This is a genomic window from Gilliamella sp. BG3 (assembly GCF_046635605.1).
In the GTDB taxonomy this organism is placed as follows: Bacteria; Pseudomonadota; Gammaproteobacteria; order Enterobacterales; family Orbaceae; genus Gilliamella; species Gilliamella bombi.
The window spans coordinates 2,642-49,274 of sequence record NZ_JBIDFE010000018.1; the positions used below are offsets into that span (position 1 = coordinate 2,642).

Below are 46,633 nucleotides of genomic sequence, written 5' to 3' on the forward strand. Positions count from 1 at the left end.
GACAGCAGACAGCAGACAGCAGACAGCAGACAGCAGACAGCAGACAGCAGACAGCAGACAGCAGACAGCAGACAGCAGACAGCAGGTTATAAATTAACCAAGTTTATAACTAATTCAAAATTGTCATTTTTTCTTTTTTTCTTTCCTCTTACAGCTAACGCCATATCAGTAGCAACGGCAAAAACAATAAAAGGAAATGCCCCTGTTTTTATAGCGAACTCTATTGAAAATAATTTTGGCTTTACCGTCAGAGGTACTTTTTACAGCAAACAATTAAACAATATTCCTATATCATTTGACAAAAACCTAACACTTAATGATTTTATTATTCAACCTTTGACCGTCGCTAATCTTAACTTATCATCTAGCAATAATTATTATGATGAAGATGGAGACAATGGTAGAGTTTCTGATAACGGAACTTTTACTATCGGTACAGTTAACTTTAAATGGTTTGATAATGCAGGGCAAGAAATAGCAAAATCTCAATACGGAAAGCCTATTGGCTGTGGTAGTGGTTTCCCAATGCCACTTAAGTTAGCAATTACCCTTTCAGATATACAAGTCCATTCTGAATATGGCGATCCTAAAGATAGTGAACTATATAATTTGACTAAAATTTATCAAATTAATACAGATTCAGAAATTTGTTTTGCTAAACCTAACCAAATGATAGTCGACAATAAGAAAACTTGGGGAAGCCCCTATCATTTTACCAAAAATGGCAAAACAGATTGTTCGCTTGTAGGTTATAATGATCTTGACAGCTCAATTATTGATAACAACCGAGGAGATAAAGGGTGGAATGAACCAGGGACCGAATATAGAGATTCTCTTTGTGGTGGAGGATATGATCATAACGTTTTTGATCCAATCAATGGGTTCTATGCCTCTGCCAATCCAAAATTTCCAACAACAGGATTTGCAGGTGCTAAATTTCAATTAATTATGACGGGCGCTCAAACTGATTGGAATTATTCGGTTAATGCAACACCTCAAAACAGTGTAACGGTAGATCAAAATGGCATGGTTGTACTTAACAATAAACCTAATGGTACGGTAACTATCTCTGCAACGTTTAAACCTGATCCTACTATAGTACATACTTACTCATTTAACCCTACAAAAACTTGGGTTTTTCCACAACCAGGACATGCTGTCAGTTATGAACAAGCTGTACGAATATGTCACGGGGAAAACAATCTACCAACTAGAGCTGAAATGACAAATTCACCTAATGCTTCTCCTTCATGGAGGATATGGCCACTAACTTGGGATTTATTTACACGAGCGATCAATCAAGGGCTATTGAGCGAATGGGGTTCAACTCATAGTGGAACTTATCCTAATTCTAATTGGCGGTTTGATGACCATCTGTGGTTTTATTCTTCTGACGAATTCCCTTTAACAAATCAATATCCCGGTCATTCTAATCGATACGCTATTGATGCTTGGATAGGACAAATTGCTGTATTTGGAGCACAACAACCGATACAAGTAGTATGTAAGGGTTAATAGAGTAGTTTTGATATACAAAAAACATTAAGTTGATAAATAATAATTATGCTTATTTGTAGGATTTCACTAAGTTGCTTTCACTTTTTGATTAAATAAGCAATTTGGTGAAGTTCTACGACTTAGTTAATCTAGATACAGTAAAATCAAGTGCTGCACAAATAATAAAATAAACAACTATAACAAATAGAAATATTTCAGTTGGATAAACTATACTTCGATTATTAATTTGGGTCGCAACAAAGGTAAACTCTGCAACACCAACAATATAGGCTAAAGAAGTATCTTTAATTAATAATATCCATTGATTAACAAATAAAGGTAACATCATTTTTAACGCTTGTAGCAGATAATAAAAATAATGATCCTCGCCAAAATACTAGACAGAACTCACCGCTATAAATTATTATCTAAGTAATACTGCTTTTCATATTGTTCAGGCAATACCCAACCATGAGTTGAATGTCGATGAACTTGATTATAATAGATTTCAATATATTCAAATAGTACTTTTATTTTGTATCGAAAAATAATTTAAGTGTAGATAGTAAATAATTCGATTGATTAACTAATCTTTTTTAGCTTTAATTTGGATATAGAATGGGTACAACTCACAGGTTAAATGTTGGAAAGCCCTTTAGCAATCAACTTATCGGAAAGTTAAAAAAGGCTACTTGTAATACCAAATAGCCTTTTGTGTATGATAAAACATCAAAAAGCAAACTATTGACCCATGCGGCGAGTCAATTCGATAACGCGAATTTTTGCCAAAGCTTTTGATAATTCAGCAGATGCTTGTGCAAATGACATATCATCGCTTGGGTGATTAATATGTTCTTGTGCTTGTCTTACTGCTTCTTGTGCTCTTGCTTCATCTAAATCTTCACCACGAATTGCAGTATCTGCCAAGATAGTTACGATGTTAGGTTGTACTTCTAAGATGCCACCAGATAGATAGATAAACTCTTCTTCACCATCCGCTTTCACAATGCCGACCATGCCTGGTTTTATGGTTGTGAGTAAAGGGGTATGGCCAGGATAAATCCCAAGTTCACCTTCCTTACCTGTGACTCTGATTCGCTGAACATCACCCGAAAACAGGTGAGATTCAGCACTAACAACTTCTAATTGATAGGAAGTTAGTGCCATAATACGATCTCCATTAATACGATCTTCGTTCAATGAATCTCTTAGAGAGATTTTGCCTTCTCAATCGCTTCATCAATTGAACCAACCATATAGAATGCTTGTTCAGGAATATGGTCATAATCACCATTCATGATTCCTTTAAATGCACTGATCGTATCTTTTAAAGGTACATATTTTCCTGGTGAACCAGTAAATACTTCTGCAACAAAGAATGGTTGAGATAAGAAGCGCTGAATTTTACGTGCACGAGCAACGATCAATTTATCATCTTCAGATAACTCATCCATACCAAGAATAGCAATAATATCTTTTAATTCTTGATAACGTTGTAGAATTGACTGAACACCACGGGCACAATCATAGTGCTCTTGACCAACAACTAAAGGATCTAATTGACGACTAGTTGAATCTAATGGATCCACTGCCGGATAGATACCTAAAGAAGCAATTTGTCGACTTAATACGATTGTCGCATCTAAGTGAGCAAAGGTTGTTGCTGGTGATGGGTCAGTCAAGTCATCTGCTGGCACATACACCGCTTGGATTGAAGTAATCGAACCAGTCTTAGTTGAAGTAATACGTTCTTGTAGTAACCCCATTTCTTCAGCTAATGTTGGTTGATAACCTACTGCCGATGGCATACGACCTAATAACGCAGATACTTCAGTACCAGCTAAGGTATAACGATAAATATTATCGATGAATAATAAAACATCTTTACCTTCGTCACGGAATTTTTCAGCCATAGTCAAACCAGTTAACGCAACACGTAAACGGTTTCCTGGTGGCTCATTCATTTGGCCGTAAACTAATGATACTTTATCAAGTACGTTTGATTCTTTCATTTCGTGGTAAAAGTCATTACCTTCACGAGTACGTTCTCCCACACCAGTAAACACTGAGTAACCTGAGTGTTCAATAGCGATATTACGGATCAACTCCATCATGTTAACGGTTTTACCTACACCAGCACCACCAAACAGACCAACTTTACCACCTTTAGCAAATGGACAAATTAGGTCGATAACTTTAATACCTGTTTCAAGTAATTCAGTTGAGTTTGCAAGCTCTTCATAGGTTGGGGCAGCACGGTGAATCGCCCAACGTTCTTCTTCACCAATAGGACCTGCTTTATCAACAGGATCACCAAGTACGTTCATAATACGACCTAGTGTTTTTGTACCCACAGGTACTTCAATGCCGTGACCAGTGTTTACTACGTCAAGTCCACGTCTTAAACCATCAGATGAACCCATTGCAATACAACATACAACGCCACCACCTAATTGTTGCTGAACTTCCAGAACTAATTTTTCAGTGCCTGTTTCCACTTCTAATGCATCATATACCTTTGGTACTGCATCTTCTGGGAATTCGACATCAACCACCGCACCGATGATCTGGACAATCTTTCCAGTAGCCATTTTTAATCCTCTACGTCTTTTTCTTAACTATAAGCCAATATTTAGCACTAACCTGAAACAGCGGCTGCACCGGATACAATATCAATTAATTCATTAGTGATAGCACCTTGGCGTGCCTTGTTATACACAATTTGTAACTCATTAATTAGGTTTGCTCCGTTATCCGTTGCCGCTTTCATGGCCACCATTCTTGCTGCTTGTTCACTCGCTAAATTATCAACCACTGCTTGATAAACTTGTGATTCAATATAGCGACGTAAAATCACGTCTAATAGTGATTTAGCATCAGGCTCATAAATATAATCCCATGATGAAGCTTTGAGTTTTTTATCTTCTGATGGTGGTAAAGGTAATAATTGCTGAATTGTCGGCTTTTGTGACATCGTATTAATAAATTTGTTTGTGACAATATATAATCTATCAATTTTACCGTTGTCATATGCCTCAAGCATTGTTTTTACCGGCCCAATTAAATCGGATAAATTTGGTTCATCGCCCAAATTAGTAGCTTGAGTTAAGATGTTCGCTTTCACTGACGAGAAAAACGAAACACCACGCGAACCAATTAAAGCAACATCAGCTTCAACACCCTTTTCCTGCCATGCTGACATATCAGCAATGACAGTTTTAAAAAGGTTGATATTTAAACCACCACATAAACCACGATCGGTTGAAATGATAAGATAGCCAACTCGCTTTACATCTCTTTCTTCTAAATAAGGATGTTTGGCGCCTATCTGAGCTAACGCTAAATGTCCAATTACTTCACGAATCATTTCGGCATATGGTCGACTAGCAGCCATTCTATCTTGCGTTTTACGCATTTTAGAATTGGCAACCATTTCCATCGCTTTAGTGATTTTTTGCGTACTTTGGATACTGGCAATTTTTGTTCTAATCTCTTTTGCATTAGCCATTTTTTACCTCACCCTTACCATGTTTGAGTTGATTTAAAGCTTTCAAGTAATTCTTTTAGCTTAGTTTCAATCTCATCATTGTAATTACCTGTTTCATCAATTGATTTAACAAAATCGGCATATTGACTATGGGCATAAGCAAGTAGTGCTGTTTCAAATGGTAATACTTTAGCTAATTCTACATCTTCAAGATAACCACGTTCAGCAGCGTAAAGTACTATTGATTGTTCAGCAACAGTCATTGGCGAGTATTGCTTTTGTTTTAACAATTCTGTTACTTTTTCACCGTGACTTAATTGGTTTCTTGTTGCTTCATCTAAGTCTGATGCAAATTGAGAGAACGCAGCTAATTCACGATACTGTGCAAGCGCAGTACGAATACCACCTGATAATTTTTTCATTATCTTAGTTTGTGCAGCACCACCCACACGTGAAACCGAAATGCCAGGGTTAACCGCAGGGCGGATACCTGAGTTAAATAGGCTAGTTTCCAGGAAAATCTGACCATCAGTAATCGAAATTACGTTAGTTGGTACGAATGCTGAAACGTCACCAGCCTGAGTTTCAATAATCGGTAATGCTGTTAATGAGCCTGTTTTTCCTTTAACTTCGCCTTTAGTGTACTCTTCAACATAGGCTTCGTTGACTCGCGCTGCGCGTTCAAGTAAGCGAGAATGAAGATAAAATACATCACCAGGATAAGCTTCACGTCCAGGCGGACGACGAAGTAATAACGAAATTTGACGGTAAGCAACAGCTTGTTTAGATAAATCATCATAAACAATTAATGCATCTTGACCACGATCGCGGAAGTATTCACCCATTGCACAACCAGCATATGGCGCTAAGTATTGTAACGCAGCTGATTCAGACGCTGATGCCACAACCACAATTGTGTTTTTAAGTGCACCATGCTCTTCAAGTTTACGTACAACATTGGCAATAGTTGATTGTTTTTGACCAATGGCAACATAAATACATTTTACACCTGAGTCGCGTTGGTTGATGATTGCATCGACAGCAAGTGCTGTTTTACCTGTTTGACGGTCACCGATGATAAGTTCACGTTGACCTCGTCCAATTGGAATCATTGAGTCAACGGCTTTATAACCAGTTTGTAATGCTTGGTCAACGGATTTACGATCGATAACACCTGGTGCAACTACTTCTACTGGTGAAAAACCGTCATGTTGAAGTGAGCCTTTACCATCAATTGGTTCACCTAGTGTGTTAATAACGCGGCCTAATAAACCTTCACCAACTGGTACTTGTAAAATACGGCCAGTACATTGTACTTTCATACCTTCAGACAAGTCTTCGTATGGTCCCATGACTACCGCACCAACGGAGTCTCTTTCAAGGTTTAATGCCATTGCATATCGGCCACCTGGTAATGCAATCATTTCGCCTTGCATTACATCAGTTAATCCGTGGATTCGAAGGATACCATCACTTACAGATATGATAGTTCCTTCATTGTGAGCATCACTCACAATATTGAACTGAGCTATCCGCTCTTTAATTAGTTCACTTATTTCAGTTGAATTTAGCTGCATTATCAGTCCCCTTAAGACTGTAGAGCGTTATTTAAACGATTTAAACGCCCTCTGATACTACTATCAATAACCATATCGCCCGTACGAATAATAAAACCAGAAATGAGCGATTTATCTATATGACATTTTAGTTTTACTTTTCGTGATAAACGTTTTTCGACAGCGACAGAAATTTTATTAAGTTGCTCATTAGTTAGTTCACTAGCAGAAATTACATCAACATCTGCTTGCAATTCTCTATCTAAACAATATTGTTCAAACAAGATTAACACTTCAGGAAGAAGTGATAATCGTTTGTTTTCAGCCATAATCTTAATAAAATTAGTACTAAACTCATCTAACACATCTTTACAGATGTTGATGAGTAAATTAGCCACCGAATCAGTTTTCATATCAGATGTTAAGACACTTCTTATTTGAGTATCTTTACTCACTTCAGATGTTAGCACTAATATTTTATGCCATGATTCGATGCTGTTATTTTCTACCGCAAATTCGAAAGCGGCTTTAGCATAAGGGCGAGCAATCGTAATTAAGTCAGCCATTGCTCTATTCTCCTTATAGTTCAGCTACGAGTTTATCAATGATGTCGCTATTTGCGGCTTCATTAACAGAACGTTCAATAATTTTTTCTGCACCAGCAATAGCGAGTGTAGCGACTTGCTGTTTAAGCTCTTCTCTTGCTCGTTTGCGTTCAGCTTCTACTTCGGCAAGCCCTTGAGCAACAATTCGTTCTTTTTCGCGAGAAGCTTCTTGTTTTGCTTCTTCAAGAATGATTGCTTTGCGTTTATTCGCTTGCTCAATAATTGCATTAGCCTCAACCTTAGCCTGTTGCATTATGTCAGATGTATTCGCTTTGGCTAATTCCAAATCTTTTTTTGCTGTTTCTGCTGAAGCAAGTCCTTCGGCTATCTCTTTTTGGCGTTTTTCAATCGCGCCAATAACAGGAGGCCAAACAAACTTCATACAGAACCAAACAAACAATACAAATGTAATTGCTTGGCCGAGGAGAGTTGCGTTCATATTCATGACACGATTCCCCCTTAAATTTTTATTAACCTGCAACCACGAAGATAACGTAAAGTGCAATACCTACACAGATCATTGGGATTGCATCAACTAGACCCATAACGATAAAGAATTGAGTACGTAACATAGGCATTAATTCCGGTTGACGAGCAGCACTTTCTAAAAATTTACCGCCTAATAAACCAACACCAACTGCACCACCAATTGCAGCTAATCCCATCATAATGCCTGCGGCTACAAATAACATTTCCATTATATACTCCAGTTTATTAACAAAAAAAATATTAAAATTAATGATCTTCCGTTGCCGACGCCATAGCTAAATAGACGATCGTCAACACCATAAAAATAAAAGCTTGTAACGTAATTATTAAAATATGAAAAATGGCCCATGGTAACGATAATACCCACTGTGACCACCAAGGTAATAATCCAGCAATTAAGATGAAAATAAGCTCACCTGCATACATATTTCCGAAAAGTCGAAGCCCTAAAGAAACAGGCTTTGCTAATAGGCTAACTAATTCAAGTACTAAATTAATAGGTGCAAACGCCCAGTGATTAAATGGATGCAAGGTATATTCTTTAACAAATCCTGAAATCCCTTTGTACTTGATCGAGTAAATGATGATAAGTGCAAACACACCTAAGGACATCGACATAGTAATGCTTACATCTGCGGTTGGTACAACTCTCAAGTGTGACAGACCTAAATACTGACCAGCATAAGGTAGAAAATCAACAGGGATAAGATCCATTAAATTCATCAAGAAAACCCAAATAAACACAGTTAATGCTAACGGCGCAATGAGTTTATTTTGACCAGTAAACATGTCCTTAACAGTATTATTGACAAATTCGAAGATCATTTCTACTGCACATTGCAGTTTACTTGGGACACCACTGGTGGCTTTTCTTGCTACACGATGGAATATCCATAAAAAGATAACACCAAGTAAGATCGAAAAGAACAATGAGTCAAGATTTAAGGTCCAAAAACCAGAACCTACTTGCAAGTTCTCAAGATGATGCTTGATATAAGCTTGTGGTGAAGCTGGAGAGGAAACTGACATATAACCCTCTTAACCTATTTTTAAAAATAAAAAATATTGCTCATGTTTTCACTTGAAAGATATAAGCAATTGCTGTAATAATCTGAAGTTACTATTTTAAACCTAATTGCCTATAACAAGTCAACCTTTGATTAACAAAATTAAAATTTTAGACACTTTTTACTAATTTTACGTAAATGCACGCAACTTCTCTTACTATTCTAACCTCAATACAGCTCAATTAATGGCTTAATTAATGGGCATGATTGGGGGTATTTTTAAGCTTTAACTGCTGTAGCGATAGTTTCTGCTAGTTTTTGCACTTCAATTTCATTGCATCCTTCTACCATAACACGAATTAGCGGTTCGGTTCCTGATTTACGGATCAAAACTCGACCATTATGACCAAGCTGTTTTTCTGCTTGTTTAATTGCCGCTTTCACTTCATCACTATTTAGGGGGTCATTTTCACCTGAAAATCGAACATTAATTAATACTTGTGGTAACATTGTCATACCACTGCACAAGTCAGCCAATGACATATCATTACGAATCATTGCTGCTAATACTTGTAAGCCAGCAATAATACCATCACCAGTGGTGGTTTTATCTAATAATAAAACATGTCCCGAATTTTCGGCACCTAAGCGCCAATTTTTTTCGATTAGTTTTTCAAGTACATAACGATCACCAACTTTAGCACGAGCAAATGGGATACCGAGATTTTTAAGGGCAATTTCAAGCCCCATATTGCTCATTAATGTACCGACAACGCCACCTTTTAGTTGACCTTGTCTTAATGCTTCACGGGCAATGATATAGATAATTAAATCGCCGTCAATTTTTCGACCTTCGTGATCAACCATGATAATACGGTCACCATCGCCATCTAAGGCAAAACCTAAATTGGCTTTTTCATCAATAACTCGTTTAGCAAGCGCTTTTATGTCAGTTGCGCCACAGTTTTCATTGATGTTAACACCATCTGGCTCACAACCAATTTTTATTACTTGTGCTCCTAGTTCTCGTAATACTTTTGGTGCTATGTGATAGGTGGCACCATTAGCGCAATCGACAACAATTTTTAATCCAGACAAACTTAAATCATGGTCAAATGTGCTTTTACAAAATTCAATATAACGCCCTGCAGCGTCGGTAATACGGCTAGCTCGACCAAGTTGTTTGGATTCAACGCAATCGATCTCTTTTTCAAGTTCGGCTTCAATTTCTAGTTCGATTGTATCATCAAGCTTTTTCCCTTCGGTTGAAAAGAATTTAATACCATTGTCATAAAAAGGATTGTGCGAGGCAGAAATGACAACGCCAGCATCAGCACGAAAAGTGCGGGTTAAATAGGCAATTGCCGGGGTTGGCATTGGTCCTGTAAACGCAGCGGCAACACCAGCAGAAGCAAATCCCGCTTCTAGTGCTGATTCAAGCATGTAGCCTGAAATGCGGGTATCTTTACCGATTAATACTTTTTTAACACCATCTTTGGCTAGCACTCGCCCAGCAGCCCAGCCTAATTTAAGCGCAAAATCTGGTGTAATAGGATACTGGCCAACTTTACCGCGAATCCCATCTGTACCAAAATATTTTCGATTAGACATGATATTCCCTCACACTAACATTTATTATTTCTAACAACTATCTTTTGATAAAAAGTATATTTTAATTTGTGAAAAACTTTCAGGAAAGTATACTTTTTAATATAAAACTACTCTCGATTATCATTGGCAAATTTTAATAATCCTTGGCTCTCTTTAATAAAACGTTCGGCATAACTACCAAACCATTGAGTTACTTCGTTAAAACTTTTAATAAATTTAGTTTTGTCACGTTGTTCAATTAGTTTGACCATTTGCCCAAAGCGTTCATAGTAGCGTTTAATTAATTCAATATTATCATCTGACGCCATGATGATATCGGCATAAAGCTCAGGATCTTGAGCAAATAAGCGCCCAACCATCATCAATTCAAGGCGATAAATTGGCGAAGAAAGTGCGATCAATTGCTCTAAATCGGCCTGTTCTCGTTGCAAATTGACACCATATGAGAACGAAGTGAAATGGCGTAATGCTTGGATGAATGACATGCATTTGTCATGCTCCTTGGCATTAATCGCACATAAATTGGCACCCCAAATACGCATTTGTTCAATTAGCCATTGGTATTTATCTGGATATCGTCCTTCACAATAAACAATAATTTGTTTGGCTAAATTTGGTACATCTGGACCAAACATTGGGTGTAAACCGACTACAGGCCCTTGATGTTTATCAAGCATTGCCTGGAGAGGCTTGGCTTTTATAGATGTAAAATCCGTTAAAATACAATCTTTGGGTAATGGTGGTAGTTGTTTAATGACTTCACAGGTTTTGTTAATAGGTACTGTCACGATAACAGCCACTGCATCAGTAACCACTTCGGCTGCTTGATGCATAGTTTTAGAACCTAATGTTTTAACCTGATAGCCAGATAGGGTAAATAAATGAGCAAACAATCGTCCCATTTGCCCATTACCACCAACAATCACTATTGATCCTTGACCACTATAGACTTTTTTAAAACCTTTATCATTTTCGCTAATATAAGACTCACGCATTAAACGACGTAAAATATCTTCTATTAAATTGGGGGATATACCTACTTTTTCAGCTTCATGTCGCCTTTTAGCTAACATATCCGCTTCACGATTGGGATCATAAATCGGAATGCCATGTTTGCTTTTTACTTCGCCAACTTCGGCAACTAATGCTAATCGCTTTGTAATTAAAGATAAAATGGATTTATCAACTTCATCGATTTTATCGCGCAAGGCAAGTAATTCCGTAGACATATTTAGTGATTCCCTTTATCACAAATGGTGGTTTTTATTGTAATAGCTTAACAGTATAACGTATTTTTGTTACGATGCGTATTTAGTTTATAACATGGAATTAAATATAATAAATTTATTATGAAAGTTATCTCGTTTAATATTAATAGCCTTCGCGCTCGAATTCATCAATTATCAGCAATTATTGAGACACACCAACCAGATATTATTGGTTTACAAGAAACTAAAGTTCATAACGATCAGTTTCCCATTGATGAATTAGCACAGTTTGGTTATCACTTACATTATCACGGACAAAAAGGGCATTATGGAGTAGCGTTGTTAACCAAGCAACAACCTTTGTCTGTGCAATGTGGCTTTCCAAACGATAGTGATGATGCTCAATGTCGTTTGATCATAATTGAGTTACCTACTAGTCAAGGTAATTTAACAATAATTAATGGTTATTTTCCTCAAGGTGAAAGTTTACATCATGAAATTAAATACCCTGCTAAACGTAAATTTTATAATGATTTAATACAGTATTTACAAGATCGTCAATTAAATAATCAACTAACTTTAGTCATGGGCGATATGAATATTTGCCCAACCGATTTAGATATAGGCATTTCCGAAGATAGCCGTAAACGATGGCTTCGTACAGGAAAATGTTCATTTTTACCGGAAGAACGAAAATGGATAAACAACTTAATGTCTCTCGGTTTTATTGATACTTACCGCAATGCTCACCCAACTGAACTTGAGTATTCTTGGTTTGATTATCGTACTAAAGGTTTTGAAACCCATAATGGGTTAAGAATTGATTTAATATTAGCTAGTCAAAAAATGATGACTTATTGTAAACAAACGGGTATTGATTATGATATTCGTGCAATGATAAAACCATCTGATCATGCACCAATTTGGGCTCAATTTGATTTAGTATAAACCTTTATAGTTATAATATAGTTGTAATAAGGATAATAGCATGCAAAACAATTCAATTTTATCAGTGAAAGATCTTAATCAAATGGTTAAAGAGTTGCTTTGTGATGCTATTGGTCAGATCTGGTTAATAGGTGAAATATCAAACTTTTCACGTCCATCATCAGGTCATTGGTATTTTTCGTTAAAAGACGATAGTGCACAAGTACGCTGTGCTATGTTTCGCAACAGCAATTTTCGTGCAGGTTTTATCCCACAAAATGGGCAACAAGTTTTAGTTAGGGCCACAGTAACACTATATGAGGCACGTGGCGAATACCAACTGGTTATTGATAAAATCCAAGCAGCAGGTACGGGATTATTACAGCAAAAGTTTGAGCAACTAAAACAAAAGCTGTCTGAGGAAGGTTTATTTGATTCTACCAATAAACAATTATTACCAGAAAACATTCGTACAGTTGGAATTATCACCTCATCAACAGGTGCGGCATTGCATGATATTTGTCAGATATTAAAACGCCGAGATCCAAGTTTGCATTTAATTATTTACCCAACGCAAGTTCAGGGCAATGAAGCGGCAGGGCAAATCGCTAACATGATTCACATTGCCAACATTCGTCAAGAATGTGATGTATTAATTGTTGGACGAGGTGGTGGCTCGCTTGAAGACTTATGGTCATTTAATGAAGAAGTGGTAGCCAGAGCTATTTTTGCTAGTCAAATACCGATTGTGAGTGCGGTTGGGCATGAGATTGATTTTACGATTGCCGATTTTGTGGCTGATGTTAGAGCGGCAACCCCATCTGCAGCAGCCGAGCTTGTTAGTCGAGACAGTTTACAACAAGTAAAACGTTTGCAAGTTCAACAGCAGCATTTAACCATGGCAATGGATTATTATTTAATGCAATGCCGAGAAAAACTCAATAAATGGCGACACCAATTACAGACTCAACATCCACAAACAAAGCTAGAAAAACAATTAAATCAACTTTTAGCTTATCGCCATTCATTATCTGAAAATATTCAGCAATATTTTCTCAGACTATCAAATCGTCATAATTCACTCGATAAAAGACTATTACGAGTATCTCCACAAAATAATATTACCTATTTAGGGCAACTTACTTGGCAAAAACAGCAACAATTAATTAATTTAATTAAACAAAAGTTAATAAAATCACAACATCAATTTGTTTTACAAACCTCTCAACTTAACAACGTTAGTCCGCTAGCTACTCTCGAACGAGGTTATTCAGTTACCACCGACCAAAACAACACAGTGGTTCGTCGCTCTGAACAAGTCACGGTGGGTGACATTATCGTAACAAAGCTGAAAAAAGGTAAACTTGTTAGCCAAATTACAAAAATTAACGAATAAAATAATTATATTTAAAGATAATAGATAAACCTATTTTACTAATCTTTAGTATCATTTTTGCAATTCTGGTGATCGCTAGTATATAATCTAAACAATAGGAAATTATTATATTATTTAGAGAGTTTATGCATTATCCAATCGGTATTGATTTAGGCACTACAAACAGTTTAATTTGTGTTTGGCAAGATGGTAAAACTGTCCTCATTCCTAACTCAATTGGTGAAGTTGTTACACCATCTGTAGTTAGTGTTGATGAAGACGATTCTATTTTAGTCGGACATGCGGCATTGTCTCGTTTAACCACTCATCCAAATCGCAGTGCAGCAGCATTTAAACGCTTTTTAGGTTCAAATAAAGTTTTCGAATTAGGTGACAAAAAATTTACGCCAACTGAACTTTCAGCCATAATTTTAAAATCATTGAAAGCAGATGCAGAGGCTTTTTTAAACCAAGAAGTTCGTGATGTTGTCATTTCTGTTCCTGCTTATTTTAATGATGAACAACGCAAGCAAACTCGCTTTGCTGCCGAGTTAGCTGGGTTAAATGCTGTACGCTTAATCAATGAACCAACAGCAGCCGCTATGGCATACGGATTACATGAAGATCAATCGGGTAATACTTTAGTATTTGATTTAGGTGGTGGTACGTTTGATGTAACAGTGCTTGAATATTCAATGCCCATTATTGAAGTGCATGCTTCTGCTGGTGATAACTATTTAGGTGGTGAAGATTTTACCCAAGAGCTTGTTAAAGTTTGCTTAAGTGAATGGAATCTTAAACAACAAGATATTCCGACCGATGATTATGCTCGCCTGTTAGATTTAGCCGAACAACTAAAATGTAAATTAAATGTTGAAGAATCACATACTTTAACTTGGTTTTGGCAAGATAAGCAGTGGCAATTTACCTTAAACGAAAGCCGAGCTAAAACACTATGGTTACCACTACTTAATCGACTAAGAGCACCAATAGAACAAGCATTAAGTGATGCCCGATTAAAACCTAATCAACTTGAACATATCGTATTAGTCGGCGGTTCATCTCAATTAGGTGTGGTACGAGAACTGGTTACTAAATTATTTGGTAAATTACCCTATCGCCACATAAATCCGACAACGATCGTTGCACAAGGTGCCGCAGTTCAAGCAGCTTGTCGATTGCGAAATGCTGATGTTGAAGAAGTCATTCTTACTGATGTGTGCCCTTATACACTAGGGATTGAAAGTTGTTCAAATAATGTTAGTGGATTATTTTCACCCATTATTGAACGTAATACCATTGTACCAACTTCGAAAGTAAAAACATTTTACACAACGCACCCTCAGCAAAAAGCGATATGTATTTCGGTTTATCAAGGTGAAAATCCACGCGTTGAAAATAATGTTTTAATTGATGAGTTTGAAGTGCCTCTAACGCCAATGGAAAGAACCCAAGGAATTGATGTCCGCTTTAGTTATGATCTAAATGGCTTATTAGAAGTTGATGTGGTTTTGCTTGAAACAGGTAAGCAACATGGCAAAGTAATTGATCATAGTCCAATTGGATTAACAGACAAACAAAAACAAGACAGTCATGATCGCTTGAAAGCACTTAAAATTCACCCTCGCGACGAAATGCCGAATCGTACTTTATTAGCAAGGCTAGAACGTGCATGGGCACAATCATTGGGTGATGAACGACTATTAATTGGATCATATATCGAAGTTTTTATGGAAGTACTAAATAGACAAAATTCTGAAGAAATTAACGAAATTCGTTGTGAAATTGAGTTAAACTTAAAAGATCTTAATCGATAAAAGATCTAATTTTTAAAAATATCCTCTCCCCTTCCTTTAGCCAAGTATAGCCTAGATAAAAAAGGGGAGATTACTTGTCGTTTACTTTTCTTTTTCCTTGGTAATTTCTTCTACTGGTGGTCCAAAACGATTGGTTTGTTTAATTCCTGGAAGCCTAAATGGCCAAAAAGTCCAAGGAATAACCAATATTGATATTAAAGAGTAGTAAAAGTAGTAAAAGAATAAAGGTTGTCCTTTATAACTGTCATTTAGGCGTCTCTTTATAGCAAAAATCGTGTTAGCTGCAATAATAAAACAACCAATCTTAGAAAAGATTGGACTATTTAGCTCAAAATAATTGCTAAGTATGGACATTAATCCTAAAAGTACAAAATTACAAAGTAATTGTGTAATCAAACCTTTTAGATTTGTTCGTCCATTCCAACGCCAAAACTGCCACCATTTATTTTTAGGTAATGCCTGTGAATTCAGTTTTTTTTGATTTTCGGCATTTTTTGCTATAAGTGATGCTGCACAAAGCCGTAAGACTAAATCATTGTCGCTGGTATTTTTGAACTCGTCTAGCATTGTAAGGTCGTCTTCATCACATATACCGTAAGAGTTAGATAAACGTTTAGCAATGGTCACTATTTCATCAACTAGTTCGGTGTAATTGTATTTTATTTTATCATCAGATGATAATGACTCCCAATTTTTTTGTAGAACTGTTGATACTTTTATTAACTCTTTATTATCGCCAGTAATATCTTGTAACATTGTATTTAATTTTGTTTTTTGATCGGGCTTATTAAATACTATGGTGTATAAAATCATCAAGTAGAGAGGGTTTTGTTTCGCTAATTTAGTTTGCCATACTTGTTCAAGTTTTTGCTCAATTTCTTTAAAATCAATGCTATCAGGTGTATCATCAATATACGATTCAATTGAATTTGGATAATTTATTAAAATGCAATCAATTAACTTACTGTCATTGTTAATCAGATTATATAACTCTGTTTCATTTTGCCAGTTTCCTTGTTTAAAAATATTAATAAGAGGGGATAGCAAATTATCATCCGGTAGTTGAAATGTATTATTTTCAGTTTGAAGATATTTGGCCGTTGCAAAGGGTTGACTGGCAATTGATATAACTAATAAACAATTACGATACCATTGCCAATAGGCATTTTTATTACTTGAACAGATAGAAGCATCTGGAGGAGCTGGTAATTTGTAAGGTATTCGTATTGTAAGAAAAGCTACCCAATCATACATTTCCATATATGAATACTCTAAATTATTATAAAGGTGAAACATGGCAACATAAGGCAAATAATCAAGCCTATCTAGCCATAAACGACAATACAAACAATGATTATCTTCAGAATTAGGATCAAATTTAGCTGGAATAGGCGCATTTTCATCACTATCATATAGCCAAGCTTTAAACTCTTGTACGGGCGGTAGCTCTGATAACCATGTTAGGTTTTGTCGTGCTTGCCTTTGTAAATTTTGCAAAATAAATTGTTCAAATGGATCATCGCTGCGTTCATCAAGGATTTCTTGCAATAATCTTTCATTACCGTGGCGAAGCATGATGGCATGGCGATATAAGCGATACAATCGATTGGTACCGTCATCAAGTAACAGCATGGATAAAACTTGTCTATAATTCCAATTTACATTTAACGCCCAATCAATAAAATTGGCTATTTCAGGGGAATAATCACTAGCCTCAAGTTCCGCCAATCGTGAAACAGTTGTTGCTGTTAGCTGAGGTATTGCATTTAAATAATTTTCAGTGTTATCTATATCAATACAGTAAGAATTATTAAGGGCCATGATTAATAATGGGAAATAATCTTTATTATAATATTCACACCAACCAGCTATCCAGCTGGCTGCTTTATCTTGATAATGACCAGAACTATAAAGATCTAGCCAAGATTGTAAGGACTCTTGCTTATTATCAAGTAGCGTATATTGAATAGCGGCAATATATTTCCATTCGATAATGATATTTTCATCTTGATCATTTTGGGAAATACATTTTAAAGCGTAATCCAAAATAGCTTGATTTTTTATATTAGCTATACAATGCCAATAGGAAAATTTAAGCATCAAATTTTTATCATCAGGAAGATAAATGACCGTATCTTGTGATAAGAATGCATAAATATCCTCAGATCTACGCTCCCAAAATAACCACCTAGTATAGTACATATAATCGATAGTTACATTTTGCAGTGTTTTACTTGTTGTCGGTAAATAGGTGTAATTGAACAAATCACCACGATCAATATGATTTAAATAATTATCATACTTTTCAAAATCATCGGTAAATTGAATCATTAGCAGTTGCCGCCAACGTAAACTATCGGCTAATAGTTTGACACATGACTCTGATATATTTTTTGATTCATAACTTATTTCTAACAATCGCCATTTTACAGAATCAATAACTGCCATTGAGTAGTCATAAAATGAACCAATAAATTTTTGCCACTCGTTAACATTAAAACAGCGTCGAGGATCATCTAATAATGTTTGATAAGCCTCACAAATTTCATTGGCTTTAAGCTGTTTTTCTGTTAAAGATACTGATACTTCTTGTTGTTGTTCTGATTCAGACTTAGGTTCATCGGCCATTGTTTCGGGCGATTGTGCATATTTTATTGCTGACTCATAGGCTTCGCGTAATGCTTTAAAACCATCGGGATCAGTTTCAGGATGATATGAAGGTAATTGTGCTCGATATGCTTGACGAATAGCCGCTTGATCGGTTGTTTTTTCAATGCCTAACAGTTGCCAAATATTTTCATTCATGACCAATCATACTCCATTAGTGACTCAGGTTTTTCTAGTTCTTCAATATCTATATACCAAGATAAACGATTATGTGGGGCATCTTTATCTTCATGTAAATTTGCCATGGTATGAGCGCGTGATGCTCGAGTCAATTCGCAACGTAATGTTTCTAAGTCTTCTTTGCTATTGAGTGATATCCAATATTGATAGCCAACAAACCAGCCTGAAAAGTAATGGTGCCAGTTTCTATAATAATATTGACAACGGAGTCCTATTCGAGAAAAAACCCATAAGGCCTCTTGTTCGGTGATATATTCATTAGTGATACCATTTCGTAAGATATATCCCATTCGAGCATAATCCCAACTACGGATACCTGCAGTACCGCACACAGGAAAGGTTTGTTTGACAAAATCAAGCAAAACTTTTTGATAGTCATCTTGTTCTTGATAATGGTCACACCAATCAAATTCGGAAAGTCGAGAATACATCAAATAATATTTAGACAATGCTGAAGCGTGCCCATCATCAACCATGTCGAACACACAGTTAAGTAAAGTTTCACGGGAATCAATCCCCCAACTCTCTTTCATATCAACAAAATCTCGATCTGGATAAAAAAATGGCGAAGTATAACTTGCTCCATTTTCTATGTTTATTACAACCATTGGTGCAGATAAACCATATAGCCAATCGACACAATCTTGATTCATATTTGTATTCCAATCATCTAATTTATTTTATTTATTATCAAAAGATAGCAGATTTTACACTAAAATAACAATTGAAATTCAAACAGAAATCTATGGTGTGGTTAAGTTTAATAAAATATAAATACTGCTATAAGCTAGCATAAATCATAAAATTATTTGCAAATCAATATCTACAAGGCATAATACAAACAATTTATTGAAATTTGATTATTACAGAGTAATAAATCATAAGGAGTTATAGTGAAAAAAGTTAGCTTAATAGTAATGTTAATTTCTTGCGCATTAACATTACAAGGCTGCGTTGCTGCCTTTATAGGAATTGGTGCAGGGGCTACGGCAAAAGTTGCAACCGATCCTCGTACTGCGGGTACTCAAGTTGATGATACAACACTTAGTTCACGCATGAGCATGAAAATAAAAAATAATGGACCATTTTTTATTGGTTCTCGTATTGTTACTAGTGCTTATGGTGGTAATATTCTGTTAACTGGACAAGCAAATAATGAACAAGTTGAAAAAGCTGAAAGTCTTGCTTACCAAGTTGAAGGGGTAAAAAAAGTCTATAACCAAATTCGTATTGGAGAGCCTGTTGGTGCAGGGACTATTACCAATGATACATGGATAACGACTCAAGTTAAATCTCAGTTAGTTTTAGATGCCAAAACAAAAGCTCGCAAGATTAAAGTAGTAACTGAAAACGGCGAAGTTTTCTTAATTGGTATTGTTACATCAGAAGAAGGTAAAGCAGCAGCCGAAATTGCAAGTAAAGTCCGTGGTGTAAAAAAAGTTATCACACTATATACGTATACTGAAGATTAAATATTGACTATATAAAAGACAGGGGCGAATTAGCCCCCTTTTTTATACAACTGATTTAATACGCTCAATTAATTTAGTAAGCCCTTGCAAACGAGATTGGCTTAACTCATCAGAAATTTTCAATTGGCTTAATAAGGATTGAAAATCGAGCGTTGCAATTTCTTGCGCTGTTTTATTATTAGCAACAATAATTAAGATTGCCAATAATCCTTTCACTATTCGACCTTCACTATCACCACTAAAAACATAGGTATCATCTGTCTGTTTTTGATAAGTCAACCAAACTCGGTTTTCGCAGCCATTGACTTGATTTTGAGCTGTCTTTTGCTCTTCAGGAAAATCAGGCAATTGCTTTGCTAACATCACTAACTGTCGATAACGATCTTGCCAATTATGTTGCTTTGCGAATAATTCGGCTAAGCTTTGCTGTGATAGCATAATATTGACCTATTTACGATTAAATGTTTGTAAAAAAGTTTCAGGAAACTATACGTTTCAGTATAAAATCACACTAATATTTCAATTACATTTTGCAATACTGAAATAAATTTATCCACATCTTGCTGATTATTATATGGCATCAATGAAACACGAACCGCTCCGTGGCATCCTAATTTATTCATCAAAGGCTGGGCACAAAGCTCACCAGTACGGATGGCAATATTTTGTTCACTTAACAAAATAGCAATATCATTATGATGAATATTATTGATATTAAAAGTGATTATCGGGCTATCATCCACACTATAAAATTGAATATCGGCAAATTGGTTTAGTTGTGATTTTGCATAATAAGCTAGCTGTTTTGTGTAGTTTTCAGCTTGCTTATTATCCCAACTTTTTAACCACTCAAGTACGGAATTAAAACCAACAATACCTGCAATATTAGGCGTACCAGCTTCAAATTTATAAGGAAGATCTTCTTGAATAAAATCATCAAACGAAGCGCTTTTTAGCATTTTACCGCCACCATGCCAAACCGACATTAGCTCAAGTAATGCCTTTTTACCATATAAAACGCCAAGCCCCGTTGGACCATACAATTTATGGGTAGAAAAGGCATAAAAATCGATATCTAACTGGTTAACATTAATTGCATGATGAACAACACCTTGCGCACCATCCACCACTAAAACCGCATCATATTGATGAACAATGTTGCTTATTGTAGCTAAATCAGGGCAAAATCCAGTGACGTTTGACATTTGAGTCACTGCAACAATCTTGGTCTTAGCTGACATTAACGACAATAACTCATTAACATCCGACGACCACTTAACGACTTTAGCCCCCGTTTGCTTAGCCACAATCAACCAAGGTAACAAATTACTATGATGCTCTAATTCACTCACAATAATTTCATCGTTGGGTTGTAACAACGATCGAGCATAGCTTTGCGCAATTAAGTTAATTGACTCGGTTGCACCTCGTGTCCAGATAATTTCAGCACTACTATTAGCGTGAACCAAATCGGCAACATTTTGTCTTGCCTTATCAATTGTTGCAGTTACTTGCAAAGCATCTTGGTGTAAACTACGTTTTGCAGTAGCAGTATTCTGGGCATAATACGCAAGTGTCGCATCAATCATTGCTAGCGGTTTAAGTGCTGTTGCTGCCGAATCAAGATATACGCTTTCACTATTAAGTGCAGGAAAACTTGCCCGAAACTGTTCAGGCAGAAAATGCTTATTGGGTAAGTTCAAGTCCGGCAATCCCATTCCAGTAACCATTACAATCTCGGTTATGTTCAATTTGCAGTGGATTTAATCCATCTTCGTTAGCTTTAAACTGCTTAATAATATCAAGTGTTTCAATACCAAGTGGTGAAATTCTAACGATATCAACCAATCCTTTCATCTTTTTTAGATTATTTCCCAAATTGTAACAATAACCGCTTTGAGTCTGAATGCCGTTTAACACAAATACTTTCTGTTTTTCTTGTGAAAACACCTCACGTCCAACAGGATACTTAATACAACAAGTTTCGCATTTATCTTTAGGCTTATCTTCCGATCTTGCGGTAAAACAGCGAGCTGAATAAGCTAAAGGTAAATAACCATAACTAAACACTTCGACTTCAAAATTTCGTGCAATATTTAAACTCTCAAACTGTTTAAGCACATTACTCAACCAATCACGAGAAAGCTCAACCGGCATACACCAGCGAACCATACCTTGTTTTTGTAATAATTTTAGAGTTAAAGCGTTATAACAGTTAATAGCCGGACCTGCAACAAAGGGTAATTTATGCTCATGCGCAACATTAATGGCAGCTAAATCGTTTGCTTCGACTAAAAACTCCCCATTATTAACCAATTGCCGTAAGTCATTTAATTCTGATGGTGCTTCAAGTAAAGCTAATGTAGAAAGCACTACCTGTTTACCAGATTTAGCAATCTCTTTTGCTAATTCAATCCAGTTTGGTACTTTCATTTCACGGCGCTTGGTACAAACCGTTTCGCCCATATAAATAATATCCGCTTGACTCTCTTTAGCGGCGTAATAAAACGCTTCTGTTTCAGTTTTAGGCCAATAATAAAGCACTGGTCCTAATGCGTATTTCATGGTTTTGCTCACTATATTTATGTTAGATCTTTCTCAATGATTTACGTTGATGCTGTTAGCACATTACCTATTGCTAACTCACACCTTATTGCCATTTACGGTGATAAGCGCCTAATGTTGTTTGTGTGCCTTCTGACACCGAACCAAGCGTATCGATCCAGCGTTGTTCGGCTTGGAATGATTGCGGATTGGCTTTATAGCGATCGATGGCTTGTCGCCACACTTTAGTGACTTGCTCAACATAAGCAGGGCTACGCTGACGGCCTTCTATTTTGACTGATGCAATATTTGCGGCAAACAGTTCAGGCAATAGCTCAATGGTATTTAAACTTGTTGGCTCCTCGATAGGATGATAGAGCTCCTGACCAACAAAATAGCGTCCTTTACATAGCGTTGGATAGCCTGCATTTTCGCCTTTTTTATGGCAATCAATTAACACATTATTCAGCCTTGATTCCAGTCCTTTTTCGGTCTCTTCCCAACGAACAAATTTGGCAGGTGAACAAGCGCCAACGGTATTAGGGGATTCGCCAGTCAAATAAGATGACAAATAGCACCGACCTTCGGCCATAATACACAAGCTACCAAAAGCAAACACCTCGAGTGGAACGGGGGACACTTGTGATAACTGTTTAACTTGATGCATTGAAAGTACGCGTGGCAAAACAATGCGATGTACCTGAAAATTATTATAGTAAAACTTAATCGACTCCTCATTGGTCGACGACGCTTGTACAGAAACATGACGCTCAAGATTAGGGTATTTTTCAGCCGCATAATCAAGCATAGCAAGATCGGCAATAATTAAAGCATCAGCACCAATATTAGCCGCAGTATCAACCGCATATTGCCAACGCTGAAAATTTTCTGGATGGGCAAAAGTATTAATAGCAATATGCAATTTTTTGCCGTGTTTGTGTACATAATCTGAAGCTTCAATCAATCGCTTTTCATTAAAATTTAAACCAGCAAAATGACGGGCATTGGTATCGTCTTTCAAACCAATATAAACAGCATCAGCGCCATTATCAATAGCCACTTTTAATGATGGTAAAGATCCCGCTGGACAAAGAAGTTCCATAATTATTCCTAACTCAATTTTTATAGTTTATACCCTCTGTATTATGCAATAATTCAGAGGGTAATGCGAATAGAAAGCGGTGGTTATGCTTAAAAAATGGATAGTATACTATAACCATTGCCGAAAATATGATATGGGTAATTTAACTTTTATAAATAGCGGAAAAAATACGGTGGAGTAGAAAGTTCAGATATCAAACGCTTAAAAGAACTTGAGACCGAAAATAACAAACTTAAACAGATAATTGCCGAATTGAATTTAAAATCACAGCTTCAGGAAGAAATCATAAAAGAATGTATGCCCATCAAGGAACAAAAACATGGGCAAAAGAACTACAAGCCACTAAATCAATCCAATTGTCATGAGCTCTTAATATTATCAACCTAAGTTATTGGATGATTAATTTAGTATTAAACGATATAGCTGAAAAACATTTGCGCTGTGGTTTCCTAATGAAAGTAAGTTTTCCCGACCGATCGGTTAAAAAGTTATCTATTTCAGCAATACAGCAAGCTTCTAAAAAATGTGCTATGTCCTCTAAAACAGGGAAAATGCATTGAGTCCATTTATTACAGAATTTGGTAACCATATAAACCGTCACCTTTAACAGGTAAATACACAAAATTTAGAATAGTATCTCAACATCCCCTGCTACAATAGTTATTGTGCAAAAAAGTATCCATTAATCATAGATACTTTTTATGCTTGATAACACTCAACCCAGCGTAAGTACTGTAACCAAAAAGGATCGAACTCACATTCAATTTTAACTGATAATGTATTATATCGGTTTGTTATTTGTTTAACTAATTGGAGTACTGACTGTTTATTTCCTACATACCATAGCATATTTCTTACACCTTCACTAAAACTGTTTTGGCAATGAATTCCCCTCTCATCAGCACGTAAAGCAAGATTAATAGCATCTTCTAATTCATAAACAAGTGAAAGTGTCTCTTTACTATCAACATCAACTATAACATTAAGTGCATAACAATAATTTTCATGTCCTAACAAAGAATTAGCCGCTTCATTACGATGCACTAACATTTTAAGATCTGTTAATTCAAATACAATCCATTGATCTTCTTGAATATTAAATATACCGGTATGTTTTAAATCTTCTTTCCATAACCGATCAAAAATAGTTACAAATTGGTTAGCAGGAATTGTGGTAGCACTCTGATCTATCTTTAAAAACTCAACAGCTTCTACTCTAACAGCAAAATCATATTCACCTAATAGATGATCGAGATAGATTAATGCCATCGTTTCTGCCTGTTTTATCATCTCTTCAGGGACTGTCTTAGCAAACATAATACCGATAGATATTTTACGACGACTTTCTTTGTATTGAATTAATAAATCAGTTGCACCTAATGAAAAAGAACTCTCTTTAGATGTTATAACAAATGTATCTACATTATTAATGCGCTGACGAAATGCTTCTACTTCGAAAAACTGAAGATCAGGTGCCTGTCGGAAAATTTCTATTACATATTCGAAGCGTTCAATTTTTCCATCCGCAGTAAAAATAATTTTATGTTTCTTAGTATCCCCTACAGTAATTTCAGCAATGACATCTAACTGATTTTCATCTAATAGATTATTAATATTTTTCATTATATCTAAAATATCAAGTTCATTAAGAGATTGTTCAGAATTTTTTACTTGTTGCCAAAAATCTCGAATCATCGCACTTAAATAATCTTGTGTGCTTTGTTGCTCTTTTGGTGTGTTTTTAATATCAGGTGGTGATTTTTTCCAAAACTTTTTGAAAAACATATACATTACCCTCTTAACTCAATAAAAATCATACAAAAATAGCATTAATAATACACTATATTCATTTAAATTTTATAACTATTAATCATCTAATAAGATAATTAATTAAAATATTAATGATATAATATTCAGCAATATGATTATCAATATTAGACTAAAGTGTTAAATCAATAGCATTATCTTGTTGTAATTTAGTGCTAACTTCAAATTATTTTGAAAATGTTCTAAAAAGATTCAAGATATAGATTTGCCAGTGTTTAGAATTATAGTGCATCACATCCTATCTACTACTTATTCAAGTATTTTATTTAGTTTCTTATTTTTAGTTACTTAATAAGCTGATTTTTTAAATCAGTGAGAGCATTGCTGTTTGTTAAAGCTCTAACTATTTTTTTGAAGAAATTTTTTGGCGAGGATGAGTTATAGCAATTAAGCTTCTGGAGAATATTTTAACATATTGAAAGATTTTTATATTTGTCAGCTTATCCTCGCTTCGTTATCGGCGCATTCTAATGCCAATATTATGATAAAATAATCTTCCTTAAGTATTTCTTTTGTATAAATAATCAGTTTGATTGAGGAATTTATTTTGCTTACTTTTTGCACCATACTTATTTTTTCACTTGCTAGCTTCTAATTTATTATTTTATTAAAATAAAATGATAACTTCATAATTCATTATACTATTCAAACTAAACAATGTTAAAAAAATACTTTTTATTATTCACTTTGTTATTTTGTATCCCAACCTGTTGGGCTGATGGTTTAACAAAAGAGCAGGCGGAAAATCTTGAACTTGCAGGGGTTAAGCTTGGAATAACCGAACTGGAACTGGTTGAATTACTCAAAAACAAATATCACCTTTCTGAAAATGACATAAAAATTAGTGAAATGAAAATGCGATTACCGCCATCAAAAATAGGAAAAAAATCGATAGTCGAAGGCACAATCAAAAGCTATGAAATAACTTTAAATGCCAACAATCAAGACGAAAAATTAACAATTAGACTTGAAGATGACTTAGAGCGTAACCCTACCAAATTAGTTGTGTTCAATGTTTATAAAAAAATGACATACACAGCAGAAATAGAGCAGAAAGTTTATAAAGAATTAACCCAAAAATATGGTAAAGAAGAATATAAAAACATAGTAGGGGATAAAATATGGAGCTATAAACCATACGCTTTACATCTATCCCGAGAAACTGACGGTAAGTTTTATGTCGCAATTTTAACCGAAAAATATCGCAAGCAAAAAACAGGATCGCAGTAAAAACGAAATAGTTGCATAAACGGTTAATTTGGCTAAAAAACACCAAAAACTTTAATAAAGTTAATACCTGCATTAACTAATTTTTGCCTAAAAGTTTTTTGTTTTTGTGAATAAATAGGGATGGGTGTAGAGGTGTTAATGTTGGCTAAAACACGATTGAACAAGTGATTTTACTGTTCAATCGTGCTTTTACTATATCAAATTAACCAAAAAACTTTTTCACTTTGTCAAAGAAGCTTTTTTCTTTGGGACTGTGTTTAGAGTTTTTATCAGCTTTAAAGCTTTCACCTAACTCTTTTAGTAACTCTTTTTGTTTACTGGTTAAATTAACTGGTGTTTCAACTACAACATGACAGTAAAGATCACCGACAGCATTACCACGCAACGATTTTATGCCTTTACCTCGTAGTCGGAACATTTTTCCTGTTTGTGTTTCAGCAGGAATTGTTAAGCTGACCTTGCCATTAAGTGTTGGCACTTCAACTTCGCCACCAAGTGATGCTAATACAATATTAATTGGAATTTCACAATGTAAGTTTGTACCGTCTCGTTCAAAAATAGCATGTGATTTAACTTGCACTTGTACGTATAAATCACCAGATGGCGCACCATTTAATCCAGCTTCACCTTCACCAGAAAGTCGGATACGATTTCCTGTATCAACACCAGCAGGAATAGTAACAGATAATGTTTTTGTTTTTTGTACTCGGCCTTCACCGTGACATTTTTTACATGGATTTTTAACTACTTTACCGCGACCATGACAAGTTGGACACTCTTGCTGCACAGTCCAAAGGACTTGGCGTATTTGTACAACACCAGCACCATGACATGTGTTACACGTTACCACATCAGAAGACTTTTCGGCCCCTTGTCCATGGCAAGTATCACAGCTTACTAACGTTGGAACTTTAATTTCTTTACTCACACCTGCGGCAGCTTCTTCTAATGTTAGTGTGATATTGTATTGTAAGTCATTGCCGCGAGATGCGTTTTGTCCACGACCACCAGTACCAAAGACATCATTGAATATATCTTCAAAAGCACCGCCGCCAAATCCGCCAAATCCACCAAATCCTCCTGCACCGCCTTGACCTTGTTCAAAAGCAGCATGACCATATTGATCATAAGCGGCTTTTTTTTGCGGATCGGTTAGGACTTCGTAAGCTTCTTTTACTTCTTTGAATTTTTCTTCAGCTTCAGCTTTATTATCCTGATTTTTATCAGGATGATATTTCATGGCTAGGCGTTTATAGGCTTTTTTTATCTCACTTTCACTGGCACTTTTACTGACGCCCAATGTTTCATAATAATCTTTCTTCGCCATAATTAACCTTTATTTTTATGATTTTATAAACAACTAAACGGGCTTGAGTTACCTCGCGCCCGTTTAATGTATTACATGTTTAAAACTTGTTGGAATAACTCATTAAAAAACATAGTAACTAATGATTATTTTTTATTATCATCAACTTCTTTGAAGTCTGCATCAACAACATCATCTTGCGCATTAGAGCTTCCACTATTTGTTTCTGCACCTTGAGCTGCTTGAGCTTGTTGTTGTGCTAATTCAAGCAATTTTTTAGAAGCTTCCATTAATGCATTAATTTTTGCTTCAATTTCTGCTTTATCTTCGCCACGAGCAGCAGTTTCTAAAGCACTTACGGCATCTTCAATTGCTTTTTTATCATCAGCTGATAACTGATCACCTGCTTCAGTCACTTGTTTACGTGTTGAATGAACTAGATGATCTGCTTGGTTACGAGTTTGAGCTAGTTCTTCAAATTTACGATCTGCATCGGCATTTGCTTCTGCATCATTAACCATTTTTTGAATCTCTTCTTCACTTAATCCTGATGAGGCTTTAATCGTAATTTTTTGTTCACGTCCAGTATTTTTGTCTTTCGCAGATACATGCAAAATACCATCAGCATCAATATCAAAAGTAACTTCAATTTGTGGCATACCACGAGGTGCAGGTTGAATACCGTCTAGGTTAAATTGACCTAATGATTTGTTATCACCCGCACGTTTACGTTCGCCTTGTAATACATGAATGGTTACTGCTGATTGATTATCTTCAGCTGTTGAGAACACTTGACTATGTTTTGTTGGAATAGTTGTGTTCTTTTCAATTAAAGTTGTCATTACACCACCCATAGTCTCAATACCTAAAGACAATGGAGTTACATCAAGTAATAATACATCTTTAACATCACCACCAAGTACACCACCTTGAACAGCCGCACCAACTGCAACCGCTTCGTCAGGGTTTACATCTTTACGTGGCTCTTTACCAAAAAAGTCAGCAACCGCTTTTTGAACCATTGGCATACGAGTTTGCCCACCAACAAGAATAACGTCTTTAATGTCAGAAACAGAAAGACCTGCATCTTGTAATGCTGTTTTTACAGGATCCATTGAACGTTTAACTAAATCTTCTACTAATGATTCTAATTTAGCGCGAGTCACTTTAATATTTAAATGTTTTGGACCACTTGCATCAGCAGTGATATAAGGTAAATTAATATCAGTTTGTTGCGCTGATGATAATTCAATTTTCGCTTTTTCTGCCGCTTCTTTTAGTCGTTGCATTGCTAGCGGATCATTTTTTAGATCGAAGTTTTGTTCACGTTTAAATTCGTCAACTAAATAATTGATTAAGCGTGAGTCAAAATCTTCACCACCTAAGTGAGTATCACCATTTGTTGCTAATACTTCAAAGGTTTTTTCGCCATCAACATCGTCAATTTCGATAATAGATATATCAAATGTACCACCACCAAGGTCATAAACCGCAATAGTTCGGTTACCTACATCTTTATCTAAACCATAAGCAAGCGCTGCGGCTGTTGGTTCGTTGATGATACGTTTTACATCAAGTCCTGCAATACGACCAGCATCTTTAGTTGCTTGACGTTGTGCATCGTTAAAATAAGCAGGAACAGTAATAACCGCTTCAGTTACTGCTTCACCAAGATAATCTTCTGCTGTTTTTTTCATTTTTTTCAATACTTCAGCAGAAATTTGTGGCGGTGCAATTTTTTGACCTTTAACATCAACCCATGCGTCGCCATTGTCAGCTTTTACGATCTTATATGGCATGATGCTAACGTCACGTTGTACTTCGGCATCTTCAAAACGACGACCAATTAAACGTTTAATTGCAAATAGTGTATTTTGTGGATTGGTTACTGCTTGACGTTTTGCTGGTTGACCAACTAAGATTTCTCCATCTTGTGTATAAGCAATAATAGAAGGGGTTGTACGATCGCCTTCAGCGTTTTCTAATACTTTTGCTTGACCATTGTCCATTACAGCAACACATGAATTTGTTGTACCTAAATCAATACCAATAATTTTACCCATAATCTTTTCTCCTCAAAACCTGTATTTTATTTCTTGTATATAAGTCTTAAATTTTAATTTTCAAGCCCTTACTTCACAAAGAAATGTTTTTTGTTTTCACATAAATGGGAACGTTATTATTAATATCAAGGGGGTACAAAAAAATTATTTTTCTAAAACCTTGATTATGGAGTTTTCTACACTTATTATTGCCGCTCTTTAATCATCTTACTTAATTTATAGGATCCTTATGGAACAAACAAAACTTGCAAATCCAGGCCCTCTTGGCTTAATGGGATTTGGTATGACAACAATTTTATTGAATATTCATAATGCTGGATTTTTTCCTGCTATGACAGTAATTGTCTCAATGGGTATTTTTTATGGCGGCCTTGCGCAAGTCATTGCTGGTATTTTAGAATTTCGAAAAGGTAATACGTTTGGTACAACGGCATTTACTTCTTATGGTTTCTTTTGGATTGCGTTAGTGGGTATTTGGTATTTACCAACTTCACCAGCGACAGCGCCATCTGATGCCACTTTTGTTGGTATTTTCCTTGCGTTATGGGGAATTTTTACTGGCTTTATGTTTATTGGTACATTAAAAGGCAACCGCGCATTACAATTTGTTTTTGCTAGTTTAACCGTTTTATTTGCTTTATTAGCTATTGGTAATATTTCAGGTAACCATGGCATTATTCATATTGCAGGTTTTGAAGGCATTATTTGTGGAGCAAGTGCTGTTTATTTAGCAATGGCAGAAGTGATTAATGAGCAATTTGGTCGTACGATTTTACCGATTGGTGCACCTAAAGGCGATGCGCATTAATAATTTAATTTAGTCTATCGTTAATAAAAAACGGGGAATATTCCCCGTTTTTTATATCAAATAATTATCGCTAAAATCAATTATTTTTTATAAGCGTCGTTATGAACACCAACCGCCGCACGTCCAGATGGATCGTTTAAATTCTTAAATGATTCATCCCATTCAATTGCTTTAGCAGTTGAACATGCAACAGTTGGACCACCTGGTACACAATGAGCTGCACTTTCAACTGGAAATAGTTCATTGAAAATTTCACGATACATATAAGCTTCTTTCGAAGTTGGCGTATTATATGGGAAGCGGAATTTTGCATTTTCTAATTGCTGATCAGTAATTTTACTTTCTGCAATTTCTTTTAATGTATCAATCCAACTATAACCAACACCATCAGAGAATTGTTCTTTTTGACGCCAAACAACCGATGCAGGTAAGTAAGATTCAAATGCTTCGCGGACAATATGTTTTTCCATTTTGCCATTGCTACCACACATTTTATCTTTTGGATTAATGCGCATTGCGACATCTAAGAATTTTTTATCAAGGAATGGTACTCGAGCTTCAACGCCCCAAGCCGCCATTGCTTTATTCGCACGTGCACAATCATACATATGCAGTGCTGCTAATTTACGTACGGTTTCTTCATGGAACTCTTTAGCATTTGGCGCTTTGTGGAAATAGAGGTAACCGCCGAACACTTCATCAGCACCTTCACCAGAAAGTACCATTTTTATTCCCATTGCTTTGATTTTACGTGCCATTAAATACATTGGTGTTGAAGCACGGATTGTGGTGACATCATAAGTTTCAATGAAATAAATTACGTCACGAATCGCGTCAATACCTTCTTGAATGGTAAAGTTAATTTCGTGGTGAACTGTACCTAGATGATCAGCAACCGCTTGTGCAGCTTTTAGATCTGGAGCACCTTTTAAACCTACAGCAAATGAGTGTAACTGTGGCCACCATGCTTCTGATTTTTCGTGATCTTCAACACGACGTGCTGAGAATTTTTTAGTGATCGCTGAAATGACGGAAGAATCAAGTCCACCTGACAATAAAACACCATATGGCACGTCAGACATTAAATGACTTTTTACAGACTCTTCTAATGCAACACGCAGTGCATTAATATCCGTCTTATTGTCTTTCACATTTTCGTAATCCATCCAGTCACGTTTGTAATACGTTTTGATTTCACCTTCGGTACTAGATAGATAGCATCCTGGAGGGAAAGCTTCAATTGTTTTACAAACAGGCACTAATGCTTTCATTTCAGAGGCAACATAAAATGTGCCATTTTCATCATGACCTGTATACATTGGAATAATACCAATATGGTCACGGCCAATAAAATAGCTGCCTTTATTGATATCATAAAGGATAAAAGCAAACATACCTTGTAATTCATCAAGGCAATCAATACCTTTTTCTTGATATAAAGCAAGAATCACTTCACAGTCAGAACCTGTTTGAAACTCATAACGATCTTTGTACTGATTTCGGAGTTCTTGATGATTATAAATTTCGCCATTTACCGCTAAAACTAGGGTTTTATCTTTATTATAAAGAGGCTGAGATCCTGTATTAACATCTACAATTGATAAACGTTCATGAGCAAGAATTGCTTTATCAGACGCAAAGATACCAGACCAATCAGGACCACGATGACGCTGTAGACATGATAGCTCTAATGCTTTTGTTCGTAGTTGTTCTGGATCTGATTTAATATCAAGAATACCTAAAATCGAACACATTGATTTTCTCCATTTCAAATCGCATAAGCGATACTGTTACAAGTAAAAACTAACTAGATAAATTTTTTTATTTTGTTAAACATAAAACAAATATTTAAACAAACAGAATACACATTATTTATACACAATTAAAGCATAATGTGATTATACTTTTCTTACTACTGAAAAAAGTAGCAATTATTTTTTTAACCATTGGCCTTGTCGCTTTATATATTGACCTGCTGGGGTCTTTTCTTGCGCTTTACTACCGGCCTTTTTTTCTACTTCATTTAAAGGGACATTACTTTCAGCTGATACTTTTTGGTATTGTTCTTTACGAGCCTGATTAATTAATTGCGCAATTTCAGAAGCGTTACCTTCGTTTTTCACTACACCTAAATAACCATCAGCCTGTTCACCAACTATCCCTTGAGCTTTGGCTTGGCTTAATGAATCTATTGCTTGATCTAAATTTAATGCAAACGCAGAAAAAGATAACACAACTGAAAATAATGCCAAGGTTGCTTTCTTACAGATATTCATAACAAACTCCTTAATAAATACATCGTATTTTATTTATTTAAATGTGAGTATAGATTTTTATTAAAACTTATAATCAAAAAGACAGATAAAAATAAAACTTATTAATTAATATAATCCAGATTTATTGATTATATTATCTAAAGCTTTATCAACCTTAATATTAATTTCATGGTCTATCTTAACATTTAAATTGATATTAATTGGTTCACTCGGTGCTTGAACTTTAACTGTTGGTGAACATCCCGTTAATACACCTGCTAATATTATAATTGCAATAACATTTCGTACCATAAAATAACCCCTTATTTTGAAGATTTATTTTTTAAATAAGCTTCAATACGTTTACGGATTGGCTCACTAATTTGATCGGATAACTGTAAACTCATGAGCAATTTAGTCATATTTTCTTCAAGGTTGATATTTAAATTAACCGCTTTGCCATTTTCGACATCCAAATTACTGCCTTGAATATTCAATTTTAATTTGGCAATGTCATTAGCGTAATCAACTGCGCCTTGTAACTTAGTATAATGAAAATTTTTAATAATATCAGTGAGTATTTTCATATTGGGGTTATTTTGCCCATAGCTTTTGAGAGCAGAATTTTCAAATTGTAAATAACCCTCGTTGATCGTAACTAACTTGCCATTGTTAATGACAAATTTTAAAGCTGTTTCACCCTTTTTCTTTATCTCTGATAACGTAATAGGTAAAACTCCATCAATTGCACCATCACCAGCAAGCCCTTCAGAAGGATATTGCTTAAAAATATCTTTTAGTTGTATCTGTTTTAACCTTAAATTAAATTGTTGGGGTAATTTAGCTAAATTCAATTTATTTTCTTCAATAAAAACCAAACCAGAGAATATATTAGCTTGAGCTTTTTTCCATGTAACCGTTCCTTTGTTTGGTGCTTTAAACGAGGCTAAATAGCTTCCAACTAATTTAATCTTTTCAAAAGCGATCCCCATATTTACTTCTTGAATATTTAATACCGGTGTTGAAATAGTAAATTGGTTATCTTTAATAATAATATTGATATCGCCTGTAACCGATTTGATTTCACTAGTTTTATAAATACCATTGAGTTTATTAATGGTTAATGTTGCTATAGCAGATAGTTGGTTACTATCAAATGGAATGTTTGATTTAAGTTGAATATTGAAATCCCCATTGGAAGAACCAAGGATTAAATCATCAGAAAGATTTGCTTTTTCTAAACTAATTGATGCTTTATCCGAAGTTATTAATTCCAATTGATGACTAGATAGCCATCCAGTAAACGGTAAGACTAAATTACTATTTTGTAAACCAAATTGATTTAGGGATGTTTTAAAAAGGCCGTTTTGTATGTCAATCCGCAAAGCCTGTTGATTAAACAACAAAATGGCAGACAATTGTGTTATTTCTTGGGTATTGGTTGATAAATTAAGTTGTATTGCTTCTTGCTGTTTACTTATATCAACTTTTAAATCTAATCTCGCTTTATTTTGTTCATAAAGTCGCAGTGTATCTATATGAATCGTTTTAGGTAACCAATAAATAATAGTTGAAATCAAAGAGAGATCGGGATCAGATTGATTAAGCGTTTCAGTCGTTGTATCAACCGTATTTTCAATAGTTTCTAAAGCTATTTCAGATTCATTGGGTTGCCAATAAATATCTAAATTATTTGCAGTTAACTGCGATAATGAAATTGATAAATTTTTAGCAGTTATAGAAACTTGGGATGGTTTACTGACAGTAAGTTCGTCAAAAGTAAGACCTTTAAAGCCAACGCTAGCACCATGCCAATCAACAATAATCCCATTTTTCTGCTTGAAAGTCTGCCAATAATGCCACCCAAACAAGCAAAACAGTATGAGGAAAAATAAGATACTGAGTAAGATCCAATAGCGTTTTTTTAAGCGAACCATAGAAGTTCTCACTTTGACAAAAAAGGTTGCAGGGATTTCCCTGCAATAAATATATTAATTTTGAGATTGCTCACGTTGATTAATATATGCCAAAGCCTTATCAATTCTAGCAAGCGCTCGTTTTTTGCCTACCGCAAAAACAGTTGTATCAACCGATGGCGATTGCCCGATACCTGTTACAGCAACGCGTAATGGCATGCCAACTTTACCCATACCAACATTAAGCTCGGTTGCAGTTGCTTCAATCGCATGATGAATTTTATCAATTTGCCAATCAAAGTCAGCAATAGCTTCAATTTTTGCTTTAATTGTTTCTAATGGCTCTTTGGCGACTGGGCGCAAATGTTTTTTAGCCGCATCGGCATCATAATCTTCAAAATCTCGATAGCAATAAGCACATGATTCAGCCATCTCTTTAAGCGTTTTACAACGTTCACCAAATAACTTAATAATAGTGATAAGATCAGGACCTTGTGATAAATCATATCCTTGTTGGTTCATATGCCAAATTAAATGTTGAGCAACATAATCCGCATCAAGATGGTTGATATAATAGTGATTTAACCAAAGTAATTTTTCAGTATTAAAGGCACTGGCTGATTTACTAACCGCATCTAATGAAAAATAACTAATCATTTCCGGAACAGAAAATATCTCTTGATCACCGTGTGACCAACCAAGACGCACTAAATAGTTAAGTAATGCTTCGGGCAAATAACCATCATCACGATATTGCATGACACTAACCGCTCCGTGACGTTTAGATAATTTTTGTCCATCATCCCCTAAAATCATTGATACATGACCATATTTAGGAATTGGCGCTCCTAATGCTTCTAGAATATTGATCTGGCGTGGTGTGTTGTTGATGTGATCTTCACCACGAATAACATGGGTAATTTCCATATCCCAATCATCAACAACGACACAGAAATTATAAGTTGGTGAACCATCAGTGCGGCGAATAATAAGATCATCAAGCTCTTTATTAGCAATCTCAATTGGACCACGGATTAAATCATTAAAAATAACGGTGCCATCAGTAGGGTTAGCAAAACGAACAACATGTGGCTCATCATGAGTATGCTCTTGTTGTACTGAAGCACAACGGCAATGCCCATCGTAACGCGCTTTTTCACCTTTTGCCATTTGCTCTTCACGCAATTTTTCAAGGCGCTCTTTAGAACAGTAGCAACGATAAGCTGTGCCTTTGGCTAACATTTCATCGATGACTTGATTATAACGATCAAAGCGTTTAGTTTGATAATAAGGACCTTCGTCCCATGATAATTTTAACCAATTCATACCTTCCATTATTGCTTTAATCGCTTCAGGCGTTGAGCGCTCAAGATCGGTATCTTCAATGCGTAATACAAATGCACCTTTTGCATGGCGAGTATAAAGCCAAGAATAAAGTGCTGTACGTGCACCACCTACATGTAAATAGCCTGTTGGGCTAGGTGCAAAACGGGTTTTGATTTTCATGAAATAATCCTAATAATAACGAAAATAGAGCTTTAACAACAAAACGAATACCAGCACCATTTCCTTTAATTCTGCTATATATCAACAAGCAGAATAATATGTTTGTATCGATTCAATTTAGTTGCTTATTCTAACACGACGAAAGGTTTCGGCAATAGTTCCATTATAGTTAACAGGTTAATTTAACTTGTTAAAAAGTTTCAGGAAAGTATACGTTTAAGTATAATATCAGCCTTAACTAGACAGATAAGGCTGAATTATTTAGTACTAATTTAGTATGATTAATGTGCTTCATCCCAATTATTACCGAAACCTACATCCACTTTTAATGGTATAGATAGTTGGTAACAATTTTCCATGATCGATTTTATCTGAGCTTTATATTGCTCAACTAATTCTTCTTTTACTTCAAATACTAACTCATCGTGTACTTGCATAACCATTCTAATATTATCTACAGGTAAGCTTTTTATCCATTCACTTACCTTAATCATTGCTGTTTTAATAATATCAGCCGCTGTACCTTGCATTGGGGCATTAATGGCTGCACGCTCAGCACCGCGTCGTTCAATGGCGCTTCCAGATTTAATTTTAGGAAGATACAAACGTCGACCAGATAGGGTTTCAACATAACCTTGTTCAGCAGCTTGTTGGCGAATTTGGTCCATATACGCTTGAACACCTGGATAGCGCTCAAAATAACGATCGATATAAAACTGAGCTTCTTTACGCGCAATATTAATTTGTTTAGATAAACCAAAGGCGCTCATACCATAAATTAATCCAAAGTTAACCGCTTTTGCACGTCTTCGCTCTTCAGAAGTCACTTCAGATTCAGTTTTACCCAAAATTTCACTAGCCGTAACACGGTGAATGTCTTTATCATGAGAAAAAGCATAAAGTAAACTTTTATCTTGTGATAGATGCGCCATGATCCGTAATTCAATTTGCGAGTAGTCTGCCGAAATAATTTTATATCCCTTTGGTGCAATAAAAGCTTGGCGAATTCGTCGCCCTTCTTCATTTCGCACTGGGATATGTTGTAAATTTGGCTCATTTGACGACAATCGCCCAGTTACAGTACCAATTTGATTATAATTGGTATGAATACGATGATCGATAGGACTAACCATCAATGGCAATTTATCGGTATAGGTATTTTTTAACTTAGCTAAACTACGATAAAGCAAGATCATGCGTGGCAATTCGTATTGATTAGCTAGCTCACTCAAAACATCTTCACTGGTTGATGGTTCGCCCTTTGGTGTCTTTTTGAGAACTGGTAATTGATGTTTATCAAATAAAAGAGCTTGAATCTGTTTAGGTGATGCTGGATTAAATTTTTCACCTGCCAACAATTGTAACGTTTCTTGAATTTCGTTTAATTTCTTTCTCAATTCACTAGAATGTTTATTTAATAACTTGACATCAATCAAAACGCCTGTTCGTTCCATTTCTGCTATCAAAGTGGTGAGAGGCATTTCAATATCTGTGAATAGAGCTTTTAATTTTTCATCTTTTTCAAGATCTGGCCATAATTTATTATGCAATTGTAAGGTAACATCAGCATCTTCAGCAGCATATTGTGTGGTTTTTTCCACATCAATATTATCAATAGTAACCTGAATTTTATCAAATTTAGTTAATTCATCATAAGTAATGGTTTTATGATCCAAATAACGATTGGCCAAACTATCCATATCATGACGGTCAGTACTATTTAATACATAAGATTCAATCATAGTATCAAACGCAATCCCTTGTATGGTTATGCCATAATTTGCTAGCACGCTGTAATCAAATTTTGCATTTTGGGCAATTTTTTTGATTTCTGGATTTTCAAATATTGGTTTTAATTTAGCTAATACATCATCTAGTGGTAATTGCTTAGGAACACCTAAATACTGATGAGAAAGTGGAATATAAGCCGCTTGATGAGGTTCAACACTTAATGATATACCAACTAATTTAGCATGCACGTGATCAACATTATCTGTTTCAGTATCAAAAGCAAATAGTTCGCTATTTGTTAATTTTGTGATCCATTCATCTAATTGCTTTTCAGTTAATATACACTGGTAATCAGTCTCTCTTTTTTGTGCTGTTGTTTGTTCTTCTTGAATGAAGTAATTATCATCACCTTCTATAACTTGATTTTTCTGCTGATTTAAAAAAGTACCAGCCATTAATTCTTTTTGCCAACGATGAAAACCATAATAATTAAATAATTCAACTAGAGCCTTAACATCAATATCACCTACCAATAATTGTTCATTGGAAAAATCTAACTTAACATCAGTTTTGATTGTTGCAAGTAAATAAGAAAGATCGGCATCATTTTGATTATCAATCAATTTCTGTTTTAAAGATTTAGCGCCTCGGATCTTCAATTTTTCAATATCGTCTAACCGATTATAAATATCTTCTACACCATCAAATTCAGATAACAAACTTTGTGCTGTCTTTTCACCTATACCTGGTACGCCAGGAATATTATCAGACGAATCGCCTCTTAAAGCTAAATAATCAATAATTTTTTCTGGCGGAACACCAAATTTCTTTATTACCCCTTGTGAATCTAATTGGGTATTATTCATCGTATTAATCAATGTAATTCTATCGCTCACTAGCTGTGCCATATCTTTATCACCAGTACTGATTAATACTTCTAGATTCTCCCTCTCAGCCTGTCTTGCTAATGTACCAATTACATCATCTGCTTCAACACCTTCAATACAAAGTAATGGTAATCCCATGGCTTTCAAAATAGTATGAATAGGTTCGATTTGCGGACGAAGATTTTCAGGCATTTCATCTCGCGTGGCTTTATATTCATTATAAAGCTCATTGCGAAATGATCCTCCTTTTGCATCAAAAACCACGGCAATATGTGTAGGATTGTACTGATTAATTAAACTACGAACCATATTAACCACACCAAAAATAGCGCCTGTAGGCTCACCTTTAGCATTGGTTAATGGTGGACAAGCAAAAAAAGCACGATAAAGATAAGATGATCCATCAATTAAAATAATCGGTGTATTATTTGGCATTATGGTTACCTAAACATTATTTAATTTAATGGCTGATAGTATAACACCTAATTGGTAATAATATTCTTACCAAGTCAACAATATAATGTAAAAAAGTTTCAGGTAACACTATGTTTCAGTATAAAATCATGTGTAAACAACTGTATATTGCGCAATGAGTGTTATATAATAACGCATTCATTTTCGCTTGAGTATGTAATAAATGACACAATTAAGCCCTGCCGCGCAAAAAGTCAAAGAAGCCCTTGCAGCTAAAAATCTTGAAACACCATTATGCCGTCTAGTTATAGATAATAATGAGCGTAAAGCAAAAATCGAGTCGCATTTTCGTGAAATTATGAAGCTAATGGAACTTGATCTATCTGATGATAGCCTTGCACAAACTCCTCACCGTGTGTCGAAAATGTATGTTGATGAGATTTTTTCTGGTCTTTATTACGAAAATTTTCCAAAAATTACGTTAATCGAAAATAAAATGCAAGTTGATGAAATGATAACGGTTCGCGATATTACACTAACTAGTGTCTGTGAACACCATTTTGTCACAATAGACGGTAAAGCAACGGTTTCTTATATTCCCAAAGATAAAGTCATTGGTTTATCGAAAATTAATCGAATTGTAACTTTTTTTTCCCAACGCCCTCAAGTACAAGAAAGATTAACACAACAAATTTTAGTGGCACTACAAACACTACTAGGTACGGTTAATGTAGCGGTTTCTATTGATGCAACCCATTATTGCGTTAAATCCCGAGGCATTAAAGACTCCAATAGTATTACAACAACAACTGCCCTCGGAGGCGGGTTTAAAACAAACCCAAGCACAAGGCAAGAATTTTTGCGAGCACTAAACCATTATTAATTTTATAAATGGGTATGTTTGAATCACAACAGTTTAAAGTATGACCGAGTCACTTAGCATTTTATCTCAAACAGTGAAAATGCTTGAAGAAAAGCGACAAAATCTAACTTTATATTGCGTGCATCTTCAAGAAAGATTGGTATAATTCTTGGTTACTTAATATAAATAACATTGTTTTCATGAAGATTATCCGTGGTATAACTAATCTAAAAAATCAGTTTTCTCAATGTGTTCTAACCTTGGGAAATTTTGATGGCGTGCATTTAGGACATCAACAATTAATTAACCATATTATTAAACAAGGTAAAAAACTCAATCTTCCCACTGTTGTGATGTTATTTGAGCCGCAACCACTAGAGTTTTTTGCCCAAGATAATGCGCCGTCACGTTTAACTTCATTTCATGAAAAAGTTATTTTTATTGAAAAATTAGGTATCGACTATATTATTGCTATTCCATTTACCCAAACTTTTGCCAATATGTCTGCCGATCATTTTATTCAAGATTGGTTGATCAATAAGCTACAAGCTAAATACATTACAATTGGTGATGATTTTCGGTTCGGATTTGAACGTAAAGGGGATATCAACCTTCTACAACAATATTCGCGAAATCATGATTTTGTAGTAGAAAGCATACCAACATTTGTTTGGAATAATTTTCGTATAAGTAGTACTGCTATTCGCCAAGCACTTTTGAATAGTGATTTTGAATTGGCTCATTGTCTATTAGGCCGTGATTATACAATTCAAGGTCGCGTAGTTCATGGCAATGCTTTAGCAAGGGAATTGGGATTTCCAACAGCAAATATTCACTTACATCGAAAAAAGCCTGCACTACAAGGAGTCTATTTTGTTAAAGTCAAAAATATCTGCAATAATCAGCATTATAACGGTATTGCCAATATTGGGATAAGACCAACTATTAATGGAAAAACCGCAATACTTGAAGTAAATCTTTTTGACTTTTCGAGTAATATATATGGACAATATTTAGACATAACGTTCATCAAAAAATTACGCGATGAGAAAAAATTTGACTCATTAGCAGAATTAAAACAACAAATTACACAAGATATTTGCACTGCGAAAAAGATCAGTGCAAAATTAACCAATAAAAAGTAGTATCAACACATTTAACTGGAATAAATCAGCATGACAGACTATAAAAATACATTGAATCTACCGGAAACTGGATTCCCAATGCGAGGAGATCTTGCTAAACGCGAACCAGCAATGTTACAAAATTGGTACGATAAAGAACTTTATCGCAAAATTCGCTCGGCCAAAAAAGGTAAAAAAAACTTTATTCTGCATGATGGCCCTCCTTATGCAAACGGAAAACTACATATTGGTCACGCCGTTAATAAAATCCTTAAAGATATTATTATCAAATCAAAAGGGTTAAGCGGTTATAATTCCCCTTATATTCCAGGATGGGATTGTCATGGCTTACCGATTGAACAAAAAGTTGAAGAGCAAGTAGGAAAACCAGGTGTAAAAGTAACACCTGCTGAGTTTCGTCAAATTTGCCGCGATTATGCCGCTTCACAAGTTGAACTACAAAAAGCTGATTTTATCCGTATGGGCGTACTAGGTGATTGGCAAAACCCTTACCGTACAATGGACTACAATACCGAAGCGAATATTATCCGTGCGTTAGGTAGAGTGATAAAAAACGGTCATTTAGTTAAAGGCGCTAAACCTGTTTATTGGTGTACCGATTGTATGTCATCTTTAGCCGAAGCAGAAGTTGAATATTATGATAAATCATCGCCAGCAATTGATGTGAAATTTAAAGCTGTTGATAATCAAGCTGTAGCAAATAAATTTGGTATCAATACTGATTTAACCATTTATGCTGTTATCTGGACAACCACGCCTTGGACATTACCAGCTAGCCGAGGGATAGCTTTAAATGCCGATTTTGAATATCAACTTGTTCAAATCAATGATAAAGAGTGCTTAATTTTAGCAACTGATTTAGTTGAATCTGTAATGCAACGCGCCAATATCGACCAATGGAAAGTATTAGGTAGCTGCCAAGGTAATGCTCTTGAGTTGTTACGTTTTAAACACCCATTCCTTGATTTTGATGAACCAGTTGTACTTGGCGAACACGTTACAATTGATGCAGGTACAGGAGCTGTGCATACCGCACCGGGACATGGTACAGAAGACTTTATGGTCGGTCAAAAATATGGTCTTGAAGTGGCAAATCCAGTTGGTGGTAATGGTTGTTACTTGCCTGGAACGGGCGCTGGTCTCGATGGGTTATTTGTCTTTAAAGCGAATAAAATTGTCATTGAAATATTAAAAGAACATAACGCACTATTACACTTTGAAAATATTGAACATAGCTATCCATGTTGTTGGCGTCATAAAACACCGGTTATTTATCGTGCAACACCACAATGGTTTATTAGCATGGATAAACAAGGTCTGCGAACCCAATCATTAAAAGAAATTAAGCAAGTTCGTTGGATCCCTGATTGGGGACAAGCACGCATTGAAACCATGGTTACTAATCGCCCTGATTGGTGCATTTCTCGCCAACGCACATGGGGTGTACCTATGACGTTGTTTGTTCACAAAGAGACCGAAGAACTTCATCCTGATACACTAGCATTAGTTGAAAAAGTTGCACAGTTAGTTGAAAAAGATGGCATTCAAGCTTGGTGGGATGCTGATATTAAAGATCTTTTAGGTCCTGATGCTGATGATTATCGTAAAGTACCTGATACGTTAGATGTTTGGTTTGACTCAGGATCAACATTCTCTTCTGTTGTGCGTGCACGCCCTGAATTTGAAGGACATGATGCAGAACTTTATTTAGAAGGTTCAGATCAACATCGTGGTTGGTTTATGTCTTCATTAATGTTATCAACAGCAATTGATAATAAAGCCCCTTATAAACAAGTATTAACACATGGTTTTGTGGTTGACGGTCAAGGCCGTAAAATGTCTAAGTCACTAGGTAATATTGTGACACCACAAGAAGTGATGAACAAACTTGGGGCTGATATTTTACGCCTATGGATTGCATCGACCGATTATTCAGGTGAAATGAGTTATTCGGAAGAAATTATCAAACGAGCTGCCGATAGTTATCGCCGTATTCGTAATACCGCACGTTTTTTACTGGCAAATTTAAATGGATTTGATCCAGCTAAAGATATGGTAAAACAAGAAGATATGGTTATTCTTGATCGCTGGGCAGTTAGTATGGCAAAAGAAGCACAAGAACAAATTATTCAGGCTTATGAAAATTACGATTTCCATAAAGTTGTACAACGTATTATGCAATTTTGCTCAATCGAAATGGGATCATTCTATTTAGATATTATTAAAGATCGCCAATACACAGCAAAAAGTGATAGTATTGCCCGTCACAGTTGCCAAACTGCTTTATATCATATTGCGCAAGCAATGGTTCGTTGGATTGCACCTATTTTATCATTCACTGCTGATGAAATTTGGCAATATCTGCCAATGGCTGATAAACAAGAATTTGTTTTTGAAGATGAGTGGTATACAGCACTATTTACATTGCCAGAAAGCGAAGCATTAAATAGCGAATATTGGGCTCAGATTTTAACCATTCGTAGCGAAGTGAATAAAGTGCTTGAACAAGGTCGTAATGATAAAGTGATTGGTGGTGCACTTGAAGCTGCTGTTACGCTTTATGCTGATAAAGATATTGCAGCAACATTAGCTAAATTAGAAAACGAATTACGCTTTGTATTACTAACATCACAAGCTAGCGTAAAACCATTACAAGAAGCACCTGAAAATGCGGTGCAAAGCGATATTCAAGGACTAAAAATTGAACTCGCTAAAGCACAAGGTGATAAATGCCCTCGTTGCTGGCACTATACCATCGATAATGAGCCAACATCACATTTATGTAAGCGTTGTGAAGAAAACATTCACGGCAAAGGCGAGGTAAGGCATTTCGCATAGCAATCTATTTAGTAAATTAAATGGAGCTATGCCAATCCCTTAAGCAATCTAGTACCTTTTCCGTCGACGATTGTCGGCGGAAACATAATAATGAGCACAAACTATATGAAAAAAGATAATGGACTTTACTGGTTATTATTTGCAATCATTGTTTTTATCATTGATATCGCAAGTAAATTTTGGATTATAAATAATTTCTCGCTATTTGAATCAGTGAATCTTTTGCCATTCTTCTCTATCACTTATGTACGCAATATTGGCGCTGCCTTTAGCATTTTTGAAGGGCAACGTATGATGCTTGCTGCTATCGCTTTAATTATCAGTGCCGTGATAGTACGTATGTTATACCGCAACACTCGCCAACAAAAATTAGAGAACTTGTCGTTATCAATGATTTTAGGCGGTGCATTAGGTAATTTATTTGATCGTCTTTATCATGGATTTGTGATTGACTTTTTAGATGTCAATTTTGGTGACTGGCACTATCCAACTTTTAATATTGCTGACTGTGCAATCTGCGTTGGTATTGGACTATTTATTTTCAGTAATTATAAAAAACCAAAGAAGACTGTATAGTATGCAAATTATTTTGGCCAATCCTCGCGGGTTTTGCGCTGGTGTTGATCGTGCTATCACAATTGTTGAACGTGCACTAGAATTGTTTGGCGCACCAGTTTATGTCCGTCACGAAGTAGTACACAATCGCTATGTCGTTAATCGCCTAAAAGAATTAGGGGCAATTTTCATTGAAGATATTAGCGAAGTACCCGATAACTCAATTCTTATCTTTTCAGCGCATGGAGTGTCTAAAGCTATCCGTGAGGAAGCCAAACAACGTAAACTCCGTGTTTTTGATGCCACTTGCCCACTTGTAACCAAAGTACATATGGAAGTGGCTAGATCGAGTTATCGTGGTGAAGAGGTTATTTTAATCGGCCATGCTGGGCATATTGAAGTAGATGGTACAATGGGACAATATAACAATCCCGAAGGTGGTATTTATTTAATCGAATCAATTGATGATGTAAAAAAGCTACAGGTAAAAAACGAAAATAATCTTTGCTTTACCACTCAAACAACTTTATCCGTTGATGATGCTGCTCAAATTATAGATGCTTTAAAAAAACGTTTTCCTAATATTCGCAGCCCTCGCAAAAATGATATCTGCTATGCTACAACCAATCGCCAGCAAGCAGTGAAACAATTATCATCACGCGCAGACATTGTTTTAGTCGTAGGTTCTAAAAATTCGTCTAATTCAAATCGCCTAGCCGAGCTAGCAAGGCGAAACAGCAAACAAGCTTATTTAATTGATTTTGCATCTGACATCCAAAAAGAGTGGTTAATAAACGCACATACAATCGGCGTAACAGCAGGAGCTTCTGCGCCTGAGATTTTAGTACAACAGGTGATTGATCATTTAAAAAGCTTAGGTTGCACATCGCTTATTGAAACAGATGGCATTTTAGAAAATATCACTTTTGAAATTCCAAAAGAACTTCGAATTAACATTAAATCAACCTGATTTAAGAAGACTTAAGTCCCTCAAATTTTACTAATAACTCTTCTTTTGTTTCAATATGTTCAGGATCTGCAATGATGGCATTTTGAATAGGGCAAACTCGCTGACAAGTCGAATGATCATAATAACCGACACATTCTGTACATTTATTGGGATCAATTTCATAAGTATCAAACCCCATTGAGATTGCCTCATTTGGGCACTCAGGCTCACACATGTCACAATTAATACACTTATTGGTTATTTTTAACGCCATTGCTCTTCTAACTTTACTAATTAAAAAAATTAGTACCATTATAGCGTAATCACCAATAAATCCGAATAAAGATCGCGTTATCGCTTATTGAGTAGTTCAATCTTTGCAAAAAATTTTAGAAAATCATGCTATTTCATTTAGCTATACTTAAAAGTGAGTACTACAGCAGCTTATGCGGGTCGCTTTTTTTAAGTTGATGCTATATATAGCAAAAGATAAGGATATTACACTAATGAAGAAAATCAATACCCCTGCCTGCGGCATGAAGCGAACCACTATTGATTTACTGATGGCACTGCGAGAACAACTCGACCAATATTGCTTTTATCATAAAATCAGTATGGCTGATTACATAAGACAGCTTATTAAAACCAGTTTGACAACAGGGAGGCAAAAAATGAGCTTGCCTAGATAAATGGATTAGGCAACTTTCCCCGAATAAAACTAGCCGTCGAGAGTTAACCGCTGAGCAACAGCGGATAATGGCGTTAGAAAAAGAGATTAAAGAACTGAAAATGGCTAA

Annotated in this window: 38 protein-coding genes and 2 pseudogenes; 13 read left to right on the forward strand and 27 right to left on the reverse strand. The window is 35.5% G+C overall.

What is annotated here, in order from left to right; genetic code table 11:
* Positions 1-1,515, forward strand: a pseudogene (locus ACGH6S_RS09040) (hypothetical protein); the annotation flags it as partial.
* A gap of 115 nt (positions 1,516-1,630) precedes the next feature.
* Here the strand turns inward: ACGH6S_RS09040 and ACGH6S_RS09045 are convergent.
* From ACGH6S_RS09045 to tyrA, 11 genes and pseudogenes are all read right to left on the reverse strand, one after another.
* Positions 1,631-1,876, reverse strand: a pseudogene (locus tag ACGH6S_RS09045) (amino acid ABC transporter permease); the annotation flags it as partial.
* A 362-nt stretch (positions 1,877-2,238) separates the two neighbouring features.
* Positions 2,239-2,664 carry a F0F1 ATP synthase subunit epsilon gene (locus ACGH6S_RS09050; RefSeq protein WP_034911289.1) on the reverse strand — a complete coding sequence of 142 codons (426 nt, stop codon included), beginning with the start codon at positions 2,662-2,664 and terminating at the stop codon, positions 2,239-2,241.
* Positions 2,665-2,705: 41 nt separating this feature from the next.
* Positions 2,706-4,088 carry a F0F1 ATP synthase subunit beta gene (atpD, locus tag ACGH6S_RS09055; RefSeq protein WP_034911215.1) on the reverse strand — a complete coding sequence of 461 codons (1,383 nt, stop codon included), beginning with the start codon at positions 4,086-4,088 and terminating at the stop codon, positions 2,706-2,708.
* A gap of 47 nt (positions 4,089-4,135) precedes the next feature.
* Positions 4,136-5,005, reverse strand: a complete 870-nt coding sequence (gene atpG / locus ACGH6S_RS09060) for a F0F1 ATP synthase subunit gamma (RefSeq protein WP_065590589.1) — start codon at positions 5,003-5,005, stop codon at positions 4,136-4,138.
* Between the two features lie 14 nt (positions 5,006-5,019).
* Positions 5,020-6,561 carry a F0F1 ATP synthase subunit alpha gene (gene atpA / locus ACGH6S_RS09065; RefSeq protein WP_034911218.1) on the reverse strand — a complete coding sequence of 514 codons (1,542 nt, stop codon included), beginning with the start codon at positions 6,559-6,561 and terminating at the stop codon, positions 5,020-5,022.
* Between the two features lie 11 nt (positions 6,562-6,572).
* Positions 6,573-7,106, reverse strand: coding sequence for a F0F1 ATP synthase subunit delta (atpH, locus tag ACGH6S_RS09070; RefSeq protein WP_034911220.1), 534 nt, complete (start codon positions 7,104-7,106; stop codon positions 6,573-6,575).
* Positions 7,107-7,119: 13 nt separating this feature from the next.
* Entirely contained in the window at positions 7,120-7,590 is a 471-nt protein-coding gene (gene atpF, locus ACGH6S_RS09075) for a F0F1 ATP synthase subunit B (protein ID WP_034911222.1), read from the reverse strand.
* 25 nt (positions 7,591-7,615) lie between these two features.
* On the reverse strand, positions 7,616-7,843 hold the full coding sequence (gene atpE, locus ACGH6S_RS09080) for a F0F1 ATP synthase subunit C (RefSeq protein WP_143421962.1): 228 nt from the start codon (positions 7,841-7,843) through the stop codon (positions 7,616-7,618).
* Between the two features lie 37 nt (positions 7,844-7,880).
* Entirely contained in the window at positions 7,881-8,663 is a 783-nt protein-coding gene (gene atpB / locus ACGH6S_RS09085; RefSeq protein ID WP_085163680.1) for a F0F1 ATP synthase subunit A, read from the reverse strand.
* A gap of 257 nt (positions 8,664-8,920) precedes the next feature.
* Positions 8,921-10,252 (reverse strand): phosphoglucosamine mutase, encoded by a 1,332-nt coding sequence (gene glmM / locus ACGH6S_RS09090; protein ID WP_034911229.1) that lies wholly within the window; start codon positions 10,250-10,252, stop codon positions 8,921-8,923.
* 107 nt (positions 10,253-10,359) lie between these two features.
* Positions 10,360-11,481, reverse strand: coding sequence for a bifunctional chorismate mutase/prephenate dehydrogenase (tyrA, locus tag ACGH6S_RS09095; RefSeq protein WP_411578764.1), 1,122 nt, complete (start codon positions 11,479-11,481; stop codon positions 10,360-10,362).
* A 120-nt stretch (positions 11,482-11,601) separates the two neighbouring features.
* Here tyrA and xthA point away from each other — a divergent pair, with 120 nt between their 5' ends.
* From xthA to ACGH6S_RS09110, 3 genes are all read left to right on the forward strand, one after another.
* Positions 11,602-12,408 carry an exodeoxyribonuclease III gene (gene xthA / locus ACGH6S_RS09100; RefSeq protein ID WP_065590585.1) on the forward strand — a complete coding sequence of 269 codons (807 nt, stop codon included), beginning with the start codon at positions 11,602-11,604 and terminating at the stop codon, positions 12,406-12,408.
* Between the two features lie 40 nt (positions 12,409-12,448).
* A complete protein-coding gene (xseA, locus tag ACGH6S_RS09105; protein WP_411578765.1) occupies positions 12,449-13,783 on the forward strand; it encodes an exodeoxyribonuclease VII large subunit in 1,335 nt (444 codons plus the stop codon).
* Between the two features lie 125 nt (positions 13,784-13,908).
* The gene (locus tag ACGH6S_RS09110) at positions 13,909-15,579 is read left to right on the forward strand and encodes a molecular chaperone HscC (RefSeq protein ID WP_174799214.1); all 1,671 of its coding nucleotides are present in this window, start codon (positions 13,909-13,911) and stop codon (positions 15,577-15,579) included.
* An 81-nt stretch (positions 15,580-15,660) separates the two neighbouring features.
* On the opposite strand, the gene ACGH6S_RS09115 is transcribed toward ACGH6S_RS09110, so the two are convergent.
* Positions 15,661-18,384, reverse strand: coding sequence for a hypothetical protein (locus tag ACGH6S_RS09115; protein ID WP_065590582.1), 2,724 nt, complete (start codon positions 18,382-18,384; stop codon positions 15,661-15,663).
* A complete protein-coding gene (locus ACGH6S_RS09120) occupies positions 18,381-19,079 on the reverse strand; it encodes a DUF1266 domain-containing protein (protein ID WP_411578766.1) in 699 nt (232 codons plus the stop codon). Before ACGH6S_RS09120 ends, ACGH6S_RS09115 begins: the two co-directional genes overlap by 4 nt.
* A 240-nt stretch (positions 19,080-19,319) precedes the next feature.
* Between ACGH6S_RS09120 and dolP the strand changes: the two genes are divergently transcribed.
* Positions 19,320-19,898, forward strand: coding sequence for a division/outer membrane stress-associated lipid-binding lipoprotein (gene dolP, locus ACGH6S_RS09125; protein WP_174799212.1), 579 nt, complete (start codon positions 19,320-19,322; stop codon positions 19,896-19,898).
* Positions 19,899-19,940: 42 nt separating this feature from the next.
* Here dolP and csdE read toward each other — a convergent pair whose 3' ends face one another.
* From csdE to ACGH6S_RS09150, 5 genes are all read right to left on the reverse strand, one after another.
* Entirely contained in the window at positions 19,941-20,336 is a 396-nt protein-coding gene (csdE, locus tag ACGH6S_RS09130; RefSeq protein ID WP_174799211.1) for a cysteine desulfurase sulfur acceptor subunit CsdE, read from the reverse strand.
* A gap of 68 nt (positions 20,337-20,404) precedes the next feature.
* On the reverse strand, positions 20,405-21,616 hold the full coding sequence (gene csdA, locus ACGH6S_RS09135) for a cysteine desulfurase CsdA (RefSeq protein ID WP_411578767.1): 1,212 nt from the start codon (positions 21,614-21,616) through the stop codon (positions 20,405-20,407).
* Positions 21,585-22,463, reverse strand: coding sequence for a U32 family peptidase (locus tag ACGH6S_RS09140; protein WP_411578768.1), 879 nt, complete (start codon positions 22,461-22,463; stop codon positions 21,585-21,587). The genes csdA and ACGH6S_RS09140 overlap by 32 nt, the downstream gene beginning before the upstream one ends.
* Positions 22,464-22,548: 85 nt before the next feature.
* On the reverse strand, positions 22,549-23,544 hold the full coding sequence (locus ACGH6S_RS09145; protein ID WP_065590577.1) for a peptidase U32 family protein: 996 nt from the start codon (positions 23,542-23,544) through the stop codon (positions 22,549-22,551).
* Between the two features lie 699 nt (positions 23,545-24,243).
* Complete coding sequence (locus tag ACGH6S_RS09150; protein WP_411578769.1) at positions 24,244-25,329, reverse strand: hypothetical protein; 1,086 nt, start codon at positions 25,327-25,329, stop codon at positions 24,244-24,246.
* A 699-nt stretch (positions 25,330-26,028) separates the two neighbouring features.
* On the opposite strand from ACGH6S_RS09150, the gene ACGH6S_RS09155 reads away from it, so the two are divergent.
* Positions 26,029-26,601: a hypothetical protein gene (locus tag ACGH6S_RS09155; protein ID WP_296301194.1), complete on the forward strand. Its 573-nt coding sequence runs from the start codon at positions 26,029-26,031 to the stop codon at positions 26,599-26,601.
* A 202-nt stretch (positions 26,602-26,803) separates the two neighbouring features.
* On the opposite strand, the gene dnaJ is transcribed toward ACGH6S_RS09155, so the two are convergent.
* Positions 26,804-27,928 (reverse strand): molecular chaperone DnaJ, encoded by a 1,125-nt coding sequence (dnaJ, locus tag ACGH6S_RS09160; RefSeq protein WP_411578770.1) that lies wholly within the window; start codon positions 27,926-27,928, stop codon positions 26,804-26,806.
* A gap of 125 nt (positions 27,929-28,053) precedes the next feature.
* Positions 28,054-29,970, reverse strand: a complete 1,917-nt coding sequence (gene dnaK, locus ACGH6S_RS09165; RefSeq protein ID WP_085165595.1) for a molecular chaperone DnaK — start codon at positions 29,968-29,970, stop codon at positions 28,054-28,056.
* Positions 29,971-30,199: 229 nt separating this feature from the next.
* Here dnaK and satP point away from each other — a divergent pair, with 229 nt between their 5' ends.
* Positions 30,200-30,778, forward strand: coding sequence for an acetate uptake transporter (gene satP, locus ACGH6S_RS09170; RefSeq protein WP_411578771.1), 579 nt, complete (start codon positions 30,200-30,202; stop codon positions 30,776-30,778).
* An 80-nt stretch (positions 30,779-30,858) separates the two neighbouring features.
* Here the strand turns inward: satP and asnB are convergent, their stop codons facing one another.
* The 6 genes from asnB to polA all read right to left on the reverse strand — a co-directional run bounded on the left by asnB (position 30,859) and on the right by polA (position 39,508).
* Complete coding sequence (asnB, locus tag ACGH6S_RS09175; RefSeq protein WP_034911264.1) at positions 30,859-32,532, reverse strand: asparagine synthase B; 1,674 nt, start codon at positions 32,530-32,532, stop codon at positions 30,859-30,861.
* Positions 32,533-32,709: 177 nt separating this feature from the next.
* Positions 32,710-33,054 (reverse strand): YdbL family protein, encoded by a 345-nt coding sequence (locus ACGH6S_RS09180; protein ID WP_085165597.1) that lies wholly within the window; start codon positions 33,052-33,054, stop codon positions 32,710-32,712.
* 105 nt (positions 33,055-33,159) lie between these two features.
* A complete protein-coding gene (locus ACGH6S_RS09185; RefSeq protein WP_034911268.1) occupies positions 33,160-33,345 on the reverse strand; it encodes a YnbE family lipoprotein in 186 nt (61 codons plus the stop codon).
* Positions 33,346-33,356: 11 nt separating this feature from the next.
* Positions 33,357-34,970, reverse strand: coding sequence for a YdbH domain-containing protein (locus ACGH6S_RS09190; RefSeq protein WP_411578772.1), 1,614 nt, complete (start codon positions 34,968-34,970; stop codon positions 33,357-33,359).
* Between the two features lie 54 nt (positions 34,971-35,024).
* Positions 35,025-36,455: a glutamate--tRNA ligase gene (gltX, locus tag ACGH6S_RS09195; RefSeq protein ID WP_411578773.1), complete on the reverse strand. Its 1,431-nt coding sequence runs from the start codon at positions 36,453-36,455 to the stop codon at positions 35,025-35,027.
* Between the two features lie 281 nt (positions 36,456-36,736).
* The gene (polA, locus tag ACGH6S_RS09200) at positions 36,737-39,508 is read right to left on the reverse strand and encodes a DNA polymerase I (protein WP_411578774.1); all 2,772 of its coding nucleotides are present in this window, start codon (positions 39,506-39,508) and stop codon (positions 36,737-36,739) included.
* Positions 39,509-39,710: 202 nt separating this feature from the next.
* On the opposite strand from polA, the gene folE reads away from it, so the two are divergent.
* The 5 genes from folE (at position 39,711) to ispH (ending at position 45,857) form a co-directional block, all read left to right on the forward strand.
* Positions 39,711-40,370 carry a GTP cyclohydrolase I FolE gene (gene folE, locus ACGH6S_RS09205; protein ID WP_174799198.1) on the forward strand — a complete coding sequence of 220 codons (660 nt, stop codon included), beginning with the start codon at positions 39,711-39,713 and terminating at the stop codon, positions 40,368-40,370.
* 179 nt (positions 40,371-40,549) lie between these two features.
* Complete coding sequence (gene ribF / locus ACGH6S_RS09210) at positions 40,550-41,494, forward strand: bifunctional riboflavin kinase/FAD synthetase (RefSeq protein ID WP_411578775.1); 945 nt, start codon at positions 40,550-40,552, stop codon at positions 41,492-41,494.
* A gap of 30 nt (positions 41,495-41,524) precedes the next feature.
* On the forward strand, positions 41,525-44,332 hold the full coding sequence (ileS, locus tag ACGH6S_RS09215; RefSeq protein ID WP_411578776.1) for an isoleucine--tRNA ligase: 2,808 nt from the start codon (positions 41,525-41,527) through the stop codon (positions 44,330-44,332).
* Positions 44,333-44,422: 90 nt separating this feature from the next.
* The gene (gene lspA, locus ACGH6S_RS09220) at positions 44,423-44,908 is read left to right on the forward strand and encodes a signal peptidase II (RefSeq protein WP_202983962.1); all 486 of its coding nucleotides are present in this window, start codon (positions 44,423-44,425) and stop codon (positions 44,906-44,908) included.
* Position 44,909: 1 nt separating this feature from the next.
* Positions 44,910-45,857: a 4-hydroxy-3-methylbut-2-enyl diphosphate reductase gene (ispH, locus tag ACGH6S_RS09225; protein ID WP_411578777.1), complete on the forward strand. Its 948-nt coding sequence runs from the start codon at positions 44,910-44,912 to the stop codon at positions 45,855-45,857.
* A gap of 1 nt (position 45,858) precedes the next feature.
* On the opposite strand, the gene ACGH6S_RS09230 is transcribed toward ispH, so the two are convergent.
* Entirely contained in the window at positions 45,859-46,110 is a 252-nt protein-coding gene (locus ACGH6S_RS09230) for a YfhL family 4Fe-4S dicluster ferredoxin (RefSeq protein ID WP_034911286.1), read from the reverse strand.
* Positions 46,111-46,342: 232 nt separating this feature from the next.
* Between ACGH6S_RS09230 and ACGH6S_RS09235 the strand changes: the two genes are divergently transcribed.
* A complete protein-coding gene (locus ACGH6S_RS09235; RefSeq protein WP_174799192.1) occupies positions 46,343-46,525 on the forward strand; it encodes a hypothetical protein in 183 nt (60 codons plus the stop codon).
* Positions 46,526-46,633 lie beyond the last annotated feature (108 nt).

Bases quoted from the DNA above. Each gene is read 5' to 3' on its own strand.
- ACGH6S_RS09050 (WP_034911289.1), bottom strand. From the start codon at position 2,664: ATGGCACTAACTTCCTATCAATTAGAAGTTGTTAGTGCTGAATCTCAC.
- atpD (WP_034911215.1), bottom strand. From the start codon at position 4,088: ATGGCTACTGGAAAGATTGTCCAGATCATCGGTGCGGTGGTTGATGTC.
- atpG (WP_065590589.1), bottom strand. From the start codon at position 5,005: ATGGCTAATGCAAAAGAGATTAGAACAAAAATTGCCAGTATCCAAAGT.
- atpA (WP_034911218.1), bottom strand. From the start codon at position 6,561: ATGCAGCTAAATTCAACTGAAATAAGTGAACTAATTAAAGAGCGGATA.
- atpH (WP_034911220.1), bottom strand. From the start codon at position 7,106: ATGGCTGACTTAATTACGATTGCTCGCCCTTATGCTAAAGCCGCTTTC.
- atpF (WP_034911222.1), bottom strand. From the start codon at position 7,590: ATGAATATGAACGCAACTCTCCTCGGCCAAGCAATTACATTTGTATTG.
- atpE (WP_143421962.1), bottom strand. From the start codon at position 7,843: ATGGAAATGTTATTTGTAGCCGCAGGCATTATGATGGGATTAGCTGCA.
- atpB (WP_085163680.1), bottom strand. From the start codon at position 8,663: ATGTCAGTTTCCTCTCCAGCTTCACCACAAGCTTATATCAAGCATCAT.
- glmM (WP_034911229.1), bottom strand. From the start codon at position 10,252: ATGTCTAATCGAAAATATTTTGGTACAGATGGGATTCGCGGTAAAGTT.
- tyrA (WP_411578764.1), bottom strand. From the start codon at position 11,481: ATGTCTACGGAATTACTTGCCTTGCGCGATAAAATCGATGAAGTTGAT.
- xthA (WP_065590585.1), top strand. From the start codon at position 11,602: ATGAAAGTTATCTCGTTTAATATTAATAGCCTTCGCGCTCGAATTCAT.
- xseA (WP_411578765.1), top strand. From the start codon at position 12,449: ATGCAAAACAATTCAATTTTATCAGTGAAAGATCTTAATCAAATGGTT.
- ACGH6S_RS09110 (WP_174799214.1), top strand. From the start codon at position 13,909: ATGCATTATCCAATCGGTATTGATTTAGGCACTACAAACAGTTTAATT.
- ACGH6S_RS09115 (WP_065590582.1), bottom strand. From the start codon at position 18,384: ATGAATGAAAATATTTGGCAACTGTTAGGCATTGAAAAAACAACCGAT.
- ACGH6S_RS09120 (WP_411578766.1), bottom strand. From the start codon at position 19,079: ATGAATCAAGATTGTGTCGATTGGCTATATGGTTTATCTGCACCAATG.
- csdE (WP_174799211.1), bottom strand. From the start codon at position 20,336: ATGCTATCACAGCAAAGCTTAGCCGAATTATTCGCAAAGCAACATAAT.
- csdA (WP_411578767.1), bottom strand. From the start codon at position 21,616: ATGGGATTGCCGGACTTGAACTTACCCAATAAGCATTTTCTGCCTGAA.
- ACGH6S_RS09140 (WP_411578768.1), bottom strand. From the start codon at position 22,463: ATGAAATACGCATTAGGACCAGTGCTTTATTATTGGCCTAAAACTGAA.
- ACGH6S_RS09145 (WP_065590577.1), bottom strand. From the start codon at position 23,544: ATGGAACTTCTTTGTCCAGCGGGATCTTTACCATCATTAAAAGTGGCT.
- ACGH6S_RS09150 (WP_411578769.1), bottom strand. From the start codon at position 25,329: ATGTTTTTCAAAAAGTTTTGGAAAAAATCACCACCTGATATTAAAAAC.
- ACGH6S_RS09155 (WP_296301194.1), top strand. From the start codon at position 26,029: ATGTTAAAAAAATACTTTTTATTATTCACTTTGTTATTTTGTATCCCA.
- dnaJ (WP_411578770.1), bottom strand. From the start codon at position 27,928: ATGGCGAAGAAAGATTATTATGAAACATTGGGCGTCAGTAAAAGTGCC.
- dnaK (WP_085165595.1), bottom strand. From the start codon at position 29,970: ATGGGTAAAATTATTGGTATTGATTTAGGTACAACAAATTCATGTGTT.
- satP (WP_411578771.1), top strand. From the start codon at position 30,200: ATGGAACAAACAAAACTTGCAAATCCAGGCCCTCTTGGCTTAATGGGA.
- asnB (WP_034911264.1), bottom strand. From the start codon at position 32,532: ATGTGTTCGATTTTAGGTATTCTTGATATTAAATCAGATCCAGAACAA.
- ACGH6S_RS09180 (WP_085165597.1), bottom strand. From the start codon at position 33,054: ATGAATATCTGTAAGAAAGCAACCTTGGCATTATTTTCAGTTGTGTTA.
- ACGH6S_RS09185 (WP_034911268.1), bottom strand. From the start codon at position 33,345: ATGGTACGAAATGTTATTGCAATTATAATATTAGCAGGTGTATTAACG.
- ACGH6S_RS09190 (WP_411578772.1), bottom strand. From the start codon at position 34,970: ATGGTTCGCTTAAAAAAACGCTATTGGATCTTACTCAGTATCTTATTT.
- gltX (WP_411578773.1), bottom strand. From the start codon at position 36,455: ATGAAAATCAAAACCCGTTTTGCACCTAGCCCAACAGGCTATTTACAT.
- polA (WP_411578774.1), bottom strand. From the start codon at position 39,508: ATGCCAAATAATACACCGATTATTTTAATTGATGGATCATCTTATCTT.
- folE (WP_174799198.1), top strand. From the start codon at position 39,711: ATGACACAATTAAGCCCTGCCGCGCAAAAAGTCAAAGAAGCCCTTGCA.
- ribF (WP_411578775.1), top strand. From the start codon at position 40,550: ATGAAGATTATCCGTGGTATAACTAATCTAAAAAATCAGTTTTCTCAA.
- ileS (WP_411578776.1), top strand. From the start codon at position 41,525: ATGACAGACTATAAAAATACATTGAATCTACCGGAAACTGGATTCCCA.
- lspA (WP_202983962.1), top strand. From the start codon at position 44,423: ATGAGCACAAACTATATGAAAAAAGATAATGGACTTTACTGGTTATTA.
- ispH (WP_411578777.1), top strand. From the start codon at position 44,910: ATGCAAATTATTTTGGCCAATCCTCGCGGGTTTTGCGCTGGTGTTGAT.
- ACGH6S_RS09230 (WP_034911286.1), bottom strand. From the start codon at position 46,110: ATGGCGTTAAAAATAACCAATAAGTGTATTAATTGTGACATGTGTGAG.
- ACGH6S_RS09235 (WP_174799192.1), top strand. From the start codon at position 46,343: ATGAAGAAAATCAATACCCCTGCCTGCGGCATGAAGCGAACCACTATT.